Genomic DNA, 57,671 nt, shown 5'->3' with positions numbered 1-57,671 from the left:
GGTGCCGGCCCAGGTGTCGGGATGGCTCGATGCCCTTGCGGGCGAGGCGGTGCCGGATGCCGCGGAAAGCGAGCCATCGTCGCAGGTGAGGGTAGTCGTAGCCCTTGTCCCCGTGCAGCTTCCCGGGCCTGCGACGTCGGGGGCCGCGACGGGAGCTGATGGGCGGGATGCCGCGGACCAGCGGGATGAGAGCCTGGCTGTCGTGGAGGTTGGCGGCGGAGATGCCGATCGACAGAGGCAGACCGTGGCGGTCGACGAGGAGGTGGATTTTCGATCCCTTCTTGCCGCGGTCGGTCGGATTCGGTCCCGTCAGCTGCCCCCTTTGAGCGCCCGGACACTGACGGAGTCGATCGCGCACCGCGACCAGTCCAGCTCGCCCCGGGAACCGAGCTCGTCCAGGACCAGGCGGTGGAGCTTGGCCCACACCCGGGCCTCGGTCCACTCGGTGAACCGACGGAAAGCGGTCACGCCCGACAGGCCGAAGCCTGGTGGCAGTTGGTTCCAGGTGCAGGCCCGAGGTGGCCACGAAGATGGTGGCGGCCAGCACCTCGCGGTCCCCCCGCCGACGATGCCCTCCACCCTGCGGACGAACCGGCGCCGGCGGCACCACCCGCTGGAACAACGTCCACAGGTCTTCCGGCGCCATCCGCTCGACAAGCGCAGCAGTCATCACCCCAGACTGCCGCAAGATCACGCCAACTGAAATGGCGTCTAAGCGGCCCCGCGGCCCGGCAGCACCCAGAGGTGCGGCCGCCGCCCCGCGGGAGCACCCTGCCGATTCCTTACCTGATCCGCTTGCTTGGAGTGCACTCCAAGGCCATAGCGTTGAGACAGCTGAACCGAACCCCGAAGTGTCGACGCATCATCCCGCACGACCAACGAAAAAGGCAGCAAGTGGTAGACAACCAATTCACAACGCATGCAGAACTTTTCGATCTGCGTGGAAAACGCGCGCTCGTCACCGGTGGCACCAGAGGCATCGGGATGATGATCGCGCGTGGCCTTCTCCAGGCGGGCGCCCGCGTGGTCATCAGCTCACGCAACGCAGAAGCGTGCGCTCAGGCGCAAGAACAGCTGTCCAAATTCGGTGAGGTGCGAGCCATCCCCGCCGACCTGTCCCGCCACGACGAGTGTCGGCGACTGTCCGACCTCGTCACCGCCGACTCGGAGCGTCTCGACATCCTCGTCAACAACGCGGGCGCCATGTGGGACGAGCCGCTGGCGACGTTCCCAGACGCGGCCTGGGACACGGTCGTCGACCTCAACCTGAAGTCGCCGTTCTGGCTGGTCCAGGCGCTGCTGCCCGCACTTCGCAGGGCGGGCACCGCCGACGATCCCGCGCGGATCATCAACATCGGCAGCATCGCCGCCATTCACATCCCCCAGCGGCCCAACTACTCGTACTCCAGCAGCAAGGCCGCACTGCATCAACTCACCAGAGTGCTCGCCAAGGAACTAGGGCCGCAGCACGTCACCGTGAACGCCGTGGCGCCGGGACCGTTCCCGTCGATGATGATGGCTGCAACCCTCGATGAGTTCGGCGAGGCGATCGCGGCGTCGGCCCCACTACGCCGGATCGGCCGCGACGACGACATGGCGGGTGTCGCCGTGTTCCTCGCCAGCCGGGCAGGCGCATACCTGACGGGCGCCGTGATCCCCGTCGACGGCGGCATCGCCACAACCGCGTAGGCCGCCTGGGCGAGGACATCATCGACGCCAACGAACCGACACCCGTTGGATCGGCGCCATGGCGACCGCGAGATGTTGGCGGCGATCGTGTTCGTTGCCACGTCGGGGTGCACGTGGGCACACATGAAAAAAGTTGACCTGACAGGTCCGAATCCTGTAGATCGCGGCAAGTACGGGTCGAAGATCCACTTGATCAACGAGCGCACCGGTTTACCGATCTCGATCGCCATCTCCGGCGCGAACATGCACGACAGCCAGGGACTCGAGCCCCTGGTACGAGGTATCCCGCCCGTCCGCTCACGACGCGGACCGCGCCGACGCAAAGCCCGGCAAGCTCCACGGTGACAAGGGCTACGACTACCGCCACCTGTGGCAATGGCTCCGCAGTCGCGGTATCACCCACCGCATAGCCCGCAGAGGCGTCGACTCCTCCGAACGCCTGGGGCGCCACCGCCGGGTCGTGGAACGGTCGATGCCATGGCTCGCAGGCTGCCGCCGTCTCCACCGCCGCTACGAACGAGGAGCAGAGAGGCTGTCGGTGATCCTCGTGGGCAGGTTTCCGCAGGCAGTCCGTACACGGGGCTTTGGGCTGCCGTAGGGGCCTGCGCCAAGGGGCGGTAAAGCCCCTTGGCGGACGTCGTGCAGGTGTACGCGTCGCGCACGCACACGGCCGTCGACCGCCCGGCGCGGTGGCTGGTCGGCCACGAGGTGGTCCGCCTCGCCCCGGGCACCACGGAGACCGTGAACATCACCGTCCGGGCCCGTGCCTTTGCACACTGGGACGAGGGAACATGAGCTTACGAACCGGGAGAGTTCACCCTCCACGTGGGCTCCAGCGTCGACACCCTGCCCACCTCGGTGCCCGGTCTGCGCATCGAACTGAGGCCAGCATCTGCCTCGCGATCAAGGCGGTCCCACGTCACATCGCTTCTGTGGTGGCGGGAGGGGTGGCGGCTTCGCCCGCCAGCTCGACCAGGGTGATCAGGACCTCCTTCCCGGATTCCCGGTCCCGTGCGTCGCACAGCACCACCGGAGTCATCTCATCCAGGTCGAGCGCTGTCGCCACTTCACCCGCGCTGTAGTCGCGGACGCCGTCGAAGCAGTTGACGGCCACGACGAACGGCAGTCGGTGCCGCTCGAAGTAGTCGACGGCCGGGAAGGAGTCCCGCAGCCTCCGGGTGTCCGCGAGCACCACCGCGCCCAGAGCGCCGGTGGCGAGCTCGTCCCACAGGAACCAGAACCGGTCCTGGCCCGGAGTGCCGAAGAGATACAGCGCGAGGTCGTCGCCGAAGGTGATCCGGCCGAAGTCCAGTGCCACGGTGGTGGTGCGCTTGTCGGTGACCTCGTCCAGGTTGTCGTCCATCCGGCTCGCCTCGGTCAGGAGCTCCTCCGTGTTCAACGGCCGGATCTCGCTGACCGTGCCGACGAACGTGGTCTTGCCGACCCCGAAGCCCCCGGCCACCAGGATCTTGAGGGCGAGAAAGGGCGCTGGCGCGTCAGAGCGCTCGGAGTCCATCGATCACTCTCCTGAGGATGTGTGCGTCGGGGAGTCGGGCCGGCGGGACGGGCGGCGTGGCGCGGATCAGGCCCATGGCCAGCAGATCGCTGAGGAGTACTCGTACGACCGTCAGTGGCAGTTGGGAGTCGGAAGCGATGTCGGCCACCGGGTGCGGCAGTGGTCTGCACAGGCGGAGGATCGCCGCCTGCTCGGGCGAGAGCACCGGGTCGTGGCCGGTATCCGGCAGTGCGTGGATGACGGTCATCAGGTCGAGTCGCTGCTCGCTGCCGACGTGCGCCCTCCCGGTCGTCACGGCGTAGAGGCGTACCAAGGGCCCCGCCGCTTCGTCGTACCAGCGCTGATCGGAGTCAGTCATCGAGGTGTGAGGTCTCACCGGCCTCGCCGCGTGCTGGAGTGCCGAGGTGCGCGCCGACCCGCTTGACGAGCCGGGCCATCTCGTATGCGACCAGGCCGACATCGGCGTCGGCATCGCTGAACACCGCCAGGCACGAGCCCTCGCCCGCGGCAACGACGAACAGGAATCCGTCCTCCAGCTCGACCAGTGTCTGGACGACCCCGCCCGCCCTGAAGTGGCGTCCGGCGCCTTTGGCGAGGCTGTGAAAACCGGAGGCGATCGCGGCGAACCGCTCTCCGTCGTCCCGGGACACCGCCTTCGACGAGCCGACCGGCAGCCCGTCGCCGGAGAGCACGACCGCCTGTCTGATCTCCGGCACGTGAGCGACGAGTTCCTCCAGAAGCCAGTCGAGTTCACTGGAGCGATGGACGGTGCGGGTCATCGGTTCTCTCCTTCGCCTTCTGTGGCGTGGTCGCTCTCCCTCTGGGGGCGCGGCGCCGTCCTGACGGCCCGGCCGCGGGCCCAGCCCGTCCGGAAGGACGCCATGGTGGCGCGGGCCTCCTCGGGTGTTCTCCTGGATGGTTTCCGCGTCTGCTCGTATGGTTCGGTCACGTCGGACGGCTCGGGTGCCGGGCCGGACTGGCGTATGCGACGGGGCAGTTCGGGCCGGGCCGCATGAGGCAGAGGTGCTTCGCCGGTGGTCGGCGACGGCCGCTGGGCGGGAGCTGAATCCGACGTGGGGGGCACGGGCTCCGTTACGGGTGCGTTCGCAGGGTGTACCGGCTCCTCCGGCGGTTGCGGCGGGAGGGGTACGGGAGCAGCAGGTGCCGTATCGACGTGGCCCGGATACGGATCCGTATCCGCGGCCGCCGTCTCCGCCGAGGCGGTGGCACCCGGCCTGGCCGAGATCCGGCGGGGCAGGCCGGCGGTCGTGCCGTCCGCGGCCGCTTCCCCCGCCTCCGCACCACCTTCACCGGTCTCATCGATCGGTTCGCCCGCCACTTGGCCGGGCAGCAGGACCACGGCGACGATGCCCCCGTACACCGACGATCGCAGGGCCACCCGCACGTCCAGGCGGTGCGCGAGCCGGTTCACCACGAACAGGCCGAGCTGGCCGCTGTCGAGTAGATCGACCCGTTCGGTGTCGGTGATGCGCCGGTTGGCCTCGGCGAGCGCGGACTGCTCCATGCCGAGCCCGCGGTCCTCGATCTCCAGCGCGATGCCCGAGCCGACGCGCTCGGCGGACACGCGCACCTTGGTGGGCGGAGGCGAGAACGCCGAGGCGTTCTCGACGAGTTCGGCGAGCATGTGCGTGAGGTCCGCCACCGCCGCACCGGGCACCCGGACCGCTGGGATGTCCGTGATCAGCACCCGATCGTAGTCTTCGACCTCGGCCACGGCTGCCCGGACGATGTCCATGAGCGGGACGGGGCGCCGCCAGCGCCGCCCCGGCATGGCACCGGAGAGGATGATGAGACTCTCCGAGTGGCGGCGCATCCGGGTGGTGAGATGGTCGAGCCGGAACAGATCCTCCAGTTCGACCGGGTCCTCAACACGGCGTTCCATCGTGTCGAGCAGGGCGAGCTGGCGGTGTACCAGTGTCTGGTTGCGGCGCGCGAGGTTCACGTAGACGCCGGAGATGCCGTGCAGGATCTCGGCCCGATCGGCCGCTGCCTTGACCGCGGCCCGGTGGACGGCGACCAAGGAGGCGCCGACCTGGCCCACCTCGTCGTCGGGCTGGGGGCGCACGGGTGCCACGGCATCGAGATCGACGGGTTGCCCGGCGTGCAGCCTCGCGATGGCACGGGGCAGTTCGCGGCCCGCCAGGGTGAGCGCGGAGTTGCGCAGGCCGGTGAGTTCGACGATCAGGCCACGGCCGATCCGGACCGAGACCACCAGCGAAAGCACCACCCCCACGAGGCCGAGGACCACGGCGACACCCGAACCGCCGAGGGCGTCGAACGAGAGGGGGTCCGCTCTGTCGGCGGCGCCCGTGCTCGCCTGCTGCTGCGCCCGTGTGAGCTGCTGGAGGACGTCTCCGGCGGGCGTGCTCCAGTCGGCGGACGCGGCGACGTGTCCGGCTTGGCCATCGTGTTTGCGGTTACCTGCCTCGAACATGGCGTCTTCGATGCCCCGCAGGTCCCGCATGGCGGTCCCGGTGAGGACCTCCCGGTAGCGGGCCGCGTCGGCGGCCCGTAGATCGTCCACGGAAGCGGAGAACAGGTACCGCTGGGTGTGGGCGGCGCCGACGAACTCCACGTACTGGCCCCCGGTGATACGGCCCGCCACCTGTGCGGCTCCCATCAGCGCGTCCTCGCGGGCGATCATCTCCCGGGAATGCGCCAGTTCGAGGACGACGCGCGTCGCCGAGGCAGTGTCGGGGCCCGGCATGACGGCCAGGGATCCTTCCAGGGCGAAGGCCCGGGCGATCGTGCTGTTGTACGTGTCGTAGGCGTCCTGCCACCCGGTATCGCGTCCGCGCAGCCGCTCGCGCAGCCCGTCGAGGCCGTCGAGGCGGGTCATCAGCTGGTCCACGCGGTCCGCGGGGTTCGCACCCACGGTCTCGCTGTCCAGGCTGCTCGCCCGGATTCCGCTGCGGAGCGCGGCGACGGCCGCGTCGGTGTTCCTCTCCTTGTCCGCCGCGTCGTCGGCGCGTTCACGGCTGGGTGCGGCGAGTTGCCGCAGCGCGGCGGAGCGTTCGGACTGCACGGCGGTGACGAGCGATTCAAGTGGGTTCAGGAGGGAGGAGTTGGCTTCTTTGTACTGGCTCAGTTCCGAGACGCTACGCGCCGTTGTGACGGTGGCGAAGGCCCACAGCGCCATCAGGGAGACGGCGGGGACCATCAGCAGGCAGACGATCTTCGCCCGGATCGAACGTGGCACCAGGAATGTGCTCATCAATTCCTCGAGCTGTCAGGGGTGAGGGTGTTCGGTGGTGGCGGCGGTGGTGGCTGGGCTCAGCCGACCGGTGTGGCGGCGTCGTCGAGCGGTGCGGCCGCGGCGGCGTCCGCGTTTTCGGCTGCCTCGCGTTCCGTCGGCGACAGGGCCACGAAGGCCGACGCGAGGAAGAGGAACGAACCGAGGACCACCGCGAGGGGGAAGATGAACTGCGTGGCCGTGGCACCGTCCAGCGCGCCCCCTTGTGGGGCGAGTTCGATCTGCACGGCGGCCATTCCGGTGTAGTGCATGCTGGACACGGCGAGCCCCATGACGAGGGAGGCGAGTGTCGCTCCCGCGGGGCCGCGCACCACAACGGCGGCCCACAGCGCGGCCGTTGCCGCAGCGACGGCGATGACCAGCGAGAGGGCGACGACCGGCAGCTTGTAGCCGAGACTGCCGTGGAATCGGAGTGCCGCCATCCCGAGGTAGTGCATGGCACCGACGCCGAGGCCGGTACCCAGGCCACCCACGAGGAGCGAGCGCCCGCGTGACCGCCCGTAGCCGACGGTGAAGACGCCTGCCCCGACGACCGCCACGGCCACCAGCAGGCTGAGGAGCGTGAGCGGGACGTCGTAGCGAATCGGGGTCCCGTCGACTCCGAAGCCGAGCATGGCGATGAAGTGCATCGTCCAGATGCCCGATCCGATCGCGACCGATGCCGTCACCAGCCAGTTGCGCCGGGAGCGGCCGTCCGACACCAGTGCCTTCATGGTGCAGTGCAGTCCGAGCGCGGCACCGATGCAGGCCATCACATACGCGGTGACAGGTGAAAGCCATCCGGCGCTGAAGTGGTCAAGGTGTGCCAAGACGTCCCCTCCTTCTTCTCAACTTCAAGGCGATGTGGACGCTAGCATTCCGCTTCCTCACAGAAGCTTCACAGAAAAGTGCATGACCGGAGCTCGCGGCCGGTGTGGTCACGTCGAGCTGTCCTACTTGCGAGTTCCGTGGTCGCAATCTGCGTCACCCGGACACTTCAGCTGTCCCGGGTACGAGACTCGCGCATTGCGCCTATGGCATAGATCACGGTGTGGCGTGCGGAAAAGCGGTTGAAGGCCCGTTCGGACTTGACGGGATGCGCGTTCTTCGCAAGCCTGACGGCGGCAGATGGCGAATGATGAGCCGTGAGGCCACATACGCGGTCCTCGGTGCCCCCGCGGGGCCCCACGTTCTACTCGATGGGCAATTCATGCCCTCACCGGGCTGCCCGAGGGGCTGGGCCCCAGGTCATCGGCAAGGCGTGCGCACCGACGAGGTTTTCGTCGAACGTGAACGGCACTTCGGTGATATCCACGGCGAACCGCAGATCGGGCAGGCGACGCGACCATCTCGCCCTTGGCACCTTTCCGCGATCATCGCGCCCACCGAACACGAGGGCGCCCGAGCGGCTGGAACCGTCACGGGGGCCTGGCATCGGATCCGCGATCGGGCAGCACGTTCACCGCCGCATCACCAGGCACGCACGGCTAGCATGTCGGGGACCGTCGCCGGCCTGGAGGAGGCCGCCGCGCAGGGTCGACCAGCCCTGACTCCGCGTCCTCGCCGCACCGCCCGCACCCGCCCCGCGCCAGAAACGAGTGATCGCCCATGTCCCGTCGCCGCGCCCATATCGCGATGGTCGGCGTCCCCACGATCAGCCATGTCCTGCCCAGCCTTCCGCTCATCCGTGAGCTGGTGGCCCGCGGGCATCGGGTCACCTACGCCAACGACCCGCTCGTGGCCGACCGGATCGAGTCCGTCGGCGCGGAACTGGTGCCCTGCACCTCCACGTTGCCCGTCGCGGACAACGACTGGCCTGCCGATCCCATCGCTGCGGCGAGCCTCTTCCTGGACGACGCCGTCCAGGCGCTCCCGCAACTGCGCGCCGTCTACGACGACGATCCGGCCGACCTGTACCTCTACGACATCGCCGCCTGTGCCGCGCGTGCCCTCGCGGAAGCGCAGGGCCGTCCCCTCGTGCAACTGTCCCCGACGTTCGTCGGCTGGGACGGCTACCGGGAGGAAGTCGCGGTGCATCTGCGGAAGTTGCCGGGCGCCGACGCGTACCGGGAAAGGTACGCGCGGTGGCTCGCCGACTGCGGTGCGACCACCACGGACGTGGACACGTTCACCGGCCCGCCCGCCCGGGCGCTCGCCCTGATCCCGCGAGCGATGCAGCCGCACGCCGATCGGGTCGACACCGACACGGTGACCATCGTCGGCCCCTGCTTCGACACCCGAGCGGACACGGAACGCTGGACCCGCCCGGCGGCCGCGGACCACGTGCTGCTGATCTCGCTCGGTTCGTCGTACACGCGTCGGCTGGAGTTCTACCGCCAGTGCATCGCCGCCTTCGGCGACCTGCCCGGCTGGCACGTCGTACTCCAGATCGGCAAGCACACCGACCCCGAGGAACTCGGCACCATCCCGCCCAACATCGAGGTGTACTCCTCCTGGATCCCGCAGCGGGCGATCCTGGAACAGGCCGACGCCTTCGTCACCCACGCCGGCATGGGCAGCTGCGGCATCGGGCTCCTCGCCGGCGTTCCCATGATCGCGGTGCCGCAGGCGGCCGAGCAATTCATGAACGCCGACCGGCTCGTGGAACTCGGCGTCGCCCGCCGTGTGGACACCGCCGACGTCACCGCCGAGACCCTTCGCGCGGCGCTGAACGACCTGGTCACGGATCCGGAACGTATCATCCGGTCCAAGCAGTTGCAGGCCGATGCCCAGGCCGAGGGCGGCACCCCGCGCGCTGCTGACCTCATCGAGGACATGCTGGCCGCCGCCGAGGTCCCCGCGCTCTGAGCACTGCCGCTCCCCTTCCCCGGCCGGCGCCCCGGCTGATGATCCCCATCAGGACCGCTTCCGCCCGCTGACGCGAACGGCCGCCTCGGAGATCCGGGCGAGCAGTTCGGCGGTACGCACCGTCGTGGCGGCCCATGCGGCGTGGCCGGGGTCAACCCCCGTGGCCTGCGTCCGCCGTACCGCGTCGGCAAAGGAGGCCACCGAGTTGGCGAACTGGTGCTCGGCGGGGAGCACGATCTCCTCGGCGTGGTCCTGCTCGTCGATGCGGACCAGCGGCGCCATGGTGTGCGGGGGAGTGAACGCCCGGTCGACGGTCAGTCGGGCCTTGCTGCCCCACAGCGTGTACTTCGCGGCGTAGCTGTGCTCGAAGCCGAAGGTGAGCGCGGCGGTTGCCCCGGCCGTCGCCACGAGCAGGGCGCTGCCCGCTACGTCAACCCCCGCCTCCGGCCCCTCGCGCAGTGCGGAACCGGCGACGGTCAGCTCGTCGCCGAGGAAGTACTGGGCGAGCCGGACGGGATAGATTCCGGTGTCGAGGAGGGCCCCGCCGCCGAGGTCCGCCCGATAGCGCACGTCGGTGGAGGGCAGTGGCGGGAAGCAGAACGACGCCTCGACGTGCCGGAGTTCCCCGATGCGGTCGTCCGCCACCATCTCGGCCACCCGTCGGTGCAGCCCGTGGTGGACGAACGCGACGTTCTCCCGCAGGACCAGTCTCCGCTCCGCCGCCAGCCGCACCAGCTCCGCGGTGTCCTGTGGAGTGGTGGTGAGCGGCTTCTCGGCCAGCACGTGTTTGCCGTGGGTGAGCAGTTCACGCACCCATGGGTAGTGCAGGGCGTTGGGCAGCGAGACGTAGACGGCGTCGATGTCTTCGCGTTCGATCAGCTGCTCATAGCCCTGTACGGCGGCGCAGCCGAAGTCGGCGGCGAATTCCTCGGCCTTTTTGCGGTCGCGGCTGGCGATGGTGACGACCGTGGTGTCCGGGACGTCGCGCAACGCGGGGAGTGTCCGCCGCCGGGCGATCGAGGACGCGCCGAGGACGCCGACGCGAAGGGGGACGGACTCGGAGGGCTTATCCATCGCTCAGCACCGTTCCGGTTCTCTCAGGCTGTGCCCGGGTGTGGAAGAACCGCGTGCCAGCGTCGTGCCCACGTGTCATCCCCCCTATGAGACGTCAACGCCGTTACTCTTTCCGGAATTTGAATCTTCGTCAACCTCACGAAGATCAGGTCCAGCCACCTGTGTGGGGCTCGTGAGGTCGCGCGCCGCCGGGACGGCGGGCCGGTCACCGACGGCCGAGGCGGGCGCCGAACCGCCGCAACACCTCGCGGAACTCCGCGGGCTCCTCGACGCGGAAGTCGGCGTCGAGGAAGGCGAGACGCGGCAGGAGCCACTGCCAGGAGTCGAGCATGAGGACGGCGCGGGTCCCGCCTCCGGCGGCCACCGTGAGGTCGATGTCCTCATGCGCGAAGGCGTCCGCCACCTCCGTCATCGGGGCGTCGATCGTCATCACCACACGTTGCCGGTTTCTGTTGATGCCCTGGCGGAGGTAGTCGACGCCGGTCCCCGCGGGAAGCGTGCGCGGTGCGAACGTCTCGCTCCGCGCCCGGAGTTCACTGACGCGGTCGATGCGGAACACGCGCCAGTCCTCCTTGTCGGTGTCCCAGCCCAGCAGGTACCACCTCAGGAGCAGGTGGATCTGGCGATAGGGCTCGACCCTGCGCGAGGTGGCCGTCCCGTTCGCGCCGACGTAGTGGAACGTCACGATGCGCTCGTGCGCGATCGCTTCGGCGAGCGTGCTCATCGTCTCCGCGCTGATGCTCGGCGTCGGCGTCGGCGTCGTCTCCAGGCTGGTGCGCAGCGCGGCCACGCGGGGGCGCAGCCGCTTGGGCAGGTACTGATCGATCTTGCCGTAGGCGCGGATCGCCGCGTCGTCGACGCTGCCCTCGCGCGCGCTGCCGGTCGCGCCGAGGGCGGCCAGGCCCAGGAGGGTCGCGATGGCCTCGTCGTCGTCGAGCAGCAGCGGCGGCATGGTCCGCCCGGCCGTGAGCCGGTAGTAGCCGCCCGGGCCCGGCCGCGTCTCGACCGGGTATCCGTAGCCGCGGAGCCGGTTGATGTCGCGCCGCAGGGTGCGCGGGGGGACGTCCAGCCGGGCCGCCAGCTCCTCACCCGTGAACGTCTTGCCCGACTGCAACACGACCAGCAGAGCGAGGATGCGGTGCATGACGTCGGCCATGACTGCATCGTCGCAGACAGTCGCGGCCACTTTCCGTCCACATCTCGCGCTACGGTCCTGAATATGTCCAACCGAGGGATCCGGATCAGGCGAGCCCGTACCCACAACCTGCGAGACCTCGACGTGGACGTGCCCCGCTCACACGTCGTGGTCTTCGTCGGCGTGTCGGGCTCGGGCAAGTCGTCGCTGGTGTTCGACACCATCGCCGCGGAGGCGGGCTACCAGCTGCACGAGACGTTCCCGCCCTACGTCCGCAACCGGCTGCCGAAGTGGACCCGCCCCGAGGCCGGCCAGATCGAGGGGCTCTCCCCGGTGGTGGTGATCGACCAGCGGCGTCTGGGCGGGAACGCCCGCTCCACGGTCGGCACGATCACGGACACCTGGACCTACCTCCGGCTGCTGTTCTCCCGGGTGAGCACACCGCACGTCGGCGAGTCCGGCCACTTCTCCTTCAACGACCCGGCCGGCATGTGCCCCACCTGCTCGGGCATCGGCGAGGTCGTGGCCAGCGCCGTCGACCGTTTCCTCGACCTGGACAGGTCGCTGCGCGAGGGCGCCGTCCTGCTGCCCGGGTTCGCCGTCGGCGGTTACTGGTACACGAACTTCGCCGACATCGGCGTCTTCGACGTCGACAGGCCGCTGCGCCACTGGAGCCGGACCGAACGGGACGCGCTGCTGTACGGCACCGGGTCCGCCGGGCCGCCGGCGAACCGGCTCCCCAAGGGCTACCAGGGTGTCGTCGAGCGGTTCGAGCGCATCTACCTGCGCACCTCCGACGACATGAACGACCGCAAGAAGGAAGCCCTCGCCAGGTTCACCCGTTCGGAGGTGTGCCCGGACTGCGGCGGGGACCGTCTCAACGAGGCGAGCCGGGCGGCCACGGTGCTCGGCCACACCATCGGCGAGATGGCGCGGATGGAGGTCGATGAGCTCGCGGAGCTGGTGACGGGCGTGACCGACGCGACCGTGGCACCGGTGGTGGCCGCGCTGACGGAACGACTCCGGGCGATGATCACCATCGGGCTCGGCTACCTCCACCTCGGCCGCGCCACCACGACGCTCTCGGGCGGCGAGTCCCAGCGGATCAAAACCGTCAAGCACCTGGGCAGCAGCCTCACCGAGATGCTCTACGTATTCGACGAACCCACCGTCGGACTGCACCCCCACGACATCTCCTCCATGACCGAGCTGCTCAAGCAGCTCCGGGACAAGGGCAACAGCGTCCTCGTGGTCGAGCACGACCCCGCCGTCATGGCCATCGCCGACCAGATCATCGAGGTCGGGCCCCTCGCGGGCGCGCACGGCGGAACGCTCGTCTACCAGGGCAGCTTCCGTGGCCTCCGCACGGCCGGCACCGCCACGGCGGCGGCGCTGTCACAGCGTCGGCCCATCAAGGACGATCCGCGGACGCCGCGGGGACACATCACCGTGGCCGACGCCACGCGCAACAACCTCAAAAACGTGACCGTGGACATTCCGACGGGTGTGACAACCGTGCTCACCGGCGTGGCCGGATCCGGGAAATCCAGTCTCGCGAGCGAACTCGTCGCCCAGCACGACGCGGTCGTGATCGACCAGAAGCAGGTCAGCGCCAACCGCCGCTCGACCCCCATCACCTACACCGGGATCGCGACCCCCATCCGTAAGGTTTTCGCACGCCACAACCACGTCCCGGCCGGGCTGTTCAGCGCCAACTCCGAGGGCGCCTGCCCCGAGTGCAAGGGCCTCGGGATCGTCTCCACCGACCTGGCGTTCATGGAGGATCAGGAAACGGTCTGCGAGACCTGCCAGGGGCGCCGGTTCACGCCCGAGGTCCTGGAGTACCGGGTCGACGGGCTGTCCATCGCCGACATCGACGACCTCACGATCACCGACGCCATCGAGCGGCTCTCCGATCGCACGGTCACGAAGGCGCTGCGCCACCTCGACGAGGTCGGCCTGGGCTACCTCCGGCTCGGCCAGCCCCTCACGTCCCTCTCCGGAGGTGAATGCCAGCGCGTGAAGATCGCCAAGGAGCTCCGGGACTCCACCGGCCCGACCCTCTACGTCCTCGACGAGCCCACTACCGGCCTGCACCTACGCGACATCGACACCCTGCTGCGCCACCTCGACGGCCTGGTGGACCACGGTCACACCGTCGTGCTGATCGAGCACAACCTCGACGTCGTCCGATGGGCCGACTGGATCATCGACCTCGGCCCCGGCCCCGGGAAACACGGCGGGCAGGTCCTCTACCAGGGGCCCGTCGCCGGCATCACCTCCACGGCCACCGCCGAGGCGCTGCACGAAACCGTCTGATCCCGTCGCCATGGCACCGCCCCCCCGCGGCATCTGGTGGACCGTTCACCGCACTGCCGCCAGCGAGTCAAGCGCCGCCAGGTAGTCGCTGCCCACCGGTGTGAGGACGGCGCTGGTGACGCCGGCGTCGAACAGGTCTGCCAGCCTGACCCGCGCCTGGTCCGGCGTGCCCGCCACGGCCAGCTGCCGCACCCACTCGTCCGGCAGGACGCGGGCGAACTCGTCCCGGCTGTCGCAGCGCGAGCGCAGGGCGACGAGATCGTCGTGGAAGGGCAGCGGAGCGACATGGGGCTGCCAGTCCGGTTCTCCGACCACTCCGAGGGCGGGGCGGACAGCCCTCAGCGCCACGGCGGGGTCCTCGTCGACGGCCGCGATGTTGTAGGCCACCAGACGGTGCGGGCGGGTGGGGGCGATGTGTTCGAGGGCTTCTCGTACGTAGGCGGGTGCCACCGGTTCCGCGAGGAGGGTTCCGTCAGCGACGCCACCCGAAACAGCCAGGGACTTGGGGCCCCGCACACCGGCCAGGACGGGGGGTGTTGCCGCTGGTGTGGCGCTTTCGTGCAATTGCACCCCGTCGATGCGCACGTACTGCCCTTCGTGATGGACGAGTTGGCCGCTCAGCAGTGACTTCAGGACGGTGATGTACTCCGCCAGAAGGGTGAGCGGGCTCCTTGGCCACGCCCCGACGCTGCGCATCCAGGACGGCATGCCGTGGCCGACGGAGATGTCGATGCGGCCGGGATGCAGCTGGGCGAGGCTCGCGATCTCCATCGCCGTGAACGCCACGTTGCGGGCGGCGGCCGGGAGCAGCCCCACGCCGACGCGGACCCGGGAAGTGGCGGCGAGGACGGTGGCTGCCTGGACCAGCCCGCCCCGATAGCCGAGGTCTTCCACCACCCATAGCTCGTCGAAGCCGTGTGCCTCCGCGCGCTGTGCGAAGGCGACGATGTGTCGCGCCGGAATGTCCCGTGGCATGAGGACGCCGATGGCGCCTTCCCGTGTCGTCATGGTGGTTCCATTCCCGGCAGGTTCACGTTCCATGGCTGCGGTCACTGGTGTGCGCCGGCCGGTCGGCGCACTGGGCGTGACCATCACCAACGCCCCACCCACCCGCCCCGCCCTGTGCCTCCCCAGCGCACACCACGGACTGACCGGTCTGCGTGAGCGGGCCGAGAACCTCAAGGGCAACTTCGCCTCGGGGCCGACCGCCGACGGGGCTACAACTCCCGGGTGCGCGTACCGGCCGAGACGGGAAGCGACGCCATCGGACGATGATGCCTGGCTGCGGGTTTGGCAGGTGTGGGGCAGCGCCCGTGGTGCTCACCTTCGCGGCGCCGTCTCAGTGCTTGTGGTGTTCGGCGTCGACCCGGGTCGTGACGCCCGTCTCGACGATCATGCGGGTGGGTTCGACTGAGGCGTAGGTCCACAGGATACGCGTCGGCGCGGTGTCCGAGGCATTGCGGAAGCGGTGCCGGACGCCGACGTCGACGTATGTCGTGTCGAACGTGGTGAGCTGTGACCGCAGCGGTGGAAGCTGCCTCCAGGTCGACGTCGGCGAGAACGACGAAGGCGTCGGAACCGCCGAGTTCGAGGACGGCTTTCTTCACCGCGCGCCCGGCGGCGGCGCCGACGGCGGCCCCCGGCCGGTTGCTGCCGGCCAGGGTGACCGCGGCGATCCGGGGGTCGGCGATGAGCTGCTCGCTCATCGAGGGGACACCTCCGAGACCGTTGCGAGGTCCGAGCCATGACCACTCACGACGAATACGTCAGCGTCCGCTACCTCGTCGATGACGTGCAGGCCGCCATCGACTTCTACACCACCCACCTCGGTTTCACGCTGCACTCCAGCGCCGTCCCCGCCTTCGCCTACGTGGTCCGTGGCCGGCTGCGGCTGCTGCTGTCGGGCCCGGCGAGCTCGGGCGCCCGGGCCACCCCGAAGGAGGCTGCCGTCGCGGGCGGCAATCGCATCCATCTCGCCTACGACGACCTCGATGCCGAGATCGCCCGGCTGCGCGGCGCCGGTGTCTCCTTCCGCAGTGAGGTCGTCGCCGGTCCCGGAGGGCGCCAGATCCTGCTGGCCGACCCGGCAGGCAACCTCATTGAGCTGTTCCAGCCTGCCCGTCGGCCCACGGCGCCGGCCAGTCCTGGCTAGGATGACCATTGAGGCTGATCCTGGTGCCTTTGACCAGGGTTATGGCCAGGTCGGCGGGTTCGGGCTACAGGCCGACGGTTCCTGCGGAGTCGTACGGGCCAGGAGCGGGTGTCCGCGGGGCCGCTTGAGGGTGGGTCGGAGACAGGGGGGCTCGCGTTGGATCGCCTGGCCGGAACGGACCTGGGACGCGGTGGTCGTGTGACCGGCCGGTCGGCGCCCGCGGTGCTGCCCCCATCGCTGCGCGTGTGGCTCGGGCCGGTCGCGGCCCTTGCCGCTCTGGTGGTCGTCGTGCTCGGGTTCCTGTATACCGACGGCGGCGAGCCGGGCAGGGTGGACGCGCGGATCGCGGTGGCGGTGGGGGGTGTGGGGCCGCCGTGGCGGCACATCGCTCTCGCCACGGACTTCCTGGGGGAGCCCGGGGGAGCGGCGACGCTGGTCGTGGCCGCCGTGATGGGCTGCCTGCTGCTTCGGCGTCCTCGCGCGGCGGTGCTCGTCGTCGTCGGCTGCGGCATGACCGTGGGGACGGCGACGCTGCTCAAGCACCTGGTGGGACGCACCATCCACGGCGACGGCAACCTGTCCTACCCGAGCGGGCACACCGCGTTCGCCACCGCGCTCGCCCTCGTGGTGGCCCTGCTCGCGACCGGCCGGCTCGGTCTGGGCAGGACGGCAGGCACGTCACTCGTGCTCGCCGCGGCGCTGGTCGCCGGCGCCGCCATGGGCTGGGCGCAGGTCGCCCTGGGCGCGCACTACCCGACCGACGTCCTCGGCGGCTGGTGCACCGCGCTGGCGGTGATCCCGGCGACCGCGTGGCTGGTCGACCGGACGGCTGACCGGCTGGTCGATCGGACGGCCGACGCCGGTCGGAGGGAGCGTCCCTGACGTCACGTCACGCCAAGCGGCGGAATACGGGCCTCACCGGTCGTCCGCCCAGCCAGGGGGTGGGGTCACCGGCGTCCAGTGCCTTCCGGTACACCGCACACGCCTGGGCCACCACGTCCACGGTGTGATCGATGTCGGCGTCGCAGAGCGCGCTGCTCACCACGAACGACGGGGCCAGCACCCCGCCCGCGAGGAGCCGGCGCAGGAACAGGGTGCGGTACTGCTGCGACGGCTGCCCGTTCTCGTCGAGGGTGGCGAAGACCAGGTTGCTGGCCCGGCCCCGGACGACGATGTGGTCGCCGACGCCCATGGCGGCCGCGGCGTCGCGGACACCGGCGGCCAACCGCTCGCCGAGGGCGTGCAGCCGCGCGGTGATGCCCTCTTCGACGTACGTGGTGAGCACGGCCATCGCGGCTGCCAGGGAGTGCGTTTCCGCACCGTGGGTGGTGGACAGCAGGAACACCCGGTCGCCGGAGTGACGCAAGCCCCCCCGCTCCATCAGAGCGCGGCGCCCGGCCAGCGCGGAGACGGCGAACCCGTTGCCCAGCGCCTTGCCGAACGTGGAGAGGTCGGGGACGACGCCGTACAGGCCCTGGGCGCCCGCCTCGGACCAGCGCAAGCCGGTGATCATCTCATCGAAGATCAGGACGCAGCCGTGCCGGTCGGCCAGCTCGCGCAGGCCCTCGAGGTACCCGGGCGGCGGCTCGGTGTGGGTGGCGGGTTCGAGGATCAGGCAGGCGACCTCGTCCTGGTACCGGGTGAGCAGCTCCTCCGTCGCGGCCAGGTCCCCGTAAGGGAAGGCCACGGTGAGCGCGTTGGTCGCCTCCGGAATACCGGCGGACATCGGCGTGGTGCCGATGAACCAGTCGTCGACGGAGAAGAACGGATGGTCGCCGCAGAGGGCCACCCGCGGGCGCCCGGTGGCGGCGCGGGCGAGGCGCACCGCGGCGGTGGTGGCGTCGGAGCCGTTCTTCGTGAACTTCACCATCTCGGCGGTCGGCACCGTGGCCAGGAAGCGTTCCGCGGCCTCGACCTCCACGATGGACGGCCGGACGAAGTTGCTGCCGCGGTCGAGCTCCCGCCGCACCGCCTCGATCACGCGTGGGTGGGCGTGGCCGAGGCTCACCGACCGCAGGCCGGAGCCGTACTCGACGTAGCGGTTGCCGTCGACGTCCCACACGTGGGCACCACGGCCGTGGCTGATGACCGGGGCCAGGTTCTCGGGGTACTGGTCGTCGCCCTTGGCGTAGGTGTGCGCGCCCCCGGGGACCAGGGCGTGCAGCCGCTCGTTCGCCGTTCGCGACCGGGGCAGTTGGAACTCTTCGGTGTCCACGCCGGCCTCAACTCTCCTTCTGCTTCAGGACCTCGGCGAGGCTCGGCGCCTCCCGGTCCCGCTGGGACATCGATGTGGCGGGAAGCGGCCAGGGAATGGCGAGCTCCGGGTCGTCGAAGGCGATCGTCACGTCCTCCGTCAGATCGTGCGGGCGGTCGATCCGGTACGAGGTGTCGGCGGTTTCGGTCAGCGCCTGGAAGCCGTGCGCGCACCCCGCCGGGATGTACAGGGTCACCTGCGTCTCGCCGGACAGCTCGAAGAAGGCCCGGCCCAGGTAGGTCGGCGAGTCCGTCCGCAGGTCCACGACGACGTCGAAGATCTTCCCGTACGAGCACCGCACCAGCTTGGCCTCGCCGGCGCCGGAGCGCAGGTGCAGGCCGCGCAGCACGCCCCGTACCGAGCGGGACAGGCTGTCCTGGACGAAGGCGTCCGGGTCGAGGCCCACCGAGCGGACCACCTCGGCGTCGAAGGTGCGGCAGAAGAAGCCGCGTTCATCGGCGTACGGGGTCGGCTCGAACAGGTACGCGCCCGCGATCTCCGGGACTTCGGTCGCTTTCATGGAGACTCCTGTCGAGCGTGGGTGTGGTCGGTCGCCGGGAACAGGGCCGCTGTCAAGGCGGTGAACTGGTGCCGGAGTTGCCGGGCGGCGTCCTGGTTCCGCTCGGCGAGCGTCTGGCGCAGCTCCGCCGATCGCTTCTCCAGCGTCCGGAACTGTTCGAGCAGCCGGTCGGCGTCGACCTCGCGGGCCGGGTGGCAGTACGCGCCGAGGCCCATCCGATCCATGAGCGCGTCGCTCTTCGCCGCATAGCTGAGTGCGAGCACCGGTGTGCCGGTCTTCAGCGCGCAGATCAGGTTGTGGTAACGGGTGGCCACCACGGTGTCGGCAGCCGCCATCTCCTTCATCAGGTCGGCCAGCGAGGCCGGTTCGGCCGCGGTGACCAGCGGCGAGTCCACCGCGTCGAGGATCGCGGCGACCACCGACGCGTCGCACTCGTCGCCGGTGAGCAGCCGGACCGGCCTGCCCTCCTCGACCAGCGTGCGGACGAACCGGATCGTCCCGTCGAGGTAGCGTCGGTATATCTCCTCGGCCCGGGCGCGGTCGTCGTTGCCGCCGTGGAAGTCCATGACGCCGACGCAGACTGGGCCCGGCGCGTCCGAGGGCGGGTTCGCCGACGGCGTCGGCAGGGCGAACGCGAGGTCCGGGTAGACCTCGTCGCGCGCGGTGTCCACGCCCATCGCCCGCATCGCGTCACGGGACTGTGCGTCCCGGTACGACCGGTACGCGGCCAGCCGCCCGGACCAGCGCACCAGGGCCCGGGTCGGCCGGTTGCGGATCTCCGCGGCGCCGACGCTGACCAGTGCGACCCGGGTGCGCAGCAGTCGACCACTCGCGCAGAGCAGGAACAGCGCGTACGGGAAGCCCCACGGCCGCAGCGGCAGCGTGGCCTCCAGGACGCCCATGCCCGGCACGATCACCACGTCGTGCCGGCGCACCCAGGCGGCGGTGCGGACGGCGTCGACGAGTTTTCCCAGACCCTTGCCGACGATCGTGCCGACCCGCGACGCCGTCCGGTACTCCCCGCGGTACCAGTGCAGCCGCGTGGCGGGGATCCCGAACCGGGTCGTCACCGCCTCGGGCCCGCCGCACAGCGCGTCCACGACCGCCTCCGGGTGCTCGGCCCGGAGGTAGCCGAGGACGGCCTCGAGCGACCCGTCGTTGCCGAGGTTGCCGGAGCCGAGCAGGCCGAACACCCCGACGCGCACAGGCGTCACGCCTGCCTCCCCTCGCGGCCGGCGACGAGGGCGTCGACGGAGACGGTGAGCTTGGCCGGATCGACCGGAGTGCGGTCCTCGACCCGCTCGCCGGCACCCGGCCGGGCCCGGCTGGTCATCCAGGCGGCCAGGTGGCGGTAGCACGCGCGCCGGTCGGGCGCGGACAACGGAGCCCGCCGGATCGCCGCGACGAAACCCCAGACGTACTCGGCGAGCAGCCGCGGCGTCGGGTGCAGCAGGCCTGCCCGGCGCGGGTCGAGGTTGACGCACCGCGAGCGCTTCGATGGGTTCGCCCGCTCGGCGCGGGTGGGGTGGTCGCGGCGGAAGTACAGCAGCTCCGGCACCTGGTGGAAGGGCCCGTGCAGGCCGATCTCGGTGACGAACGTGCGGTCCGCGTGGTGGTAGCTGTCGTGCGGCTTCACCCGGCGCAGCACGTCGGCTCGCATCACCCCGTAGAAGTCGTCGCCGCCGGGCTCGAACAGCATGCTGCGGAAGCGCTCGGGCGCTCGCGGCGAGTCGGTGGCGAGGGTGTACTCGTACGGGACCTTCACCTGGCCGTCCTCGCCGATGACCGCCTGGTCGGCGTGCGCGAGGATCACCTCCGGCCGCTCGTCCAGCGCCTCCACGCAAGCCCGCAGCAGGTCCCGGGCGTACAGGTCGTCGTGCGAGGCCCACTTGAACAGTTCGCCGCGGCACTGGGTGAACACATAGTTGTGGTTCGGTGCGGCGCCGATGTTCCGGGACAGCCGGATGTACCGGATACGCGAGTCCTGCGCGGCGTACTTCCGGCAGATGTCCTGGGTCCCGTCGGTCGAGGCGTTGTCGGAGATGAGCAGCTCGAAGTCCTCGTAGGTCTGGCCGAGCAGGGCGTCGAGCGACTCGGCGAGGTACTCCTCGCCGTTGTACACGGGCAGGCCGATGCTCAGCCTGGGGCGGTCGGTCATGAGGTCCTCACTTCGGGGACGGGATCGTGGTGGCGCTCGCGGAGGGCGGACCGCAGCTGCAGCCACCACACGGCCGAGCCGCTGACGGTCGCGGCGGCGACGCCCCAGGCCGAGCCGACCGTGCCGGCTGCGGCCGCGCCGCCGAGCCCGCCGCCGACATAGCAGGCGGAGGCGAACAATTGGCAGCGCAGGCTGCGCCGGGCCGCGCCGAGCGCGCGCAGCCCGGCCGCCGCGCCGGTGCCGAGGCCCGCGCCCGCGACGCCGAGGGTGATCGGCACGATGAGTTGTGAGGCGGAGTGCCAGACGCCGCCGAGGACGAGCTCGCCGAGCCGGTTCGGCACCAGCAGCAGCGGCCCGCCCCAGAGCAGCGCGGCGGCGGCCTGCCCGCCGCCGAGGAGGAGGCAGAACGTGCCGAGGCGGTGCGGGGCCTGCCGCAGCACGCGTGCCGCCTCCGGGACGGTGACCAGGGACAGCCCCATCAGTACGGCGAGGAACGGGCCCATCAGGAGCTCGGCGCCCCGCACCGCACCCACCGCGCCGACCCCGGCGATGGCGCCGAGCCCGTACGCCCGCAGCTGGCTCGCGCCGCTGAGGCTGACGTTCTCGACCAGGTACCGGTAGCCGAGGTCGCGCTGCTCGCGAAGCCACCCGCGCGCCTCGGTCATCCGGGGCCGGATGCCGGCCTGGAGGCAGCCGTACGCGGCGGCCACCGCGGCGGACGCGCCCCAGGCGAGCAGATACGCCGCCACGCTGCCCACGCGGGCCGCCACGACCATGGCCGGGACCAGCGCGATGCCCCACACGATGTCGTTGACGAAGGCCTTCCGCCCGGTTCCGGCGGCGAAGAACGAGAACCGCCAGGCGTCTTGCAGCAGCAGTCCCGGCAGCATGAGGCCGAGGCAGGCGAACGCGGGCCCCACACGGCCGCCGAGACCGAGCCCGGCCACCAGACACACCGCGCCGATGGCGGAGCCGACGCCGAGCGCGGTACCCGACGCCCGGGCCACCGCCCCGCGCCAGGACGCGTCCGACACGCCGCTGAAGCGCACCACGAGCGGGTCGGTGGCCAGCCCGCGGGAGATGTTGAGCACCACGCCGTAGGTCACCCAGGCCAGGCTGAACACGCCGAACGCGGTCACCCCCAGGGAGCGGGCCACGTAGATCCCCACCACGAAGTTGGACATGCTGGAGGCCGCCTGGTCGGCCAGCCCCCAGGACAGCCGGCCGGCCATGGCCCGCCTGGCGGTCCTCCGGGCGTGTCCGGCCGGGGCCGCCGACGCCGTCGTCTTCTCCTCCTCGGTGGTCATCTGCGTCATGCCTTGATCAGCCCGGCGCCGTGCAGCGCGCCGGCCGCGACGGCGACGGTGTCGAACGGCAGCCCGGACCGCTCGGCGACGTCCAGCAGACTGTGCTCGCCGTCGGAGAGGTTGAGCACCCAGAGCATGGCCATCTGCGCCTGCTTGGTGTCGCTGCGGCCGCCGAGCGCGTCGTACAACCCGCGTCGGCCCAGCTGCGGTTCGCCGTAGGGGCTGACGTTGACGTACCGCCGGTTGCGGTCGAGCACGGCGAACGCCTCGCGGCAGACGGCCAGGGTGTCCGCCATCGCCTCCGGGGAGACGAAGTCCGGGTTGTCCGCCGAGGTGTGGTACTCGGGGTAGCCCGCGTACGGGGTCCGGGTGAGCGAGCCCACGCCGAGGTTGAACCCGGGCGAGCAGAACTGCCGCTCGTCGTAGCCGTACGGAGTGAACTCGTTGACGTGGTGCGGGCGTTCGGAGGCGGTCAGCACGTGCCGCATCACCCGGTCGATCTCCGCGTCGCCGCGTCTGCTCTGCTTGTACGTCAGTTGCCCCCGGTCGCCGGCGCAGGCCAGCACGAGCCCGTGCTTGACCATTCCCCCAGCTCTCGGCTCCGCTCGAGCAGGGGATACCCCATTCACCCGCTCCGCGTTGCGGGCAAGCCAGGTGATCGCCCCGATGGTGCCGGGCGCGAACAGGAAGCGGTACGTGTAGTACGGCGTCTGCTGAGCCAGCGTCCGGGCCAGATACGTCGCCACCGCGATGCCGGCCAGGTTGTCGTTGGCCAGCGACGGGTGGCAGACGTGGCAGGAGACGATCACCTCGTCGGGGACCTGCCCGGGGACCACGTGCTCGGCGTAGGTGAGGTGGCCATCGGCGAGTGTGGAGTCGATGCGGACCTCGTACGCACCGTCCGGCATCGCGTCCAGGGTCTCCTGGGCCAGGCAGAACCCCCATTCCGGCTGGTAGTAGCTGGTGCGGTACGGCACCCAGCTCGGGCGGTCCGGCAGGGTGTGCAGGTGCGCGCGCAGCTCGGACAGCGGCATGGTGGCCGACACCGGAACGCTGTAGCCGAGCACGTGCAGGCTGGACGCGGCGAAGTCGACGATCCGGTGGCCGGCGGTGTCGGCGATGTACGCGTCGCGGATGTTCCACTCCTGCGGCACCGTCCAGTCGAGCACCTGCGTCCCGGTCGGCACTTCGTGCGTCTGGAGGGGGACGTACTCCCCGACGATGTCCAGGGTGGCGCGCACACCGTCGCCGGTGATGCTCCGGCACAGCGGGTACAACCGCTCCACCAGCGCGTGCATCTCCTCGCCGACCGTGGTCACCGGCGCCACCGCAGGGTGTCGTCGACGGCGCCGGTGTCGGACGCCGCGCGCAGCACGGCGAGGCGGGTGAAGCGTCGCTCGAAGTCCTCCTTGGTCAGCCCGTGTTTCCGGTAGGCGTCGGCGAGTTCGAGCGCGCCCTGCTTCACGGTCCACTCGCAGTCGAAGCCGGGTATCGCGGCGCGGAACCGGGAGAAGTCCACTCGGTACGACCGCGGATCGGCACCGTGCTCCCCGGTGATGTTCACCTTCGCGCCGGACACCGCCTCGGCGACCTGCCCGGCGATCTCGGCGACCGTGACGTTGTTGGTCTCGCTGCCGATGTTGAACGCACGGTCGTGCACCGCTTCGCGCGGCGCGGTCAGCGCGGCCGTGAAGGCCCGGGCGATGTCGGCGGCGTGCACCAGCGGGCGCCAGGGGGTGCCGTCGGAGAGCACCAGGACCTCGCCGGACAGGAGCGCGTGGCCCACCAGGTTGTTCAGCACGATGTCGGCGCGCAGCCGGGGTGAGTAGCCGAAGGCGGTGGCGTTGCGCAGGTACACCGGGCTGAAGTCGCCGTCGGCCAGCGCGTGCAGGTCGTCCTCCACCCGCACCTTGGACTCCGCGTACGGCGTCACCGGGCGCAGCGGGGCGTCCTCGGACACCAGGTCGTCACCGCCCGCGGCGCCGTAGACCGAACACGTCGACGCGTACAGGAAGCGCCGCACTCCGGCGTCGCGGGCCAGCCGGGCGAGGCGTACGGACGCGTGGTGGTTGATGTCGTAGGTGAGCTCCGGCGCCAGCGATCCCAGGGGGTCGTTGGAGAGCGCGGCCAGGTGGATCACGGCATCGACTCCGGCCACGTGTTCGGCCGTGACGTCGCGCAGGTCCACCCGGTGCCCGGGGGCACCGCCCACCGGCGCGTCAGCGCCGACTGGGGGAGGGTCCGCGGGCGTCGGGCCGAGGACGCAGTCGGCGAACAGGCCGGCGTCGAGGCCGACGACCTCGTGCCCGGCTGCGTGAAGGACCGGGGCCATGACGGTGCCCAGGTAGCCCTGGTGTCCGGTGAGCAGTACGCGCAAGGTTCATTCCCCCAGGTCGAGAGTGAGTTTGGTGACGGCGAACGCCTCGGCGTAGCGCGCGTGGCATTCGATGCCGCGGATCCGTGCGAGAGCGAGGAAGGCTTCCCGGTCGTACCAGGGCCGGTGCCGCTGCGAGGGGTAGTGCTCCTGGAGCAGCCGCACCTTCTGTTCGGCGATCTCCGGTGACAGCGGCTGGTACGCCGCCGGACGGCCGAGATCGCCGTCCCACTTGACGATCTCGTAGCCGAGCACGAGGTGGTCGCGGAATGCGGTGGGTATCAGCTTCGCCAGGCCGCGGTGGTCCTGGTGGGCGTCGTCGGTACGCGGGGCCAGGATCAGATCCGGCTCGGTCTGCCCGCGCAGTTCCTCGACCGCGGCCTTGGCCTCGTCCCAGTGCACGGGCATCCGGCCGTCCGGCAGCTTGTGCACGGTCAGCCGCAGGTCGGCGCCCGGGCAGAAGGCGGCGAGCGCGGCCCGCTCCTCCTGCTCGCGCTCGCTGCCGCCGCCGGAGAGCACCAGCGCGTCGACACGGAGACCCGGCCGCGCGTGGCACAGCGTCAGCAGCGTGCCACCGGCGCCGATGGCGATGTCGTCGCAGTGCGCGCCCACCGCGACGATCCGGTCCAGGGGCCCGGCCCCGAGCCGGATCACGCGCTCACCGCGGCGTCGTCCCGTTCCCACACGGCCCACGGGCGGTCGCCCCGCGCGTAGGCGGCGTCGAGCGCGGCCCGCTCCTTCACGGTGTCGGTCGGCTTCCAGAAGCCACGGTGCTGGTGCGCCACCAGCCGCCCCTGCTTGGCCAGTTGGGCGCATCCGTCGGCTACCAGGTCCCCGTTCTCCGGTATGTGGTCGAAGACCTCCTGGCGGAGCACGAAGTAGCCGCCGTTCTCCCACAGCGGCAGTTCGCTCACCGCCGTGATGCCCCCCACCAGTCCGTCCTCGCCCAGCTCCACGCAGTGGAACGAGGACTGCGGCGGCACCACCATCATCGACGCACCGGCGTCGCGCCGGGCGAACCGGTCGATCATCTCCGGCAGCGGGGCGTCGGTGAGCACGTCGGCGTAGTTGGCGAGGAACATCTCGTCGCCGTCCAGGTGGTGCCGCACCCGGCGCAGCCGCTCGCCGATCGGTGACTCGATGCCGGTCTGCGCGAACGTGATCGTCCAGTCCGAGATGTCGGTGGACAGCAGCTCGGTCCGCCCGCCCCGCAGGACGAAGTCGTTGGACGTCGTCTCCTCGTAGTTGAGGAAGAAGTCCTTGATGTGGTGGGCCCCGTAGCCGAGGCACAGGATGAACTCCGTGTGCCCGAAGTGCGCGTAGTAGCGCATGACGTGCCAGATCAGCGGCCTGGGGCCGACCATCGCCATCGGCTTGGGCACGTCGTCGGAGGCACCGCTGCGCATCCGCATCCCGTACCCGCCGCAGAACAGTACGACCTTCATCGCTTGACCTCGACAATGCTCAGTTCCGGGATGGGAAAGACCAGGCGGCCGCCCCAGTCGTGCACGAAGGACAGCTGCTCGACCAGCTCGGCCCGCAGGTTCCACGGGAGGACGAGGACGTAGTCCGGCTTGTCGGCGGCTATCTGCTCGGGCGGCAGGATCGGGATGCGGGTGCCCGGGGTGAACCTGCCGTGCTTGTAGGGGTTGCGGTCGACCGTGTACGCGAGCAGGTCGGGCCGGATGCCGCAGTGGTTGAGCAGGGTGTTGCCCTTGCCCGGGGCGCCGTACCCGACGACCGTCTCGCCGCGCTCGGCCGCTGTGATGAGGAACCGCAGCAGATCCCGGCGCACCGTGGCCACCCGGGCGGAGAACTCGGTGTACCCGGACAGCTCCTGCAACCCGGCGGCCTTCTCCCGGGCCAGTACGTCGGCCACGTGGCGGCTCGGCTCGCCGGCCACCTCGGCCGGGCGGGCCCACAGCCGGATGGATCCGCCGTGCGTGGGCAGCAACTCGACGTCCACGAGCGCGAGTCCGCCGCTCGCAAGGGCCCGGATCGCGGACGCGACCGTGTAGTACTGGAAGTGCTCGTGGTAGATCGTGTCGTACTGGTTCTCCTCGATCAGGGTCAGCAGGTGCTGCACCTCGATGGAGACCCATCCGTCGTCGGCGACCAGGGCGCGCAGCCCCCGGGTGAACCCGACCACGTCGGGGATGTGCGCGTACACGTTGTTGGCCACGACCAGGTCCGCCGGGCCGTGCTCGGCGCGGACGGCCGCCCCGGTGTCCGGGGACAGGAACTCCGTGAGCGTGGGCACACCCGCGTCCCGCGCCGCGGCGCCGACGTTCACCGACGGCTCGATGCCGAGGCAGCGGATCCCCCGGTCCACCACGTGCTTCAGCAGGTACCCGTCGTTGCTCGCCACCTCGACCACGAAGGCGTCGGGGCCGAGACCCACCCGCTGCACGGCGTCGGCGACGAACGTGCGCGCGTGCTCCACCCAGGAGGTCGAGTACGAGGAGAAGTACGCGTACTCCTTGAACGTCTCCTCCGGCGTGATCAGCGGAGGTATCTGCGCCAGCCAGCAGTCGGTGCAGACCCGCAGGTGCAGTGGGTACGCGGGCTCGGGCCGGTCCAGTTGGTCCGCGGCGAGAAAGCTCTCGCACGGTGGCGTCGCCCCGAGATCGACGACGCTCGCCAGCGTCGCCGAGCCGCAGAGTCGGCATCGTGTCATGTATTGCCCCCCAATGATTCCGTCCGACCCGCGATCGCGGTGCGGTACTCATCCACCAGGCGCTCCAGCCCGATGGCCGGGCTGAAGCGCTGTTCGTAACGGCGCCGGGCCGCCTCCCCCATCTCCCGGTTGCGGGCCGGGTCGGCCGTGATCCGGCGCAGGCAGGACGCGAGCGAGGCGGGCTCGCCCGGCCGGTGCAGCAGCCCGGTCACCCCGTCCTCGACGAGTTCGACGAAGGCACCGTGGGCGGCGGCGACGGCCGGGACCCCCGCCGCCATCGCCTCCGCGACGACCAGGCCGAACGTCTCCATGGCCATCGAGGGAGCCACCACGGCGACCGACCGCGCGACGGCCTGCCTGCACTGAGCCAGGTCGAGCAGGCCGACGTAGCGCACGTCGTCCCGGCCCGCCGCCCAGGCGGTCACCTCGCGCTCCAGTGGCCCCGCACCGGCGAGCACGAGGGGCACGCCCACACCGCCGTCCGCGGCGATGTCGTCCCACGCGGCCATGAGCAGCCGCACGCCTTTGGCCTCCGCGAGCCGGCCGAGAAACAGCAGCTGCTCGCCGGCGCCCGCCCGGAAGGCGCCGGGGTCAGGTACGAAGTTGTGCTTCACCGTCAGCCGCTCGGGTGGCATGCCGGACCGCACCAGGACGTCGCGCTGCGCCGCGGAGATGCAGAAGAACCGCTCCACGCCGGACCACCACCGCCGCCGGTTGACCATCAGGCTGACCGCGAGCGGTACCGTCGCAAGGCGGGAGTTCCGGTAGCAGCCGTGCCGGACGGCGGGCAGCGACGCCACCGACCCGACGCACTCGGAGCACGGTCGGCCGTCCCGGTGCAGCGTGCCGGGCGGGCAGACCTGGGTGTAGTTGTGCAGCGTGGCGACGGCGGGTACGCCGGCGTCGGCGCAGGCGGCGAGGACCGCGGGGGAGAGGAGCGGGAAGACGTTGTGGATGTGCACCACGTCCGGCCGCTCGGTGCGCAGCCGGGCGGCGAGCTCCGCGCGGACCGCCGGGTTCCACGGCACGAGGAGCGGCATCGCGGCCTTGCCGGGGAGGGACCGGCCGGCGATGTCGTCGCTGCGCCGCTCGAACACCTCGACCCGGTGGCCGGCCGCGCGCAGCAGCGCCACTTCCTGGTCGACGACCCTGTTCTCCCCGCTCGGCTGCGCCGAGGAGTAGCGGTTGTGCACCACGAGGACGTGCATGCTGGGGGTCACCTCCGGGCCCATCGCGGGATGCGTCGTTGCGGAACTGCGGGCGTCATGACGGGCGTGGCCGTCGCGAGGGGCGTGGCCGTGGCAGGTGCCGCGAGGAGCGAGGCGGCCAGGGCCAGATGCAGCAGATACGGCGAGGCGTCGCCGAGACCGGCCTCGGTGTACGACGAGATCGCAACGTAGCTGATCAGGAAGATCGCGCAGGCCCTCGGCAGCGACGGTGGTCGCAGCAGGGCGACGCCTGCGAGGACGAGGATGATCGCCGCCACGAGGGTGATGCCGATCAGGCCCTGCTCGTTGTAGACGGCCAGCCAGCTGTTGTCGATCGGCAGCCCCCCGAACGACTTGTCGCCCAGGCCCACGCCGAACACCTGCTCCGCGGTCGTCCGGGGCGCTGCCAGCAGGGCGTCCCAGACCTTGGCCCGACCGGTGAGGCTGGTGAAGTACTCCTTGCTCTGTCCGCGCAGGAACCACGCCTGGAGCGCGGAGGCGAACCCCACCGCCGCCACCGTGGACACCAGCACCGCCCAGGCGAAGAACCGGCGGGCGGCAGCGCTGGTCAGGACGAGCGAACCGATCGCCAGCACCAGCCCGATGAGCAGGCCGACCGTGGCGGTCCGGGTATGGGTCATCGCGAGCAGGACGAGGGACGGCACGATGACCATGGCCGCGCTGCCCCCGGTGGTCCGGCGGCCCAGTACGAGCAGCACCGTGAGCCCGATGACCACTGCGGCGTACTGTCCGATCTGCGGCGGGGTGAGCGGCCACAACGCGCCGACGAGCCGACCGCCGTAGGTCTCGGGCATGGCCGCGCCCGGTGAGATGGCCAGGCCGGCGGCGGCCGTCCCGAGCGCCGCGAAGTACATCCGGATGTGGTGCCGGACGAACGTCAGGCCGCCGTCCCACCATCGGCTGAGCAGCCACAGCGTGCCGACGAAGAGCGCCAGCCGGGCACAGCGGAACAGCGCGCCGAACCCGACCTCCAGGTCCGCGCTGGAGATCACGCTCGGCACCAGCAGCAGGGTGAGCAGGAACAGGAAGGCGCCAGCCCGGATGCGCAGCTGGAGATTGAGCGCGAGCGCCAGCGCGAACGCGGCACCCAGCGCGCCCATGGTGGCCATCTGGATGAGGGAGCGGGGCAGCGGGACGATGGTCTTCGCCCCGGCGGAGCCGAGCGTGTTGAGGCCCAGCAACGCCCAGACGATCCCGACGGCCTTCGGCGTTTTCCCGTCCATCTCAACCACCGGCCCGTGGGGTGAAGGTGCTGCCCGCGTCTTGCCGGTACGGCGTGCCCTGCCACTGCACGGAGTCGAACCTTTGGTCCGTGTTCTCCGCGACGAAGCTCCACGGTCCGCCGTAGACGTTGTCGTGCCAGCGGTTGTGCTGCTTGTGGGCGATCGCGTCGGCCACCCGCTTGCCCTTGTACGGCGACCACTTCGGATAGGTGCCGTAGTTGGCGAGGACCGCCATGCGGCCGCACTCGGTCTCGCACTTGACGACTGACGTGTCCAGCAGGAAGCGGTTGTCGTGGATGTCCACCCGCTGGGTCTTCCACCGGCAGTCGGCGTAGAGCGGCGCGGTGGCGATCGCCGGCTTCGCGCAGCGCTTGGTGTCCTTCACCAGCAACGTGCAGTAACCGGTCGAGGTGTTGGCCGGGCTGTTGCAGAACCGGTCGGCGTTTTCCCACAGAGTGATGCCGTTCCAGTTGTTCTCCAGTACGTTCCCGCGGATCTCGATCTTGTCCGTGCGGGCCCGGATCCGTGGTTCGCCGCCGGCCTCGGACACGTAGATGGTCGCGTACGGGAAGTTGTCGCCGCGGTCGGCGTACTTGCGGCCCTCGACCCAGTTGTTCCGCCGGACCGTGTTGTTCCGGATGACCGCGTTGTAGCTGGTCTCGTACATCAGCGCGGCACCGTCGTTGGCCTCGAGCAGGTTGCCCTCGATGCGGAAGTCATTGTTGTTGTTGTCCGCCCAGAGCCCGGCTCCGCGGTTGTCGTGCACCCAGTTGCCACGTATCTCGGCGCCGTTGACGGCCCAGAACTTGATGCCTCCGGTGCAGCCGCAGCCCGGTTTCCGCCGCTCCCAGTCATCGGTGTTGTTGCCCACGATCTCGTTGTCCTCGACCACCAGGCCGCGGATGGAGTCGCCGGTCTTGTACGCGTTCATTCCGTACTGCCCGTTGCCGCGCAGGCAGCTGGCGCGGACGTGCTGGTGGGCACCGGCCATCAGCCCGGCGCCGGAGTTGTACTGGATCTTCGCGTGCTCGATCAGCCATCCGTCGGCCATGTCATGGTTGACCACGCCCTCATCGGGCGGCGCGGCGAAGTGCTGCACGGTCAGGGAGCGGATGGTGACGTCGCGGGCGGTGCCGCTGAACGCGTAATTGTTCTTCTTCCCGCCGTCGAGCACCGCGCCCGGCGCGCCGAGGTAGCGGTTCCCCTGCTTGGCGATGACCTGGGCGTAGCGGTCCGGTTCGAGCCTGTGCGTGCCCGGCCGAAGCCAGAACGTGGTGCCCGGGGGGCTGCTCTTGGTCTTCTCGGCCAGGTCACCGACCACCCCGGGGTCGACCGTCACCGCGCCGGCCGGCGCCTTCGCCGGTCCGGCCGCGGGCTTGGCGCACACCCGAGCCACGGACGTGGCGGGCGCCCTGGACGCGGAGGACGCATCGGTCGGCGCCGCCCCGGCGCCGGGCGTGCTCGTACAGCCGGTCGCCGTCAGCAGGACCAGCGCCAGCGGTGCCGCCGCCCACGCCCAGTGCCGTCTCTTGATCCCCACGCGCCCCCCTAGCCGCGGAACCTGAGCACGGTGGTGAACCCCTCCGCGCCGCCGGTGAATCCGGTGCCGACCAGCGTGGTGGTGGGTTCCTTGCGCCCGAATCCGGCGGAGTACCAGCCCAGCGGCGGGTCGGTCTCGCCGCGATGCGCCTGCCAGTTCAGCTGCCCGGGCAGGTCGAGCACCGCGGAGCGGTCCTCGCCGTCCCGGGTCCAGGTGAGCTGGGCCCGGTGGTCCGCCAGGTCCGCGGCGATCGCGGGGCCGAGGTGGAACGCCAGGCGCACGGCCCGGCGCGGGCCGCGCACCTCTTCGACGACCCTCAACTCCGCGAGCGCGGCCGTCAGCTCCACCCGGCGGCGGTGCACGGAGGGCTGGTAACCGTCGTGCTCGGCGCACCAGCGGGCCGTCCCCCCGGCGGAGGCGTCGGGTGTGTCCGCGACCAGGACGCGGCTGCGGGCATGCCGGGTCCACAGGAACGGGCCGCCGGAGACGGACTGATCACCGCCGTCCAGTTGCAGGGTGTTGTGGCCGAGGGTCGACCGGAAGTACCGCCGCCACTCGGGCTGCCCGTGGTAGCAGAACGTCCCCGGGTCGGCGAGCACGTCGACCCCGTCGTGCCGGACCTCCACGGACAGCGCGTCCGCGTGGGCGTGCGCGGCGATGGACAGGAATCCGTGCGGGCCGCCGTCGCAGCGGCACCAGATCTCTCCCGGACCGCGCAGGATGGTGAGCCCCGCGTCGGCGAAGTGGCCTGGTCGGCTTGGTGGACGGGGCACGGCCGGTGCGGTTCCGTTTTCCGGGTACGGCCGGATGAGCGCGGCCAGCAGCGGGGTGCGCACATCGGTGCCGGTCACCGCCGGCCACCAGGCGAGCCGGCCGAACACGGCGTCCCCGGTGGCAAGCAGCGAGCCCCACCGGTCGGTGCCCGCGCCGTCCACGACCAGACCGTGCCCGTCGTCCGCGTCCCCCTGGCGCGGCGGCCGCAGGCGGCTGTCGACGACGGCCGCGAGCGCGTCGGTCATCCGCAGCAGCACCAGCCGGATCGACGCGGGGACCGGCACGCCCGCGGCATCCGCCTCGGCCACCGCGGCCAGGCCGAGCTCCAGCACGAGTCCGTGATACTCGGTGGCCAGCTCACGGTTGAGGCCGGAGCCGAAGGTGTTGCCGCGCAGGTGCCGCTCCAGCGACCGCAGCGCGTCGGCCCGCCAGCGCGCCGAGGAGGGGAACCACCCGAACGCGCAGGCCGTGGCGAACTGTCCGGCGGCCTCGGCGATGATGTGGTTGTTCGCCGAGGACCCCCGGCTGGGGAAGGCTGCCAGCCAGCGCTGGTGGTGCCAGATCTGGTTCAGCGCCACCGGGTTGCCCTCGAAAAGACCGGCCGCGCCCGGCCAGCCGTCGAGCAGTCGGCGGATCCATACCCAGGACAGCAGTCGGATGCCCAGTTCGATGCCGCTGACCCAGTGCACGCCGCGCAGCGGTGGGTTGGCCTCCCACCACGACCGCAGGTGCGCGGCCACGCGCTCGGCGTACCGCTCGTTCCCGGTGATCGCGTAGGCGGCGGCCAGCACGGTGAGGTACTGATGCCGGGACAGCTCCCAGATCTGCTTGATGTCCCCGACCGCGTCCTCGTTCCGGTACGGCACGTCGAAGGCGTAGCCCGACGGGGCCCGGCGCCCGGTCTTCGGGTCGTAACCCCAGTCCGGGTCGGCCAGGTCCTCGCGGGCCACCCCGAAATATTCGGCGTGCCCGTCCATCAGCCGGTCCGCCTCGGCGATGAGGCGTTTCGCGGCGTCCGGAGGTATCGCGGCGATCGTCCCGGCGGGCAGGACCGCGCTGAACCGGGCGCCGGTCACGCGCGGGCAGTCCGGCCGCGCCGACCGCCACCGCCGCCTGCGCACCGTGTCGCCCACCCGGCCGCCGACCTCCCGCGGTCCCATCCGGGACAGCCGCCGCAGGTACCAGCCCGGACTCCCCGAGCTCACCGTCATCGCGTCCTCGCCAACGTCACCGGCGCACCGTCGGCCAGGCCGGTCTGCACGGCGAGGGTGGCCGCCGTGGTGGCGACCAGCGACTCCAGCGGCACCGGCATCGGTCCGCCCGTCCGCACGGCTTTGATGAACGCGGCCAGTTCGGCGTTCTGCCCCTTGTCCCGGGCCTTGGGCAGGCGCGAACCGACCCACCGCTTGCGGCGGCCGTCGTACACCGTGGCACGGACGAAGTCGTCGAGCCGCAGCGCACGACCGTCCGCGACCAGGTCCAGGGTCTCCTTGGGGAAGCCGGCCGGGCCGGTGGTGACGTAGCTGATGGTGGCGGTGGACCCGTCCGGGTAGCGGAGCACGACCTGAAGGTCCTCGTTGCCGGACGTGGCGACCGCGTACACCGAGACCGGGTCGGCCCCGAGCAGCCAGCTCGCCGTGTCGATGAAGTGTCCGCCCTCACCGGCGAACCGCGAGCCCTCGGTGCCTTGCCGGAGGTACCAGCTGCCGTGCGCGAGGCGGCCCGCGTTGACCAGGTAGCGCAGGTTCGCCGGACCGGTCCGGGCGCCGAACCGCTTCCTGGCCTCCTGGAGCAGCGGCGCGAACCGGCGGTTGAAGCCCACCTGGAGCCGGTCGTTGCCGGACTCCTCCACCGCCGCGAGTATCCCGGCCAGCTCATCCTCGGTGAGGGCCAGGGGCTTCTCCACGAACACGGTCTTGCCGGCCAGCAGCGCTTTTCGGGTCAGTTCGGCGTGCGAGCTGTGCCGGGTGACGATGAACACCGCGTCGATGGACTTGTCGCCGAGCACGGCGTCGAGGTCGGTGGTCGCCTCGGCGAAGCCGAACTTCCGTTTCGCGTTGGCCGCGGACAGCGCCGTCGTGGTGACGACGGTCGACAACACGACGCCGTCGCGCTGTTCGAGGTGCGGCAGCAGCATCGACGTCGCGTAGTTCCCGGCGCCGACGAACGCGAGGCGCGCCGACGTGTTGGCGGACCGGGCCGGGGAGGACGCCCCGCCGCCGCGCCGCTTCACCGGGGGCACGGCCACCGCCGGGGCCCCCGCCTCCTCCGCTTGGCTGACGTGCTCGGGGTACCGGAACAGCACGGCCACGGCCTTGAGGTCGCCGTCCTTCAGGCTCCGGTACGTCTCGACGGCGTCATCGAAGTCGGCGATGTGGGAGACCAAAGGCTCCACGTCGACGCTGCCGCGGGCGAGGAGATCGAGGAAGCACGCCAGGTTGCGGCGCTCGGTCCAGCGCACGTAGCCGATCGGGTAGTCCCGCCCCTCCAGCTCGTACTCCGGGTCGTAGCGACCGGGGCCGTAACTGCGGGAGAACCGGACGTCGAGCTCCTTCTCGTAGTACGCGTTCCACGGCAGGTCCAGGCGGCACTTGCCGATGTCGACGACCCGGCCGCGGTCCCGGCAGAGCCGGGCGGCCAGCTCGACGGGCTCGTTGCTGCCGCCGCCGGCGGCCAGGTACACCTGGTCCACCCCGTGACCGCCGGTGAGCTCGGCGACGGCGGTTTCCACGGCCGGGGAGGCGGGATCGCCGCAGGCCGCGGCGCCCAGGCGCTCGGCGAGTTCGCAGCGCACCGGGTCGGGGTCGGCGCCGACGACGCGGACGCCCGAGGCGGCGAGGAGCTGCACCACCAGCTGCCCGATCAGCCCGAGGCCGATGACCAGGGCCACCTCGCCGAGCTGCGGCGCGCCCTGGCGGACGCCCTGCATCGCGATCGACCCGACGGTGCCGAAGGCCGCGTGCCGCGGCGCGAGGCCGTCCGGGACCGGGGTGTAGAGGTTCTTCGGCACCCAGTTGAGCTCGGCGTGGAGTGCGTGCTCGTTGCCCGCGCAGGCCACCAGGTCGCCGACCTTCACATCGTCGATCCCGGCGCCGACCTGCTCGACCACCCCGCACAGCGAGTAGCCCAGCGGTGTGTAGGAGTCCAGCTTGCCCATCACCTTGCGGTAGGTGGCGGGCACCCCGTTGGTGGCCACGCTCTGCATGACCTTGGCCACCTGGTCGGGCCGGGAGCGGGCCTTGCCCAGCATCGACATGCCGGCCTCGGACACCTTCATGAGCTCGGTCCCGGTGGATATCAGCGAGTAGGCGCTGCGGACCAGCACACCGCCCGGCTTGCACCCCGGCACCGGCACGTCGAGCACCGCCAGCTCGCCGCTCTTGTAGTTCTGTACAACCTGTTTCACCCGAACTCCCCTGATTCCTCAGCCGTTAACCGAGTGCCCTGGCCGGACCCAGAGGTCGCGTCGCGATACCAGTACTCGAGGGTCAGCACATGCCACAGATGTTTGGAGAAGTCCCGCTGCCCGGCGGCGTCCTCGGCGACGAGCCGCTGAAGCGCGTCGCGGCGCAGGAACCCGGAACGGACGAGCTCGCCGTCGTTGACCACCTCGCGCACCAGCGGTGCCAGATCCCGGCTCATCCAGGCGCGCAGCGGGGCGCTGAACAGGCCCTTGGGCCGGTACACGATCTCGCGGGGCAGGATCGAGGTGGCCGCCTCCTTGAGGACGGCCTTGCCCTGCCGTCCGACGATCTTGCGATCGCCGGGCACGGCGAACGCCGCCCTGACCACCTCGACGTCCACGTACGGCACCCGTACCTCGGTCGAGGCGGCCATGCTGGAGCGGTCCGTGTACGTGAGGTTCAGGCCCGGCAGGAACATCCGGGCGTCGCCCAGGCACATCCGGTTGACGAAGTCGTCGAGGTCATTGTCCTGGTAGACATCCGCATGCTCGGTCAGTACGTCCTCGACCGTCCCGGCCAGGTCCGGGTCGACCAGGGCGAGCAGCTCGTCCTGGTCGTACATGGTGTAGCTGCGCCGGAACGCGGTCTCCTCCGGCAGATCGGCGAACGAGAGGAACCGCTTCGCGAAGCGCACCGACCGGAAGCCCCGGCGGGACGTGGCGACCGGCAGCCGGTCCACGGCCCTGGACACCCCGCGCCGCAGGGGCCGCGGGACGCGCTGGTAGCGCAGCGCGATCAGGTTGGCCAGGTGCTTGCGGTAACCGGCGAACAGCTCGTCGGCGCCCATCCCCGAGAGCATCACCTTGACCCCGGCCTCTCGTGCGGCCGAGCAGATCAGGTACGTGTTGATCGCGGCGGGATCGCCGATCGGCTCGTCCAGGTGGTACGTCATCCGCGGCAGCAGGTCGAGCACGTTCGGGGCGATCTCGATCTCGTGCAGATCGACACCGAACCGCTCGGCCACCTGCCGGGCATAGCGCAGGTCGTCCGGCATCGCCTCGAACTTGGCGTCCTCGGCGCGGAACCCGATGGTGTAAGCGGAGATCCCGGGCTGGTGGCGGGCCGCCAGCGCGGTCAGCCAGCTGGAGTCGAGACCGCCGGAGAGGAAGGTCGCCACGGGTACGTCGGAGAGCAGGTGGTGCCGGGTCGACTCCTCGACGATTGAGGCCAGGTCGGGCCGCTCGCCGCTGCGGGCCCGTTCCCGGCCCTCGGCGGCGACGTCCTTCAGGTGCCAGTAACGGCCGCGCTCCACCCGACCGTCGGGCCGGATCCGCAGCCAGCTCCCCGGCGGCAGCTTCTCCGCTTCGCGGAACGCGCACCGTGAGTCCGGTACCCAGTAGTACAGCAGCGAGGCCACCAGCGCCGCATGGTCCACCTCCAGCGCCCCGCCCGTCGCGGCGGCGAGCGCCTTGAGCTCGGAGGCGAACACCAGGCCCGCGCCGCGCCGAAGCAGGAACAGCGGTTTGATGCCCAACTGGTCGCGGGCGAGCACGAGTTCACCGGTGCGCTCGTCGAAGATCCCGAACGCGAACATGCCGCGCAGCCGGGGCAGGCAGTCCGTGCCCCAGCGCCGCCAGGCCTCCAGCAGCACCTCGGTGTCGGAGGTACCGCGGAAGCGCACCCCGGCGGCTGCCAGCTCGGCACGCAGCTGGGGCGCGTTGTACAGCTCGCCGTTGTACGTCAGGACGAGGCCGTCCGAGACCATCGGCTGGGCGCCGGTCCCGGACAGGTCGATGATGGCCAGTCGGCGGTGCCCGAGGTGCACTTCGCCGTCACCTGCGGGGTGGCTGTACCGGCCCGCCCCGTCCGGGCCGCGGTGGGCGAGGGTATCGGTGAGCCGGTCGGTCACGATCTTCCCGTCCGGCCATCGGTAAGTGCCTGCGATGCCACACATGTCCTACTGCGCCTCCTGGTCGCTGTCCGGGACCCGTGCGGCCCGCATCGGCGGCCGCTCCGTCCGCCACCGGCTCGTCCCGTGTCGCAGGGCCGGCCGCTCGCTCCGGCCGCGGAGCGCGGTGTGCAGCCCGTCCCACAGCGTGCCGTCGGTCCGGTCACGCGGATCGGGGTCGATGAGCACCACACCGATCACCGGGATGCGCTGGTCCGCGAGCTGCCGCGCCACGGTGTGCAGCCATGCGGCGCTGCCGTGCCCGGCACGCACGACGAGCACGGTCTGGGTGCCGAGGTACTGGAGGTCGGTCCACGCCGTGCCGGGCGCGACCGAGCCGACTCCGAGTCGGCGCCCCTCATCCGGTACGGCCGCGGCACGCTCGCCGCCGACCACGGTGGGGTCTCCCGGCTTCGGGCGGTGGCCTGCGAGCTGCGAGCCCGGCAGACCATCGATGATGACCACGGGCCCCTCCGCCGCCAGTTCCCTGGCGACGTCCAGGGCGATCACGCTCGTGCTGCGCGCACAGCCCAGTTCCAGCAGCGACACCGGTTCCGCGGAGTCGCGCACGGTGCGGGCCAGGGACGTGGTGAGCCGTGTCCGTGCCGCCCGGGTGCGTCGGCGGTGCCACAGGGGGCCCGACCGGCGGGGCAGCTCCGTGATGACCGAGGCGCCCAGGTTCGCCGCGATGTCCCGGCGCAGCACGGGGCGGTCCGCCACCACCGTGCCGACCGCGGCCACCGCGAGCCCGAGGACGAGCCCGAGGACGAGCCCGATCGCGGCGTTCGTGACAGCGGCCTTGGGCAGGGAGTGCCGCACCGCGTGCGGGGCGTCCACGATCTGCGTGCCGGCGATGAGCTGGGGCGTGCCGATGCGCGCCTCCTCGGCCCGCTGGTCGAAGTCGGCGATCCGCGACGTGAGTTCGGCCCGGCGGGCGTAGAGCGACTCCGTGCTCGCCGACGCCTTCGGGCGGCCGCTCTCCGGCGCTCCGTCACCGATCGCCCTGTTGACCTCGGCGAGTTCCTTCCGCATGCGGTCACGCTGGTCGAGCAGGGCCTTGGCCTCGGCCTTCGCGGTCTCCCGCATCCGCCTCACATGGTCCGCGACGAACGCGTCGGCCAGCGCCTCGGCCCGGGCCTTCGCTTCCGCGTCGCTGTCACCCGCCACATCGATCTGGAGCAGGTTGTTGGTCAAGCCGGTACCCCGGTAGTCCCGCATGAAGTCTTCCGGGTTCTCCGGGGACTTGAGGGACGTCAGGGCCTTTCCGGCGATCCGCGTGGTGTGCAGCAGCGCGACGTCGGTGCGGATCAGCGTTCCGGTGTCGTTCGGCTGGTCCTCCTTGTGCGCGACCAGCACCTTGGTCACCGCGGTCGGCGGCGGTGGCAGCAGGACCGCCAGCGCCGCGCCGACCAGCAGTCCCAGCAGCGCCAAGGAGTACCAGAGGCGGCGACGCCTGCGCACCGCCACCACCAGCGCCTGGAGGTCCAGCAGCGGAGCGGGGGCCGATGACTCCGGCGCCTTGCCCGTCGTCACACTGAACCTCCCGTCGCGTGGCCGCGAACCGCGAGCGCCGGAGTGGCCTCATCCGGAGGAGGGCCTGCGGACCGCGTCGGACGGGCCCGCACCGCGCCGGCGACGACGACGCCGACGACCTCGTGACCCGCGTCCGCACACGCCTCGGCGATGCCGGTGAGCTCCGCCGCGGTCCAGATCCCGGCGCTGATCACCACCAGGGCACCGGACTCGGTGCCGCGGTCCGGCACCAGCGGCCGGGACACCGAAACCCCCACCACCCGCAGCATGGGGTACCCCCTGCCCGAAGAGCCCGGGGAAGGATCGCTGTCGGCCTCGGCGACGAGCTGCCCGGCCGCCCGGCCGGCGATCTCGTCGCCGTCCGGTACGACAACCAGCAGCCGCCGGGAGGCCGGCAGTTGGTCCCGGAGGCGAGCACACACCCGCCGGTAGCGGATCTGCCGGCCGGCCTCGCCACCGGACGGCTGCGGCGCCGGTACGTCCCACCGGGTGTCGATGCCCAGCAGCCGGCGGATCCAGGCCCCCCGGCCACGGCCCTTCGGCGGGTGCGCGGCCCGTTCACCGGGTACGTCGACGGTACCCAGCAGCGCGGAGCCCAGCGCCGCGGCCATCTCCGGTGCGGTGCGCAGCCGGCGGCTCACCCGTGCGGCGGCGAGATGGCCGATGACCGCGAGCAGGCAGAACAGCAGCGCCCCGGCGACGATGAACTGCACCCTCGTCGGCGCTGCCTCGCCGGTCGGCCGGGCCGCCGGCCCCATGACGACCATGTTGGCCTTGTCGGTCGCCGGGTCGGCCTCGTCCAGCTTTTTCATGGCCTCCTGGAGCGCGGTACGCAGCTTCGCGAGCTCGGTGCGGGCCTGCACGCTCTCCACGGTCCGCCCCGGATCGGCCGCCTCGGACAGGTCGGTGATGCGGCGGCTGGCCTGCACCACCATCTGCCGCAGGGCCTCGGGCCGCGCCGCCGCTTCGGAATCGGTGTCGTCCCCCGCGATCCGCGCGGCGAAGGTGACGAATTGATGGGCCACCTCGTCGGAGAGCCGCTGCGCACGCTCCGGGGTGTCGGCCGTACCCGAGATCTTGATGAAGTTCCCGTCGGCGGCCTTGGCGCTCACCCGATCCCGCAGCTCGCTGCCGCCCACCCCGGGCCAGTCGAGCGCGGCGGCCGCGCGGTCGACCACCACCGAACTGGTCGCGATCACCGCCTGGGTCACCAGCTCGCGCTCCTCCCACTGCCCCGGCAGCAGTACCGACGCCGACGTCGTGTACCGCGGCGGAAACAGCAAGGAGGTGCCGTAGCCGACGAGCGCACCCACCACGGCGAGGACGGTGAGAAGCCGCCAGCGCCGACGGACCATCCGCCCGATCGTGACCAGGCGTATCGTGTCATCGCTCAACGGCGCGGCCTCTTCCCTGGCCGCACCGGGCCGCCCGCCGACACCGGAGTGCGGTCGCGGCAGGCGGCGGCGTAGGCGGCGAGCAGCGACGCCTGCGAGTTCCGCCAGGAGAGCGGCCCACTGATCCGCTCCTGACCGAGCTTGCCCATCCGGGCCCGCTTCTCCGGATCGTCCAGGAGCAGCGCGATGAGCCCCGCGAATGCGCCCTCGTCGTTGGCGGGCGCGTAGACGGCGGCGTCACCGGCGGAGACGCGTGCCTCCCGGAGGTCGAACGAGACGATCGGCCGGGCCATCGCCATGTACTCCAGGACCTTGTTCATGGTCGACACGTCGTTGAGCGGATTGCGCGGGTCGGGGGAGAGGCACACGTCCGCGGTGGACAGGTAGCGCAGCAGGTCGGCGTCCGGGATGCGCCCGGTGAACTGCACCTGCCCGGAGAGCCCGAGCCGACGGGACAGCCCCACCATCGCGTCGAAGGCGTCGCCGGCGCCGACGAACACCGCATGCCAGTCGGTCCGTCCGAGGTCGTCGCGCAGCTTCGCGAGGGCCCGCAACGCGTAGTCGACGCCGTCCTGAGGGCCCATGACGCCGAGGTAGCACAGCAGATGAGGCTTGCCGCGCTTCAACTCCGGCTCGGGCGGCACCGGTTGGAACCGTTCGACCGCGGGCGCGCTGCGCACCACGAACACGTCCTCCGGCCGCCGGCCGCCACGGCGCACCGCGACGTCCCGGTAGCTCTCGTTGGTGGCGAGCACGATGTCCGCCGCCCGGTAGGTCCGCCGCTCCAGCGCGCACACGGCGCGGTAGAGCAGGTCTTCGCCGCGGTCGAACCGGGAGAGGTACAGCTCCGGTACGAGGTCGTGCTGGTCGAAGACGAACCGCGCGCCGCGCCGCTTCAGCCACAGTGCCGGCAGGAACAGCAGGTCGGGCGGGTTGCAGGCGTGGACCACGTCGACCGGGCCGACCGTGCGGGCCAGCCGGGCCGTGTGCCACAGCGCCGATCCGTACTCCCGCAGGTACCCGGCCGGTCCTCCGGTGGCCGCGCGCAACGGGTAGCGGTGGATCCGCACCCCGTCGATCTCCGCCTCGGGCTCCGTGTCCCGCTTCTCCCCCCGGGGACAGATGACGTGCACCTCCCAGCCCGCGTCGCGCAGCGTCGTGCACTCCTGCCACACCCGCCGGTCGAACGGCACCGACAGGTTCTCCACCAGGATCAGCGCGCGCCGGCCCGCCCCGTCGCCACCGGCTGTTTCATCGAACGACGTGTCACCAAGCAAGGCCCATGTACCCCGGTTCGGCCCGGCGCGCCTCGGCGTCGGGAAGGCGGATGAGGTCGACGAGCACCGGTCCTTCGCCCTGGGGCAGCGCCGCCAGCACGGCCGGATCCCCGGTCCCGACCAGGCACACCTCGGCGTGCTCGAGCACCTCGCCGACGGAGTCCGTGAGCAGCTGCGCGAGGTGCGGCAGCCGGTTCTCGATGTACTCGCGGTTCGCGCCGATCAGCCGGGAGAGGTTCACGTTGGCGTCGTAGATCCGCAGGTCGTACCCCTTGCCGAAGAGCCTCTCCGCCAGTTCGACGAGCGGGCTCTCGCGGAGGTCGTCGGTGCCGGGTTTGAAGGACAGCCCGAACATGCCGATCCGGCGCTTGCCGGTGCGCTCGACCAGGTCCACCGCGCGTTGCAGATGGTCGGAGTTGGAGGGCAGGACGTGGGCGAGAATGGGCACCGAGACGTCGGCCCGCTGCGCCGCGTGAACCAGGCTGCGCAGGTCCTTGGGCAGGCAGGAGCCACCGAAGGCGAAGCCGGGCCGCAGGTAGGCGGGGCTGATGTTCAGCTTGCGGTCGGCCAGGAACACGTCCATCACCTGGTGCGAGTCCACCCCGAGCGCCTGGCACACCGCGCCCAGCTCGTTCGCGAAGCCGATCTTGAGGCCGTGGAACGCGTTGTCCGCGTATTTGATCGCCTCGGCCGTCGGGACCGGCACCCGGAACACCTCGCCGGGCAAGCCGTCGTACAGCGACGCCACCGCGGCGCCGCTCGCCGGGTCGAGCTCGCCGATGACGGTCTTGGGCGGGTCGAAGAAGTCCCGCACGCTCGTGCCCTCGCGCAGGAACTCCGGGTTGACCGCGACCCCGAAGCCCACCCCGGCCGTGCCGCCGACGTTCTTCTCCAGGATCGGGACCAGCAGGTTCAGGCAGGTGCCGGGGAGCATCGTGCTGCGGAACACGACGGTGTGCCGGCCCCCCTGCTCGGCCCTCTCGGCCAGCGCGGCGCCGATCTGCTCGGTGACCCGCTCCAGATACGTGGTGCACAGGCTGCCGTTGGGCTCCGACGGCGTGCCCACGCAGACCAGCGACACCTCGCTGCCCATGATGGCCTCGCGGACGTCGCCCGTGGCGCGTAACGCTCCGGTCCGCACGACCTCGGCGATGAGCTCGCCGATCCGCTCCTCGACCACCGGCGCCTTGCCGTCGTTGACCAGGTCGACCTTCACCTGGTTGACGTCCACCCCGATGACCTCGTGACCCAGGCTCGCCAGGCACGCGGCCGACACACAGCCCACGTAGCCGAGCCCGAAAACGCTGACTCTCATGCCCCGTCTCTCCCCCCAGGCAGGCCCTTGCGGCCTGCGGTCCGCGCGCAGGTCGGACGACCCTCGCGCATCAGTACGCCCCCTGCCCTTGGAGCACCGCACGCAGCGTCTTCCACAAGATCACTGTGTCCAGGGCGAGCGACCAGTCCTCCACGTACCGCAGGTCCAGCCGGACGGCCTCCTCCCACGGCAGGTCGCTGCGTCCGCTGATCTGCCACAGGCCGGTGAGCCCGGGCTTGACCAGCAGCCGCCGACGGATGTCCGGGCCGTACGCGGCGGACTCCTCCGGTAACGGAGGCCGCGGGCCGACGAGCGACATCGAGCCGGTGAGTACGTTGAAAAGCTGCGGGAGCTCGTCGATCGAGTAGCGGCGCAGCACCGCTCCCACCCGGGTCACCCGCGGATCCCGGCGGACCTTGAACAGCAGCCCCGCACCCTCGTCGCGGTCGGCCAGCTGGGCACGTGCCCCGTGAGCCCCGGCGACCATGGTGCGGAACTTGAGAATGGTGAACTCGCGGCCGTCCTTGCCGACCCTGCGCTGGCGGTAGAACACCCCGCCCCGACTGTCCATCAGCACGAGCAGCCCGACGCACACCATCAGCGGTGCGAACAGCATCAGCAGGATCGCCGCGCCCATCCGGTCGACGACCGCTTTGACCGCCCGGCGGCCTCCGGTGAAGGTCGGCATGCTGACCCGCAGCAGCGGGATCCCGAGCACCGCGTCGACGTGCAGCCGCGGGCCGGCCACCTCCATCAGTACGGGGGCCACGACCATCTCGGTGTCGCTGCCTTCGAGGTTCCAGGCCAGCCGCTGCAACCGGTCCGGTGACCAGTGAGGGTCCGGTGTGACCGCCACGACACGGTAGCCGTCGTGGCGGACGTGCTTGGCGACGTCCGTCAGCCGGCCGACGACCCGCACTCCGTCCAGTTGGTCACCGTCGAGCCCGCGACCGTCCGTCGTGCACACCGCCTCCACCCGCCAGCCGAGGTGCGGGAACTTGCGGGTCCGGGTGATCAGGTCGCGCACGGTGGCCGGGCTTCCGGCAGCGAGCACCGGTCGCAGGCACCGTCCTTCCTTCCGCTGTTTGTGCAGCCAGAGGCGCAGCAGATACCGCGCGGTCATGGTGATGAGCGCGATCGCGGGGATCGCGACGAAGATCCAGAGCTTGATGTTGCGCGAGGTGAGGGCGATCCCGCCGAGCGCCAGTACGACGGTCGCCATGAACAGTGAGCGTCCGAGCCGCCGGAATTCCTCGGCGCCCTGGCCGAGCACGGCCGGAGCCCAAGACCGGCTCACCGCAAGCGCTCCCAGCACCAGCAGCTCGGTGCCGAAGGCGAGAATTCCCCACTTCTCGTGCCAGTTGGCCGCGTCCCGGGCCCCGAAGAAGTTGCCGATCGCCGCCACCACGCAGGCGGTGGCCACGGTATCGCTGGTGATCACGGTACGGCGGTAGCGCTGTTCCCAGTCGATCGCGGGTCGGCCGATTGCCCCGTTCGCCGGCCGCCCGCCCGTCGATAAAAACGGGCTGGCTGATTCCCCCTGCTGCACGGACCCCCCCAGGTCGCCAGTGGGCTCGACGTGTTTGCTCCACACGGTTCCTCCCCCCGGGAGGCCCCCGCCCCCCGCACTGTTCCCCCTCGGGAGGCCCCCGCCTCCCGCGCCACGCTGTTCCCTCCGCCGGAAGGCCCCCACCCCCCGGCGGATGACATCCCGGATATTGCAGCGCTACGTGGACACCCCACCCGGACGGGAACGGACTCGCATGTCCTGCCGGACTCTCGAGGTGCGCGGGAACCCGACCCCGGGTGCTCCCCTCACCCAAGGCCCTCTCGGGCTCCAAGAATTGATCACCCCCACGTCTGGCGCGGGGAACGAGCCTTCTGGCTGTTCGCAACGCCGGACCTGTAGATCAACATTTGTCGCTCGTGTCCAAACATGTGAAGCACGGGTCAATCTAGAACATCGGGGCCGGTCTGAAGAAGAGATGTGTGCAATTTGTGCTCAACCTTTGAAGCCGGATCCATCGAGCGGTGACTGCCCGTGGGAGCCTTGGCGACGAAGACATGCCGTGTGACCTGTGATGACGCGCGTTCTCGGGGGTGTCGGCACCGGCAACCCCAGGTGTCCCGGCGCCGCCAACTGGGCCGCGTTCAGGGCACGTTGGACGGCCCGGCTCCGTTTACGCCTTGGGCGTGTCTACGTCCCGGGGCGGGCGGGGGCCTGTGCCGCGAGGGCGGACAGCATCAGTTCGAGGGCGGGCTCGAAGGAGCTTTCCGCCAGCGCGTCCAGGTCCTCACGTAGGGCGGCCAGCAGCGGATAGGTCTCGGCGGAGACCGACCGATACGCCCGGGTGGACGCCTGGCTGTCGCCCTGCCGTTGGGCGGGGGGCAGCGCGAGAGCGGCCGCGTCCAGGGCGGCGTGACCGAGGACGGTGTCGATGAAGGCCAGATAGAGGCGGAGGGCACGGGCGGGCTCGAAGCCCGCCCGTACCAGGATGCCGACACCGGTCTCGACCGCCCGGAACTCGTTCTCCCGGCGGGTCACCCGGTGCGAGGCCAGCGCCGCGGCGCGCGGATGGGCGCGGTAGGAATCGCGGACCCGCAGGGCCATCTCCCGCAGCGAGCCCACCCAGTCCGGCCCGGGGATGAAGCCCTCCATCGATTGGCCGATGATCCGGTCGGCGACGGCCAGCAGCAGATCGTCGGTGTTGTGGAAGTAGCGGTAGACCGCGCTCGGATCGCAGCCCAGGGCCGCTCCGAGGCGGCGCACACTGAGCGCCTCCGGGCCGTGTTCGCCGATCAGCCGTAGCGCGCAGTCGACGATCAGCCCGGCGGACAGCAGCGTGCCCGAGCGGGTGGGCCGCCGTCGTCTGCGCTCATGAGAGACCCGGTCTCCCGCCGCACCGGCCATGGTGAACCCCTCTCCGCCGCCGTGTCGCTGGTGCTCCGTCGTTGTTCTGGGCAGTGAAGGGCGCCCGCAGCCTTATGTCAACACCATTGACGCAAGACGAGTGGCCGTTGTTCGATGCGCGGCATCCGTACGGCTCTTCCCGTCCCCTCCCTCAGTGAGGAGCCCGTCATGTCCCATCACCCCGCCGAGCTGCGCCGTTCGCTCGGCGTCGTCGACGGCGTCGCCATCGCCGCTTCCAGTACGGCGGCCACCACCAGCATCGCCATCGGTATGGGCACGCTCGTCGCGACCGTCGGGCTCCAGGCCCCCGTCCTCCTGCTGCTGGCGTTCCTGCCCATGCTCGGCATCGCCTGTGCGTACGCCCGACTCAACCGGTCCGAGCCGAACTGCGGCAGCGGCTATGTGTGGGTCGGCTCCTCCCTCGGGCCCTGGCCGGGCTTCCTCACCGGCTGGGTCAACATCGTCGGCGCGATCATCTTCCTGGCGTACACCAGCGCCGTCACCGGTTCAGTGATCATCCAGTGCGCCGCCAAGGCGCACGTCACCAGCGTCGCCGGGTTCGCCCTGGACCCGAACTCCACCGCCACGAGCACCGTCATCGGGCTGGTGGTCCTCACCGCCGTGACCGCCATGGCCGTCACCGGGGTGCGCAGCGCCACCCGTCTCCAGGCGGGCCTGCTGATCTTCGAATACGCCGTGCTGCTGATCTTCTGCGGCTGGGCCCTGATCACCGGTGAGCACGAGCTGTCGCTGTCGTGGTTCAACCCCTTCGCGATCGAGAGCGGCACGGCGTTCGCCCAGGGCCTGGTCCTGGCGGTGTTCTTCTTCTGGGGCTGGGACGCGGCGTTCAGCCTCACCGAGGAGACGAAGGACGTCGGCAACCCGGCCCGCGGCGGCTTCATCGCCCTCTTCGCCATGCTCGGCCTGTTCCTCTTCGCCTCGGTCGCCTTCCAGCGGGAGATGAGCCTGCCCGAGCTGATCCGGAACGGCCCGCAGGCGCTGCCGTATCTGGGCGCCAAGCTGGCCGCCGAACCCTGGGCCAGCGTGCCCCTGCTCGCCCTGATGTTCTCGGCCGTGGCGTCCGTCCAGTCGTCGGTCATTCCCACCGCTCGCGGGCTGCTGGCCATGGGCCGGGATCGCACGATGGGGCCGGTGTGGACCCGTATCCACCCCCGGTACGGAACACCGGCCACCGGCACCGTCCTCGTCATGGCCGTCGCGACCGCCGTCGCCCTGCTCGCCCTGGCCATCCCCAAGCTGAGCGACATGATCCTGGCGGCCGTGAACTCCATCGGCCTCGTCGTCGCCCTCTATTACGGCCTGACGGCGATCGCCTGCGCCGTGCGCTTCCGCTCCACCCTCCGCGCGGGGGCGCGCGAGGCGCTGCTCGCGGTGGGGGTACCGGCCGCCTCCGGGCTGGCGCTGTTCGCCATCGGCGGCTATCTCGGCTACTCGTACCTGACCGGGACCGACCACTTCGAACTCAGCCCGGACAACGGGTGGTTCATGTTCTCCCTGCCCTGCGCGATCGTGGCCTCCGGCCTGGCCATGGCCGCATGGGCCAAGTACCGGCGGTGCTCGCCGTACTTCGTCACCGGGCGCGGCACCGATGCGGATCGGCTGCGGCTGCCGATGGACCACCCTGCCGGGACCGCTTCCTGACAACCCTCGATCCCTGGAGCACATCTGATGTCCGACACCACCGCCGATCTCGTCTTCACCGGTGGCCCGGTGCACACCGTCGATCCGGCGCACGGCCGCGCCACCGCCGTCGCGGTACGCGGCGAGCGTGTCATCGCCGTCGGCCGGGAGGAGGTGCACGATCTGATCGGCCCCGGCACCGAGGTGGTGGACCTCGCCGGGCGGCTGCTGCTGCCCGGCTTCCAGGACGCCCATGTCCATCCGCTGGGCGCCGGTATCGAACTCGGGCAGTGCCATCTCGGGGACTCCACCGACGCGCGGGAGTACCTGCGGCGGGTGGCCGCCTACGCCGATCAGCACCGGGACCTCGGCTGGATCACCGGTGGCGGCTGGTCCCTGGAAGCCTTCCCCGGTGGCACGCCGACGGCCGCGATGCTCGACACGATCGTCCCCGACCGGCCGGTCTATCTGCCCAACCGCGACCACCACGGCGCCTGGGTCAACACCCGCGCCCTCCAGCTCGCGGGAATCGACGCCGGTACCCCCGATCCCGCGGACGGCCGGATCGAGCGGGACGAGCATGGCAACCCCACCGGCATGCTCCAGGAAGGCGCGGCATCCCTGGTCGGCACGCTGCTGCCCGAGGTCACGCTCGCCGAGCAGACCGCCGCGCTGCTGCGCGCCCAGTCCGTCCTGCACGCACTCGGGGTGACCGCCTGGCAGGACGCCATCGTGGGCTCGTACGCCAACATGGCCGACCCGACGCCCGCGTACCACGCCGCCCTCGACGACGGCCTGCTCACCGCCCGGGTCGTCGGCGCCCTGTGGTGGGACCGGGCGCGGGGCGCCGAGCAGATCCCGGAGCTGCTCGCCCGCCGGGAGGCGACCGGGCGCGGCCGGGCGCTGCGCGCCACGACCGTGAAGATCATGCAGGACGGTGTCGCCGAGAACCACACCGCGGCGATGCTCGGCCCCTATCTCACCGGCTGCGGCTGCGCCTCCGACAACTCCGGCATCAGCTTCGTCGATCCGCAGGAGCTGAGGAAGTACGTCACCGCGCTGGACGCACACGGCTTCCAGGTCCACTTCCACGCGCTCGGCGATCGGGCCGTACGGGAGGCGCTGGACGCGGTGGAGGCCGCGCGGACCGCCAACGGCCACCGTGACACCCGCCCCCATCTGGCGCATCTCCAGGTGGTCCACCCATCCGACATCCCGCGCTTCCGCACGCTCGGCGCCACCGCCAACATCCAGCCCCTGTGGGCCGCGCACGAGCCCCAGATGGACGAGTTGACACTGCCCTTCCTCAGCGCCGAGCGCGGCGGATGGCAGTACCCCTTCGGCGGGCTGCTGCGGGCCGGGGCCACGCTCGCCGCGGGCAGCGACTGGCCGGTCAGCAGCCCGGATCCGCTGGAGGGCATCCATGTCGCGGTCAACCGCCGACTGCCGGACGCCCCCGAGGGGACCGCGCCCTTCCTTCCCGAGCAGCGCATCGGCCTGGAGGCGGCCATCGCCGCGTACACGGCGGGCAGCGCGTATGTGAACCACGCGGATGACACGGGCGCCATCGCCCCCGGGCAACTCGCCGATCTCGTCGTCCTGGACCGCGACCCCTTCGACGGGCCTCGTGAGGAGATCGCCGACTGCCGGGTGCTCCAGACCTTCGTGGGGGGTGAGCGGGTCCACGCGGCGGACGACGCGTGATGAGCGCCTTTGCCCGCGGCGGCGGCTGCTTCCTGAGCAGCCGCACCGGCGGTAGACGCCAGCGAAGTTGAGTGGCTGTCATTTTTTGCGGTCAGAACTCTTGTGAGAGGCATCCGCCTTCATTACTTTCCAGTAGGTGGCGCCCCCGACGCTGACAGACCCCCCACCTCGAATGGAGTGACCATGCCTCCCGAGCACCGTGGCTCCACCCGAATGGTTCTCTCCCTCGCCGCTGCCGTGGCATTGGCCGTGACCGGTTCCACGGCGGTGAACGCCTCCGCACAGGCCAAAGCCACCGGCCTGCGGGAGGTGATGTTCGTGGGCAACAACTGGGACGGCACCGCCGACGTCATCAAGTCCAGCGGTGACCTGGCCAGGATCGGCCGGATCAACGTCATACCGGACAAGGACCAGCGGCTCACCGAGATCTACCTCAACCCCGTCAAGCTCGCCTTCTTCCTGGGGATCCGGCTGGGGCCGGGGGAGGGGCACGACCAGTTCGTGGACGACATGTACTCGACCCCGGACGGCTCCGCCATCGTCGTCTCCCGGCCCAGCTTCGCCGACGTGGTCTCCATCGACGTCGCGACGGGAAAAATCAGCTGGCGCTTCCCCGTGTCGGGATTCCGCGCGGACCACATGGCCGTGTCGCCCGACGGCAAACGCGTCGCGGTGTCGGCTTCGACGTCGAATACGGTGCACGTCCTCGACATCGAGACGGGCAGGCAACTCGGTTCGTTCTCCGCCGGTGACAAGCCCCATGAGAACGTCTTCACCGAGGACGGTACGTACCTCTGGAACATGTCGATCGGCGAGGTCAACACCGCCCTGGACGATCCGTCGATGGACTGGACGAAGGGCGACCGGCGCATCACCGTGGTCGACGCGAACACGTATCGGCAGGTCAAGGTCATCGACATGCGCGAACGGCTCGACGCCTTCGGCCGCAAGGACCTGTCCGACGCCGTCCGGCCCGTCGCCTTCACCCCCGATGAGTCCAAGCTCTACTTCCAGGTCTCCTTCTTCAACGGGTTCCTGGAGTACGACGTGGCCAAGGACAAGATCACCCGCGCGAAAACCCTCCCGAAGAATCCGGCGACCAGTGAGGACCGCACCACCTGGGTCAACGACTCCCGCCACCACGGCCTGTCGATGAGCCCCGACGGCAAGAAGCTGTGCGTGGCCGGGACGATGGACGACTATGCGACCGTCGTGGACCGGGAATCGCTTCGGGAAGGCCCCCTGGTGCCGACCTCGAAGCCGTACTGGGCGACGGTGAGCGGCGACGGCACCTCCTGCGTCGTCTCCGAGAGCGGTGCCGACCGGGTCACCGCGATCGACTTCGCGACGGGCGAGAAGACCGCGTCGGTGGCGGTCGGCGACCACCCGCAGCGGGTGCGCATCGGTCATGTGGCAGCCGACTGGACCGGACCGTCGACACCGAGCTGAGTCAGGGCCTCAACGGGACTGATCGAAGAGCCGGTCGATGACGACGTCGTTCTCATATGTCTGCGCCCACGCGACGTGTGGGCTCACCGGTGTCGTTCCGGGCGTGCAGCTGGTGAACAGCACGTGGCTGCCTGCCCGGCGTGCCCGGTTCGGCAGGGCCCTGGAGCGGGCCTCGAACTCCGGCTTGGGCAGCTCGTTGGCCCACTCCCCGCGGGTGATCCGTGCACCGGCGCGCTCCAGCGCGTTCATTAGTGTCCAGGTGCCGGGCTTGCCGAACTGTCCCTCGCGGTGCCGCCCGCGCTCCCCGGGCCGCCGCCTCTCTCAGGCGGCGCCGCGGTGGGGTGCGGTCATCGGCCGCTGAGGACGTCGTTCTTCCTGCCCGTAGGGCCCGTACGGCCGTGCTCGGTGGCCCCTGCGTCATGGGACGCGAGGGGAGCGGGCGGTGTGCCGGTCCGCCGCCCGCCCGGGGCGTAGGCCCGCAGCCGCAGGCTGTTGGTGACGACCAGGACCGAACTCGCGGACATGGCCGCGGCCGCGACCATGGGGTTGAGCCAGCCGGTCGCGGCCAGCGGAACGGTGACCACGTTGTAGCCGAAGGCCCAGACGAGGTTGGCGCGGATGGTGCTCAGCGTGCGCCGGGTGAGCCGGATGGCGTCGACGACGGCCAGCATGTCCTCCCGTACGAGGGTGATGTCGGCCGCGCCGATCGCGGCATCCGTGCCACCGCCCATCGCCATGCCCAGGTCGGCGGAGGCCGGCGCGGCGGCGTCGTTGACCCCCTCGCCGATCACCGCGACGCACCGGCCCTCGGCGCGCAGCGCGGTGACGATCTCTTCCTTTCCCTCCGGGGTCACCCCGGCATGGACCCTCTCGATGCCCGCCCGTTCGGCCATCGCCTGAGCCGGGCGGCCCCGTCACCGGTCACCAGCACCGGCTCGATGCCCAGTGCGCGCATCGCCTCCACCGCTTCGCGGCCCGGGGCGGTCCGTCGAAGCAGGGAAGATCATCACCGCGGCCGGGGTCTCCGCCGGTATCGACATGGGCCTGCACCTCGCCGCCCGCCTGTCCGACGAGACGGTGGCGCAGGCGATGCAGCTCGCCGTGGAATACGACCCCGATCCGCCCTTCGACACCGGCAGCCCGGAGAAGGCGGGCCCGGAGCTCCAGCAGCTCGCTCTCCAACTGCTCGCGGACGCCGAGAGGTAGCGCTGCCACGCGGAGCCGGTTCATGGGTGGCGGCGTAGCATCCGTCAGGGAAAGGACAGGGTCTGAGCGAGCAACGTCACGAGGACGAGCACCGTGGGAAACAAGGCGAGGAACATGGCGAAGGTGTAGCCCATGATGTCGCGCGCCTTCAGGCCGAGGATCGCGAGGGTGGGAAGCATCCAGAACGGCTGGAGGAGGTTGGCGCTGGCCTCGCCGAGGTCGTACACCACGACCATCCATCCCTGGTTCACGTGGAGTTCGTTGGCCGCCCCGAGGACGTAGGGCGCCTCGATCACCCACTTGCCACCGCCGCTGGGTACGAACACCCCGAGCACACAGCTGTAGACACCGATGAGGGCCGGGTAGAGGTGCTCGTTCGACACCGACACCAGCCAGTCTGCGATGGTCCGGTGCAGTCCGGTGAAAGCGATCATTCCGAAGATGCCGCCGTACAAGGGGAATTGCAGCAACACGCCCGAGGCGGCCGGTGCCCCCTCCCTGAAGGCGCGGGCGAGGTGCACGGGCCGCCAGTGCAGGATGAGGGCCAGCAGGATGAGGATCAGGTTGACGGTGTTCAGATCGAGGGCATTGAGCGGATCGCCCTCGGCTCGGGCGAAGTGGCGGGCGAGATACCACACGCCCAGAACGAAGAGCGCGATCGTGAGGGTCGGGCTGAACTCGACCCATTCGCCGGGGCGGCTGCGCCGGGAGCTCGGGCTCTTCGTGCGGAGCGCGGGACCGAGATCGATGCCGAGGCGTTCCGCGGTCATCGCACGCTCCGGAGACGGGGCCAGGAACCACGCCATGGTGACCGCGACCGCGAAGACGACCACCGTGGCCACGATGCCCTGCCAGAGGAAGATGGTGTCGGTCAGGGGGATGACCCCGCTGCCCCGCTCCTCGGCGATGATCTTCTGCACGGCGGTGGGGCTGGAGACCGCGCTGGCCACCTGGAGCGCGGCCGATCCCGACAGGCCCTGGGCCCACACCGTGCCGAGCCCGAGGAAGGCCATGGCTCCGATGGCGCGGTAGTCGACTCCGGGCAGTCGGCGGGCGATCTCCTTGGCGAGGATGGCGGTGAAGACGAGGCTGAAGGCCCAGTTCACGTAGGAGGTGGTCATGGCGACCGCGGCGGTGAACGTGATGGCGCCGCGCGGAGTTCGCGGCAGGGCAGCGAGCCGCGCGACGAGGCGGGCGACCGGTGGCGAGACCGCGACCGCGTAGCCGGCGATGACGATGATCGCCATCTGCAAGGTGAACTCTATGAGCGACCAGAATCCTTTGCCCCACGCGTCCACGAGGCCGAAGCCGCTGGTCGCTTCCGGGTCGCTCGGCGCGCCGAGCAGACTTTCCCCCGAGACGAGTCCCAGGGCAAGGACCACGAAGGTGCCGATCAGGACGAAGCCGAGAGCGTCGGGCAGCCACTTCTCGGAGAAGCGCGTGAACCGCAACGCCAGGCGGGCAAGCCAGGTTTCACGGCCACTCACCTCCTCCTCCGATGCCGTGAAGGGGTTCGTGGCCATGCGGATCTCCTGTTCGCGTGCTGGACAGCCCGATCCCTCGCAGGGCGAGGTGCGCACGATATTGAGGGGGAGCCATGGCACGGGACAATGGAGGAGCCGCACACCGGTTGAGGCCGCACCGTGTGGAGCATCCCCATGGAGGATGACCTCGGCCGTGAGGACGGGCGGACCTCACGGCCCCTTGCCGGTCGACGTCTACCCGAACAGGGCGCTGTAGCCGTTCAGCGCCGGCTGCCCGCCGAGGTGGGCGTAGAGCACCTTGGCGTCCTTGGCGATCTCGCCCCGGGCGACGAGGTCGATGAGGCCCGCCATGGACTTGCCCTCGTACACCGGGTCGGTGACCATGCCCTCGGTCCGTGCGGCCAGCCGCATCGCGTCCATGGTGGACTCGTCCGGGATGCCGTAGGTGCCCGCGTGGTAGCGCTCGTCGAGCAGGATCTCGTCGTGGGCGAGCTCCCGGTCCAGGCCGATGAGCGACGCGGTCGCGCGCGCGATCCGCGCCACTTGGTCCCAGGTCTCCTTCGGCTTGGCCGAGGCGTCGATGCCGAGGATCCGCCGGGGCCGCCCGCCCAGCGCGGCGAATCCGGCGATCATGCCGGCCTGGGTGCTGCCGGTGACCGAGCACACCACGATGGTGTCGAAGAAGACCCCGAGCTGCTTTTCCTGCTCCGCCACCTCGAACGCCCAGTTCGCGAAGCCCAGCCCGCCGAGCCGGTGGTCCGAGGCGCCGGCGGGGATCGCGTAGGGCTTGCCGCCCGCCGCCTCGATCTCCGCGATCGCCTGCTCCCAGCTCTCCTTGAACCCGATGCCGAACCCGGCTTTCACCAGCCGCACGTCCGCTCCGGCGAGCCGGGACAGCAGGATGTTGCCGACCTTGTCGTACACCGCGTCCGGCCAGTCGACCCAGCTTTCCTGGACCAGCACGCACTTGAGCCCCGCCCGTGCCGCGACCGCCGCGACCTGGCGCGTGTGGTTGGACTGCACGCCGCCGATCGACACGAGCGTGTCGCAGCCCTGCGCCAGGGCGTCGGCCACGAGGTACTCCAGCTTGCGGGTCTTGTTGCCGCCGTAGGCGATGCCGGAGTTGCAGTCCTCGCGCTTGGCCCAGATCTCCGCGCCGCCCAGGTGCGTGGTCAGGCGCTCCAGGCGGTGCACCGGCGACGGGCCGAACAGCAGCGGGTAGCGGTCGAAGTCGTTGAGGGACAAGTGATTTCTCCGATCAGTGAATGCCGTGCCTGCGCCGCGCGAACACCACGCAGAACAGGCTGAGCACGGCCAGGAACATCAGGTAGAAGGTCGGCGCGAGCTTGTTGCCGGTGGCGTCGACGAGCCAGACGATCACCAGCGGCGTCGTGCCGCCGAACAGCATCACGGCGATGTTGTAGCTCACCGCCAGGCCGGTGGCCCGGTTGGTGACGGGGAACAGCTCCGCCATCATCGCGGGCAGCGGCGCGAAGTAGCCGGCCTTCAGCACGCCGATCAGGAACATCACGCCGAGGATCACCGTGAAGCCCGGGGCGGCGACCAGGAACGCGAAGCTGGGGTACACCAGCGCGAGGATCAGCGTGGCGAAGATCAGCATGATCCGGGTGCGGCCGAACCGGTCCGACAGGTGACCCACCACGGGAGTCAGGCCGGTCAGCACGACTCCGGTGACCAAGGTGGACGCGAATCCGGTCGACGCCGGCAGGTCCAGCTCCTTCACCGCGAAGGTGGGCATGTAGGTGATGAGGTAGCTGATCGCGGTGGACACGGCGAGCGCGCCCATGGCCAGGAGCATGCGGTCCTTCTGGGTGCGGAACGTCTCCTTCACCGGCGCGCGCTCCTGATCCGCGGTCTTGACGAACTCACCGGCCTCGCCGACGTAACGCCGGATGTAGTAGCCGACCGGGCCGATCAGCAAACCGAAGAAGAACGGGATGCGCCAACCCCACGACTCCAGCTGCGCTTCGGACAGCGTGGCCGTGAGCACCGTGCCGAACGCCGACGCGAGCAGCGTCGCGAACCCCTGGCTCGCGAACTGCCAGCTGGCCATGAAACCGCGCTTCTCGGGCCTGTGCTCGACGAGGAACGCGGTGGCGCTGCCGAACTCCCCGCCCGCGGAGAAGCCCTGGACGAGCCGGGCGAGCAGGATCGCGATCGGCGCGACGAGCCCGATCTTCGCGTACGGCGGCATGATCGCGATGAGCAGCGTCGCGACCATCATGAGCCGGATCGACACCATGAGCGCACGTTTGCGCCCGGCACGGTCGGCATACGCGCCGAGCACGAGTGCCCCCAGTGGACGCACCACATAGGCCACCGCGAACGTGCTGAGCGTCAGCAGCAGCGACACGGTCTCGTCGGCGGTGGGGAAGAACTGTTTCGAGATCGTCGCGGCGAAGAAGCCGTAGACGAGGATGTCGAACCATTCCAGGGCGTTCCCGATGGACGCGGCGACGATGACGCGGTGCACCTTCACCGGCGCTTCGGGGGCGACTGTCCGTGGGGGTGCGGTCATGGGTGGCTCCTCACGGGAGAGTCCTCGCCGAGGTCCCAGAACAGGCCGGCCATGATGCGCAGTCCCTCCCGCGCCACGGGGGCCAGCAGGTGCTCGTCCGGGGCGTGCTGGGCGCAGGCGGGGTAGGAGTGCGGGATCCAGAGCGTGCACAACCCCAGCTCGCCTGCGAAGGCGTCGTTGGGAAGGCTGCCGCCGAGGTTCGGCAGCAGCGCGGGGTCCGTGCCGGTGGTGCGGCTGATCGAGCCGAGCGCCCAGCGCACCCAGGGGTCGTCCGGATCCGTCCGAGTCGGCGGCATGGTCGGGCCGACCTCGACGTCGACCATGGGAAATCCGTGCTCGTCCAGGTGCTTGCGGAGGATGACGCCGAGCTTGTCGACGTCGGTGCCGACCACGGACCGGAGCTGGCAGTGCGCGTGGGCGCTGCCGGGAATGGCGTTGACCGGGCTGTCCGGGTTCCCGGCGGCGAGCGCGAGCACCTCGATGCTGTTCCAGCCGACGAGGCGCTCGGCCGGGGTGAGACCGGGTTCGCCCCAGCCGTCGTCGACGGGCGGATCGTCCGGTCCGCCGCCGACCGCGATGTCGCGCAAGGCCTCCCGGACGTTCTCGGGGATCTCCCGCGGCCGCAGACCGGGGACGAGGATGCGGCCGCGCGCGTCGACGATGCCGGCGAGCGCGCCCGCCAGCACGGTCGCCGGGTTGCGCAGCAGACCGCCCCAGTTGCCGGAGTGGTACGAGCCCTCGCGCAGGTCGACCCGCAGCGTGAACGGGGTGGAGCCGCGTGAACCGAGGAACAGCGTCGGCCGCTCCGCGGCCACGCGCGGCCCGTCGGACGCGATCAGCACGTCGGCGGCGAGCTCGTCCCGCAACTGGGCGCAGACCGTGCGCAGGCCCGGTGAGCCGGACTCCTCGCCGGTCTCGACCAGCACCTTGAGGTTGAAGCCGAGCCGGCCGCGCACGCGGAGCACGCGCTCGAGCGCCGCGAAGTTGATGGTGTGCTGGCCCTTGTTGTCGGCGGTGCCGCGGCCGTACCAGCGGTCGCCCTCGACCACGACCTGCCACGGATCGAGGCCGGGCCGCCATCGCTCCGGCTCGCCGAGGACGACGTCGCCGTGGCCGTAGACCAGCACCGTGGGCAGCTCATCGTCCTCGTGCCGGGTCGCCACGAGCAGCGGGTAGTCGCCGGCGGGGTTGTCGAGGACGCGCGCCTCGCAGCCCAGTCGGCCGGTGAGCGCCGGGGCCAGCTCGTCGGCGAGGTAGGAACGCAGCACCCGCGCCCGCGCCCCGTCCGGGCTTTCGGTCGCGAACGCGACCCGGCGGCCGAGGTCGGCGAGGAATTCCCCGGAATCGTAGTATTCGCTAGCGCAATCGATCACGGCAGCACGGGTCATCATTACCCTTAACGTGGGAAACGTGTAATTTACAATGCATCCGGCCGGTGCGCCGAGTTTACGGAGCGGGGTAGGGCGGCGACAGAGGAGGCAATTGCACGTTTTCGAAAGGTGTATTGCCCTGGCGGCAACGGCTGCGGTCGGCCGCCTCCCCACCGCCGCCCACGGCGGACGCTCTGCGTGCTGGAGTACATTCTCGGAATGCACCTCCTGCCCACGTCGCTGCGCTACTTCCTCGAGGTCGCGCGCACCGGTTCGATCAGCGAGGCCTCGGAGCGCCTGCACGTGGCCACGTCGGCGATCAGCCGGCAGATCGCGAAGCTGGAGCAGGAGGTCGGGGCGCCGCTGTTCGAGCGCCAGCCGCGGGGGATGGTGCTGTCGGAGGCGGGCGAGATCCTCACCGCCTACGCCCGGCGCAGCGCGCTCGAGGCCGAGCAGGTGCTCGCCGACGTGCACGGCATCGAGGCCCTGCACCG

46 protein-coding genes and 4 pseudogenes (2 of these 50 cut by a window edge) are annotated in these 57,671 nt (G+C 70.8%); 12 read left to right on the top strand and 38 right to left on the bottom strand.

Features of this window, described 5'->3' with window-relative positions:
• Window positions 1-670 (bottom strand): annotated as a pseudogene (locus LCH29_RS14740) (IS5 family transposase) (it extends 140 nt beyond the left edge of the window).
• Between the two features lie 224 nt (window positions 671-894).
• Here LCH29_RS14740 and LCH29_RS14735 point away from each other — a divergent pair.
• The 3 genes and pseudogenes from LCH29_RS14735 to LCH29_RS14725 all read left to right on the top strand — a co-directional run bounded on the left by LCH29_RS14735 (window position 895) and on the right by LCH29_RS14725 (window position 2,484).
• Window positions 895-1,689 (top strand): SDR family oxidoreductase, encoded by a 795-nt coding sequence (locus LCH29_RS14735; RefSeq protein WP_446462176.1) that lies wholly within the window; start codon window positions 895-897, stop codon window positions 1,687-1,689.
• 51 nt (window positions 1,690-1,740) lie between these two features.
• Window positions 1,741-2,287, top strand: a pseudogene (locus LCH29_RS14730) (transposase); the annotation flags it as partial.
• Between the two features lie 29 nt (window positions 2,288-2,316).
• A complete protein-coding gene (locus LCH29_RS14725; protein WP_446462175.1) occupies window positions 2,317-2,484 on the top strand; it encodes a fibronectin type III-like domain-contianing protein in 168 nt (55 codons plus the stop codon).
• A gap of 124 nt (window positions 2,485-2,608) precedes the next feature.
• Here the strand turns inward: LCH29_RS14725 and LCH29_RS14720 are convergent, their stop codons facing one another.
• From LCH29_RS14720 to LCH29_RS14700, 5 genes are read right to left on the bottom strand one after another with little or no spacing between them, the layout of a single operon-like run.
• Window positions 2,609-3,205, bottom strand: coding sequence for a GTP-binding protein (locus LCH29_RS14720; RefSeq protein WP_446462174.1), 597 nt, complete (start codon window positions 3,203-3,205; stop codon window positions 2,609-2,611).
• On the bottom strand, window positions 3,186-3,563 hold the full coding sequence (locus tag LCH29_RS14715; RefSeq protein WP_446462173.1) for a DUF742 domain-containing protein: 378 nt from the start codon (window positions 3,561-3,563) through the stop codon (window positions 3,186-3,188). The genes LCH29_RS14720 and LCH29_RS14715 overlap by 20 nt, the downstream gene beginning before the upstream one ends.
• Window positions 3,556-3,984: a roadblock/LC7 domain-containing protein gene (locus LCH29_RS14710; protein WP_446462172.1), complete on the bottom strand. Its 429-nt coding sequence runs from the start codon at window positions 3,982-3,984 to the stop codon at window positions 3,556-3,558. Before LCH29_RS14710 ends, LCH29_RS14715 begins: the two co-directional genes overlap by 8 nt.
• Entirely contained in the window at window positions 3,981-6,440 is a 2,460-nt protein-coding gene (locus tag LCH29_RS14705; protein ID WP_446462171.1) for a sensor histidine kinase, read from the bottom strand. The genes LCH29_RS14710 and LCH29_RS14705 overlap by 4 nt, the downstream gene beginning before the upstream one ends.
• Before the next feature lie 59 nt (window positions 6,441-6,499).
• On the bottom strand, window positions 6,500-7,288 hold the full coding sequence (locus tag LCH29_RS14700; RefSeq protein WP_446462170.1) for an MHYT domain-containing protein: 789 nt from the start codon (window positions 7,286-7,288) through the stop codon (window positions 6,500-6,502).
• A 778-nt stretch (window positions 7,289-8,066) separates the two neighbouring features.
• On the opposite strand from LCH29_RS14700, the gene LCH29_RS14695 reads away from it, so the two are divergent.
• On the top strand, window positions 8,067-9,266 hold the full coding sequence (locus tag LCH29_RS14695) for a macrolide family glycosyltransferase (protein ID WP_446462169.1): 1,200 nt from the start codon (window positions 8,067-8,069) through the stop codon (window positions 9,264-9,266).
• A gap of 48 nt (window positions 9,267-9,314) precedes the next feature.
• Here the strand turns inward: LCH29_RS14695 and LCH29_RS14690 are convergent, their stop codons facing one another.
• Both LCH29_RS14690 and LCH29_RS14685 read right to left on the bottom strand, forming a co-directional pair.
• Window positions 9,315-10,340 carry a Gfo/Idh/MocA family oxidoreductase gene (locus tag LCH29_RS14690; RefSeq protein WP_446462168.1) on the bottom strand — a complete coding sequence of 342 codons (1,026 nt, stop codon included), beginning with the start codon at window positions 10,338-10,340 and terminating at the stop codon, window positions 9,315-9,317.
• 205 nt (window positions 10,341-10,545) lie between these two features.
• Complete coding sequence (locus tag LCH29_RS14685; RefSeq protein ID WP_446462167.1) at window positions 10,546-11,496, bottom strand: helix-turn-helix transcriptional regulator; 951 nt, start codon at window positions 11,494-11,496, stop codon at window positions 10,546-10,548.
• A 63-nt stretch (window positions 11,497-11,559) separates the two neighbouring features.
• Between LCH29_RS14685 and LCH29_RS14680 the strand changes: the two genes are divergently transcribed.
• A complete protein-coding gene (locus LCH29_RS14680; protein ID WP_446462166.1) occupies window positions 11,560-13,794 on the top strand; it encodes an ATP-binding cassette domain-containing protein in 2,235 nt (744 codons plus the stop codon).
• Window positions 13,795-13,839: 45 nt separating this feature from the next.
• Here LCH29_RS14680 and LCH29_RS14675 read toward each other — a convergent pair whose 3' ends face one another.
• Together LCH29_RS14675 and LCH29_RS14670 are read right to left on the bottom strand one after the other, a co-directional pair.
• Window positions 13,840-14,802 carry an LLM class flavin-dependent oxidoreductase gene (locus LCH29_RS14675; protein WP_446462165.1) on the bottom strand — a complete coding sequence of 321 codons (963 nt, stop codon included), beginning with the start codon at window positions 14,800-14,802 and terminating at the stop codon, window positions 13,840-13,842.
• A 209-nt stretch (window positions 14,803-15,011) separates the two neighbouring features.
• Window positions 15,012-15,500: an aldehyde dehydrogenase family protein gene (locus tag LCH29_RS14670; RefSeq protein ID WP_446462164.1), complete on the bottom strand. Its 489-nt coding sequence runs from the start codon at window positions 15,498-15,500 to the stop codon at window positions 15,012-15,014.
• 38 nt (window positions 15,501-15,538) lie between these two features.
• Between LCH29_RS14670 and LCH29_RS14665 the strand changes: the two genes are divergently transcribed.
• Together LCH29_RS14665 and LCH29_RS14660 are read left to right on the top strand one after the other, a co-directional pair.
• Entirely contained in the window at window positions 15,539-15,946 is a 408-nt protein-coding gene (locus tag LCH29_RS14665; protein ID WP_446462163.1) for a VOC family protein, read from the top strand.
• Between the two features lie 198 nt (window positions 15,947-16,144).
• Window positions 16,145-16,828 (top strand): phosphatase PAP2 family protein, encoded by a 684-nt coding sequence (locus tag LCH29_RS14660; protein ID WP_446462162.1) that lies wholly within the window; start codon window positions 16,145-16,147, stop codon window positions 16,826-16,828.
• 7 nt (window positions 16,829-16,835) lie between these two features.
• On the opposite strand, the gene LCH29_RS14655 is transcribed toward LCH29_RS14660, so the two are convergent.
• The 22 genes from LCH29_RS14655 to LCH29_RS14550 form a co-directional block, all read right to left on the bottom strand.
• Entirely contained in the window at window positions 16,836-18,161 is a 1,326-nt protein-coding gene (locus LCH29_RS14655; protein WP_446462161.1) for a glutamate-1-semialdehyde 2,1-aminomutase, read from the bottom strand.
• 7 nt (window positions 18,162-18,168) lie between these two features.
• Window positions 18,169-18,720 carry a dTDP-4-dehydrorhamnose 3,5-epimerase family protein gene (locus LCH29_RS14650; RefSeq protein WP_446462160.1) on the bottom strand — a complete coding sequence of 184 codons (552 nt, stop codon included), beginning with the start codon at window positions 18,718-18,720 and terminating at the stop codon, window positions 18,169-18,171.
• Complete coding sequence (locus tag LCH29_RS14645) at window positions 18,717-19,934, bottom strand: polysaccharide pyruvyl transferase family protein (protein WP_446462159.1); 1,218 nt, start codon at window positions 19,932-19,934, stop codon at window positions 18,717-18,719. Before LCH29_RS14645 ends, LCH29_RS14650 begins: the two co-directional genes overlap by 4 nt.
• The gene (locus LCH29_RS14640; protein WP_446462158.1) at window positions 19,931-20,878 is read right to left on the bottom strand and encodes a glycosyltransferase family 2 protein; all 948 of its coding nucleotides are present in this window, start codon (window positions 20,876-20,878) and stop codon (window positions 19,931-19,933) included. Before LCH29_RS14640 ends, LCH29_RS14645 begins: the two co-directional genes overlap by 4 nt.
• On the bottom strand, window positions 20,875-22,185 hold the full coding sequence (locus tag LCH29_RS14635) for a hypothetical protein (protein ID WP_446462226.1): 1,311 nt from the start codon (window positions 22,183-22,185) through the stop codon (window positions 20,875-20,877). Before LCH29_RS14635 ends, LCH29_RS14640 begins: the two co-directional genes overlap by 4 nt.
• Window positions 22,186-22,190: 5 nt before the next feature.
• Complete coding sequence (locus LCH29_RS14630; RefSeq protein ID WP_446462157.1) at window positions 22,191-23,513, bottom strand: DUF4910 domain-containing protein; 1,323 nt, start codon at window positions 23,511-23,513, stop codon at window positions 22,191-22,193.
• Window positions 23,501-24,562 (bottom strand): NAD-dependent epimerase/dehydratase family protein, encoded by a 1,062-nt coding sequence (locus LCH29_RS14625; protein ID WP_446462156.1) that lies wholly within the window; start codon window positions 24,560-24,562, stop codon window positions 23,501-23,503. Before LCH29_RS14625 ends, LCH29_RS14630 begins: the two co-directional genes overlap by 13 nt.
• Window positions 24,563-24,565: 3 nt before the next feature.
• Window positions 24,566-25,213: a PIG-L deacetylase family protein gene (locus LCH29_RS14620; RefSeq protein WP_446462155.1), complete on the bottom strand. Its 648-nt coding sequence runs from the start codon at window positions 25,211-25,213 to the stop codon at window positions 24,566-24,568.
• Window positions 25,210-26,004: a glucose-1-phosphate cytidylyltransferase gene (locus tag LCH29_RS14615; RefSeq protein WP_446462154.1), complete on the bottom strand. Its 795-nt coding sequence runs from the start codon at window positions 26,002-26,004 to the stop codon at window positions 25,210-25,212. Before LCH29_RS14615 ends, LCH29_RS14620 begins: the two co-directional genes overlap by 4 nt.
• Window positions 26,001-27,236 carry a class I SAM-dependent methyltransferase gene (locus LCH29_RS14610; RefSeq protein ID WP_446462153.1) on the bottom strand — a complete coding sequence of 412 codons (1,236 nt, stop codon included), beginning with the start codon at window positions 27,234-27,236 and terminating at the stop codon, window positions 26,001-26,003. The genes LCH29_RS14615 and LCH29_RS14610 overlap by 4 nt, the downstream gene beginning before the upstream one ends.
• Window positions 27,233-28,444 (bottom strand): glycosyltransferase, encoded by a 1,212-nt coding sequence (locus LCH29_RS14605; RefSeq protein ID WP_446462152.1) that lies wholly within the window; start codon window positions 28,442-28,444, stop codon window positions 27,233-27,235. Before LCH29_RS14605 ends, LCH29_RS14610 begins: the two co-directional genes overlap by 4 nt.
• Before the next feature lie 8 nt (window positions 28,445-28,452).
• Complete coding sequence (locus tag LCH29_RS14600) at window positions 28,453-29,688, bottom strand: O-antigen ligase domain-containing protein (RefSeq protein ID WP_446462151.1); 1,236 nt, start codon at window positions 29,686-29,688, stop codon at window positions 28,453-28,455.
• Window position 29,689: 1 nt separating this feature from the next.
• On the bottom strand, window positions 29,690-31,228 hold the full coding sequence (locus LCH29_RS14595) for a right-handed parallel beta-helix repeat-containing protein (RefSeq protein WP_446462150.1): 1,539 nt from the start codon (window positions 31,226-31,228) through the stop codon (window positions 29,690-29,692).
• Between the two features lie 8 nt (window positions 31,229-31,236).
• On the bottom strand, window positions 31,237-33,213 hold the full coding sequence (locus LCH29_RS14590; protein WP_446462149.1) for an alginate lyase family protein: 1,977 nt from the start codon (window positions 33,211-33,213) through the stop codon (window positions 31,237-31,239).
• Window positions 33,210-35,408, bottom strand: a complete 2,199-nt coding sequence (locus LCH29_RS14585; protein WP_446462148.1) for a bi-domain-containing oxidoreductase — start codon at window positions 35,406-35,408, stop codon at window positions 33,210-33,212. Before LCH29_RS14585 ends, LCH29_RS14590 begins: the two co-directional genes overlap by 4 nt.
• The gene (asnB, locus tag LCH29_RS14580; RefSeq protein WP_446462147.1) at window positions 35,405-37,360 is read right to left on the bottom strand and encodes an asparagine synthase (glutamine-hydrolyzing); all 1,956 of its coding nucleotides are present in this window, start codon (window positions 37,358-37,360) and stop codon (window positions 35,405-35,407) included. The genes LCH29_RS14585 and asnB overlap by 4 nt, the downstream gene beginning before the upstream one ends.
• Before the next feature lie 3 nt (window positions 37,361-37,363).
• On the bottom strand, window positions 37,364-38,887 hold the full coding sequence (locus tag LCH29_RS14575) for a Wzz/FepE/Etk N-terminal domain-containing protein (protein WP_446462146.1): 1,524 nt from the start codon (window positions 38,885-38,887) through the stop codon (window positions 37,364-37,366).
• On the bottom strand, window positions 38,884-40,281 hold the full coding sequence (locus LCH29_RS14570; protein ID WP_446462145.1) for a Wzz/FepE/Etk N-terminal domain-containing protein: 1,398 nt from the start codon (window positions 40,279-40,281) through the stop codon (window positions 38,884-38,886). The genes LCH29_RS14575 and LCH29_RS14570 overlap by 4 nt, the downstream gene beginning before the upstream one ends.
• Window positions 40,278-41,558 carry a glycosyltransferase family 4 protein gene (locus LCH29_RS14565; RefSeq protein ID WP_446462144.1) on the bottom strand — a complete coding sequence of 427 codons (1,281 nt, stop codon included), beginning with the start codon at window positions 41,556-41,558 and terminating at the stop codon, window positions 40,278-40,280. The genes LCH29_RS14570 and LCH29_RS14565 overlap by 4 nt, the downstream gene beginning before the upstream one ends.
• Window positions 41,548-42,873 (bottom strand): nucleotide sugar dehydrogenase, encoded by a 1,326-nt coding sequence (locus LCH29_RS14560; RefSeq protein ID WP_446462143.1) that lies wholly within the window; start codon window positions 42,871-42,873, stop codon window positions 41,548-41,550. Before LCH29_RS14560 ends, LCH29_RS14565 begins: the two co-directional genes overlap by 11 nt.
• A gap of 70 nt (window positions 42,874-42,943) precedes the next feature.
• The gene (locus tag LCH29_RS14555) at window positions 42,944-44,422 is read right to left on the bottom strand and encodes a sugar transferase (protein ID WP_446462225.1); all 1,479 of its coding nucleotides are present in this window, start codon (window positions 44,420-44,422) and stop codon (window positions 42,944-42,946) included.
• A gap of 648 nt (window positions 44,423-45,070) precedes the next feature.
• The gene (locus LCH29_RS14550; protein ID WP_446462142.1) at window positions 45,071-45,784 is read right to left on the bottom strand and encodes a TetR/AcrR family transcriptional regulator; all 714 of its coding nucleotides are present in this window, start codon (window positions 45,782-45,784) and stop codon (window positions 45,071-45,073) included.
• Window positions 45,785-45,952: 168 nt separating this feature from the next.
• Between LCH29_RS14550 and LCH29_RS14545 the strand changes: the two genes are divergently transcribed.
• The 3 genes from LCH29_RS14545 (at window position 45,953) to LCH29_RS14535 (ending at window position 50,578) form a co-directional block, all read left to right on the top strand.
• Window positions 45,953-47,446, top strand: a complete 1,494-nt coding sequence (locus tag LCH29_RS14545; protein WP_446462141.1) for an APC family permease — start codon at window positions 45,953-45,955, stop codon at window positions 47,444-47,446.
• Window positions 47,447-47,473: 27 nt separating this feature from the next.
• A complete protein-coding gene (locus tag LCH29_RS14540) occupies window positions 47,474-49,129 on the top strand; it encodes an amidohydrolase (protein ID WP_446462140.1) in 1,656 nt (551 codons plus the stop codon).
• A 183-nt stretch (window positions 49,130-49,312) separates the two neighbouring features.
• Window positions 49,313-50,578 (top strand): YncE family protein, encoded by a 1,266-nt coding sequence (locus LCH29_RS14535; protein WP_446462139.1) that lies wholly within the window; start codon window positions 49,313-49,315, stop codon window positions 50,576-50,578.
• Between the two features lie 9 nt (window positions 50,579-50,587).
• Here LCH29_RS14535 and LCH29_RS14530 read toward each other — a convergent pair.
• Both LCH29_RS14530 and LCH29_RS14525 read right to left on the bottom strand, forming a co-directional pair.
• Window positions 50,588-50,869: pseudogene (locus LCH29_RS14530) on the bottom strand (phospholipase); the annotation flags it as partial.
• A 56-nt stretch (window positions 50,870-50,925) separates the two neighbouring features.
• Window positions 50,926-51,471, bottom strand: coding sequence for an HAD-IC family P-type ATPase (locus LCH29_RS14525; protein ID WP_446462138.1), 546 nt, complete (start codon window positions 51,469-51,471; stop codon window positions 50,926-50,928).
• 82 nt (window positions 51,472-51,553) lie between these two features.
• Between LCH29_RS14525 and LCH29_RS14520 the strand changes: the two are divergent.
• Window positions 51,554-51,784 (top strand): annotated as a pseudogene (locus tag LCH29_RS14520) (DJ-1/PfpI family protein); the annotation flags it as partial.
• A gap of 44 nt (window positions 51,785-51,828) precedes the next feature.
• Here LCH29_RS14520 and LCH29_RS14515 read toward each other — a convergent pair.
• The 4 genes from LCH29_RS14515 to LCH29_RS14500 form a co-directional block, all read right to left on the bottom strand.
• Window positions 51,829-53,307, bottom strand: a complete 1,479-nt coding sequence (locus LCH29_RS14515) for a short-chain fatty acid transporter (protein ID WP_446462137.1) — start codon at window positions 53,305-53,307, stop codon at window positions 51,829-51,831.
• Window positions 53,308-53,502: 195 nt separating this feature from the next.
• The gene (locus LCH29_RS14510) at window positions 53,503-54,513 is read right to left on the bottom strand and encodes a 1-aminocyclopropane-1-carboxylate deaminase (protein WP_446462136.1); all 1,011 of its coding nucleotides are present in this window, start codon (window positions 54,511-54,513) and stop codon (window positions 53,503-53,505) included.
• 13 nt (window positions 54,514-54,526) lie between these two features.
• Window positions 54,527-55,807: an MFS transporter gene (locus tag LCH29_RS14505; protein ID WP_446462135.1), complete on the bottom strand. Its 1,281-nt coding sequence runs from the start codon at window positions 55,805-55,807 to the stop codon at window positions 54,527-54,529.
• Window positions 55,804-57,195, bottom strand: coding sequence for a M20 family metallopeptidase (locus tag LCH29_RS14500; RefSeq protein ID WP_446462224.1), 1,392 nt, complete (start codon window positions 57,193-57,195; stop codon window positions 55,804-55,806). Before LCH29_RS14500 ends, LCH29_RS14505 begins: the two co-directional genes overlap by 4 nt.
• 180 nt (window positions 57,196-57,375) lie before the next feature.
• Between LCH29_RS14500 and LCH29_RS14495 the strand changes: the two genes are divergently transcribed.
• Window positions 57,376-57,671 carry the beginning of a LysR family transcriptional regulator gene (locus LCH29_RS14495; protein ID WP_446462134.1) on the top strand. Its footprint extends 634 nt past the window's final position, so only the first 296 of its 930 coding nucleotides appear in the window; the start codon lies at window positions 57,376-57,378; the stop codon falls past the right edge of the window.

Source organism: Streptomyces sp. BRA346, from assembly GCF_052851135.1.
The sequence above is the reverse complement of the archived record's forward strand: the minus strand, read 5'-3'. Positions and strand labels throughout refer to the sequence as shown.

Excerpts from the sequence above, each read along its gene's own strand:
- LCH29_RS14720 (WP_446462174.1), bottom strand. The coding sequence starts at position 3,205 with ATGGACTCCGAGCGCTCTGACGCGCCAGCGCCCTTTCTCGCCCTCAAG.
- LCH29_RS14715 (WP_446462173.1), bottom strand. The coding sequence starts at position 3,563 with ATGACTGACTCCGATCAGCGCTGGTACGACGAAGCGGCGGGGCCCTTG.
- LCH29_RS14710 (WP_446462172.1), bottom strand. The coding sequence starts at position 3,984 with ATGACCCGCACCGTCCATCGCTCCAGTGAACTCGACTGGCTTCTGGAG.
- LCH29_RS14705 (WP_446462171.1), bottom strand. The coding sequence starts at position 6,440 with ATGAGCACATTCCTGGTGCCACGTTCGATCCGGGCGAAGATCGTCTGC.
- LCH29_RS14695 (WP_446462169.1), top strand. The coding sequence starts at position 8,067 with ATGTCCCGTCGCCGCGCCCATATCGCGATGGTCGGCGTCCCCACGATC.
- LCH29_RS14690 (WP_446462168.1), bottom strand. The coding sequence starts at position 10,340 with ATGGATAAGCCCTCCGAGTCCGTCCCCCTTCGCGTCGGCGTCCTCGGC.
- LCH29_RS14685 (WP_446462167.1), bottom strand. The coding sequence starts at position 11,496 with ATGGCCGACGTCATGCACCGCATCCTCGCTCTGCTGGTCGTGTTGCAG.
- LCH29_RS14680 (WP_446462166.1), top strand. The coding sequence starts at position 11,560 with ATGTCCAACCGAGGGATCCGGATCAGGCGAGCCCGTACCCACAACCTG.
- LCH29_RS14675 (WP_446462165.1), bottom strand. The coding sequence starts at position 14,802 with ATGACGACACGGGAAGGCGCCATCGGCGTCCTCATGCCACGGGACATT.
- LCH29_RS14670 (WP_446462164.1), bottom strand. The coding sequence starts at position 15,500 with ATGAGCGAGCAGCTCATCGCCGACCCCCGGATCGCCGCGGTCACCCTG.
- LCH29_RS14665 (WP_446462163.1), top strand. The coding sequence starts at position 15,539 with ATGACCACTCACGACGAATACGTCAGCGTCCGCTACCTCGTCGATGAC.
- LCH29_RS14650 (WP_446462160.1), bottom strand. The coding sequence starts at position 18,720 with ATGAAAGCGACCGAAGTCCCGGAGATCGCGGGCGCGTACCTGTTCGAG.
- LCH29_RS14640 (WP_446462158.1), bottom strand. The coding sequence starts at position 20,878 with ATGACCGACCGCCCCAGGCTGAGCATCGGCCTGCCCGTGTACAACGGC.
- LCH29_RS14635 (WP_446462226.1), bottom strand. The coding sequence starts at position 22,185 with ATGACCACCGAGGAGGAGAAGACGACGGCGTCGGCGGCCCCGGCCGGA.
- LCH29_RS14615 (WP_446462154.1), bottom strand. The coding sequence starts at position 26,004 with ATGAAGGTCGTACTGTTCTGCGGCGGGTACGGGATGCGGATGCGCAGC.
- LCH29_RS14610 (WP_446462153.1), bottom strand. The coding sequence starts at position 27,236 with ATGACACGATGCCGACTCTGCGGCTCGGCGACGCTGGCGAGCGTCGTC.
- LCH29_RS14605 (WP_446462152.1), bottom strand. The coding sequence starts at position 28,444 with ATGCACGTCCTCGTGGTGCACAACCGCTACTCCTCGGCGCAGCCGAGC.
- LCH29_RS14600 (WP_446462151.1), bottom strand. The coding sequence starts at position 29,688 with ATGGACGGGAAAACGCCGAAGGCCGTCGGGATCGTCTGGGCGTTGCTG.
- LCH29_RS14590 (WP_446462149.1), bottom strand. The coding sequence starts at position 33,213 with ATGACGGTGAGCTCGGGGAGTCCGGGCTGGTACCTGCGGCGGCTGTCC.
- asnB (WP_446462147.1), bottom strand. The coding sequence starts at position 37,360 with ATGTGTGGCATCGCAGGCACTTACCGATGGCCGGACGGGAAGATCGTG.
- LCH29_RS14560 (WP_446462143.1), bottom strand. The coding sequence starts at position 42,873 with ATGAGAGTCAGCGTTTTCGGGCTCGGCTACGTGGGCTGTGTGTCGGCC.
- LCH29_RS14550 (WP_446462142.1), bottom strand. The coding sequence starts at position 45,784 with ATGGCCGGTGCGGCGGGAGACCGGGTCTCTCATGAGCGCAGACGACGG.
- LCH29_RS14545 (WP_446462141.1), top strand. The coding sequence starts at position 45,953 with ATGTCCCATCACCCCGCCGAGCTGCGCCGTTCGCTCGGCGTCGTCGAC.
- LCH29_RS14540 (WP_446462140.1), top strand. The coding sequence starts at position 47,474 with ATGTCCGACACCACCGCCGATCTCGTCTTCACCGGTGGCCCGGTGCAC.
- LCH29_RS14535 (WP_446462139.1), top strand. The coding sequence starts at position 49,313 with ATGCCTCCCGAGCACCGTGGCTCCACCCGAATGGTTCTCTCCCTCGCC.
- LCH29_RS14525 (WP_446462138.1), bottom strand. The coding sequence starts at position 51,471 with ATGGCCGAACGGGCGGGCATCGAGAGGGTCCATGCCGGGGTGACCCCG.
- LCH29_RS14515 (WP_446462137.1), bottom strand. The coding sequence starts at position 53,307 with ATGGCCACGAACCCCTTCACGGCATCGGAGGAGGAGGTGAGTGGCCGT.
- LCH29_RS14505 (WP_446462135.1), bottom strand. The coding sequence starts at position 55,807 with ATGACCGCACCCCCACGGACAGTCGCCCCCGAAGCGCCGGTGAAGGTG.
- LCH29_RS14500 (WP_446462224.1), bottom strand. The coding sequence starts at position 57,195 with ATGACCCGTGCTGCCGTGATCGATTGCGCTAGCGAATACTACGATTCC.